Source organism: Candidatus Accumulibacter sp. ACC007 (assembly GCF_907163205.1).
In the GTDB taxonomy this organism is placed as follows: Bacteria; Pseudomonadota; Gammaproteobacteria; order Burkholderiales; family Rhodocyclaceae; genus Accumulibacter; species Accumulibacter regalis.
This window is the reverse complement of record NZ_CAJQUD010000010.1, coordinates 1-57671: the sequence shown is the minus strand read 5'-3', so window position 1 is coordinate 57671 and position 57671 is coordinate 1. Positions and strand designations below refer to the sequence as shown.

49 protein-coding genes and 5 pseudogenes (1 of these 54 running past the window's edge) are annotated in these 57671 nt (G+C 61.2%); 17 read left to right on the top strand and 37 right to left on the bottom strand.

The features are described 5' to 3' along the window. From wecB (QZ634_RS19455) to QZ634_RS19330, 26 genes and pseudogenes are all read right to left on the bottom strand, one after another. Positions 1-195 carry the start of a UDP-N-acetylglucosamine 2-epimerase (non-hydrolyzing) gene (wecB, locus tag QZ634_RS19455; RefSeq protein ID WP_291991159.1) on the bottom strand. Its footprint begins 900 nt before the window's first position, so only the first 195 of its 1095 coding nucleotides appear in the window; it begins with the start codon at positions 193-195; its stop codon lies beyond the left edge, outside the window. Between the two features lie 413 nt (positions 196-608). Then, positions 609-845 (bottom strand): hypothetical protein, encoded by a 237-nt coding sequence (locus QZ634_RS19450; protein WP_291991158.1) that lies wholly within the window; start codon positions 843-845, stop codon positions 609-611. Between the two features lie 128 nt (positions 846-973). Continuing rightward, entirely contained in the window at positions 974-1096 is a 123-nt protein-coding gene (locus QZ634_RS19445) for a hypothetical protein (protein ID WP_291991157.1), read from the bottom strand. 110 nt (positions 1097-1206) lie between these two features. Continuing rightward, a complete protein-coding gene (locus QZ634_RS19440) occupies positions 1207-2193 on the bottom strand; it encodes a hypothetical protein (RefSeq protein WP_291991156.1) in 987 nt (328 codons plus the stop codon). Positions 2194-2469: 276 nt separating this feature from the next. Beyond that, positions 2470-2790 (bottom strand): annotated as a pseudogene (locus QZ634_RS19435) (UDP-N-acetylglucosamine 2-epimerase); the annotation flags it as partial. A 300-nt stretch (positions 2791-3090) separates the two neighbouring features. Beyond that, positions 3091-4317, bottom strand: coding sequence for a glycosyltransferase family 4 protein (locus tag QZ634_RS19430; RefSeq protein WP_291991155.1), 1227 nt, complete (start codon positions 4315-4317; stop codon positions 3091-3093). Between the two features lie 308 nt (positions 4318-4625). After that, the gene (locus QZ634_RS19425) at positions 4626-5993 is read right to left on the bottom strand and encodes an O-antigen ligase family protein (protein WP_291991154.1); all 1368 of its coding nucleotides are present in this window, start codon (positions 5991-5993) and stop codon (positions 4626-4628) included. Positions 5994-6022: 29 nt separating this feature from the next. Then, entirely contained in the window at positions 6023-7153 is a 1131-nt protein-coding gene (locus tag QZ634_RS19420) for a glycosyltransferase family 4 protein (protein WP_291991153.1), read from the bottom strand. Between the two features lie 761 nt (positions 7154-7914). Further along, on the bottom strand, positions 7915-9045 hold the full coding sequence (locus QZ634_RS19415) for an N-acetyl sugar amidotransferase (RefSeq protein ID WP_291991239.1): 1131 nt from the start codon (positions 9043-9045) through the stop codon (positions 7915-7917). A 268-nt stretch (positions 9046-9313) separates the two neighbouring features. Then, positions 9314-9655 carry a hypothetical protein gene (locus QZ634_RS19410; protein ID WP_291991151.1) on the bottom strand — a complete coding sequence of 114 codons (342 nt, stop codon included), beginning with the start codon at positions 9653-9655 and terminating at the stop codon, positions 9314-9316. Positions 9656-9704: 49 nt separating this feature from the next. Continuing rightward, positions 9705-10466 carry an AglZ/HisF2 family acetamidino modification protein gene (locus QZ634_RS19405; RefSeq protein WP_291991150.1) on the bottom strand — a complete coding sequence of 254 codons (762 nt, stop codon included), beginning with the start codon at positions 10464-10466 and terminating at the stop codon, positions 9705-9707. Then, complete coding sequence (gene hisH, locus QZ634_RS19400; RefSeq protein WP_291991149.1) at positions 10466-11080, bottom strand: imidazole glycerol phosphate synthase subunit HisH; 615 nt, start codon at positions 11078-11080, stop codon at positions 10466-10468. The genes QZ634_RS19405 and hisH overlap by 1 nt, the downstream gene beginning before the upstream one ends. Next, positions 11058-12299 carry an oligosaccharide flippase family protein gene (locus QZ634_RS19395; RefSeq protein ID WP_291991148.1) on the bottom strand — a complete coding sequence of 414 codons (1242 nt, stop codon included), beginning with the start codon at positions 12297-12299 and terminating at the stop codon, positions 11058-11060. Before QZ634_RS19395 ends, hisH begins: the two co-directional genes overlap by 23 nt. A gap of 257 nt (positions 12300-12556) precedes the next feature. Beyond that, entirely contained in the window at positions 12557-13657 is a 1101-nt protein-coding gene (gene wecB, locus QZ634_RS19390; protein WP_291991147.1) for a UDP-N-acetylglucosamine 2-epimerase (non-hydrolyzing), read from the bottom strand. Further along, positions 13654-15225: an aminotransferase class I/II-fold pyridoxal phosphate-dependent enzyme gene (locus tag QZ634_RS19385; protein WP_291991146.1), complete on the bottom strand. Its 1572-nt coding sequence runs from the start codon at positions 15223-15225 to the stop codon at positions 13654-13656. Before QZ634_RS19385 ends, wecB (QZ634_RS19390) begins: the two co-directional genes overlap by 4 nt. Next, entirely contained in the window at positions 15212-15547 is a 336-nt protein-coding gene (locus QZ634_RS19380; RefSeq protein ID WP_291991145.1) for a hypothetical protein, read from the bottom strand. The genes QZ634_RS19385 and QZ634_RS19380 overlap by 14 nt, the downstream gene beginning before the upstream one ends. Positions 15548-15549: 2 nt before the next feature. Beyond that, positions 15550-16131, bottom strand: a complete 582-nt coding sequence (locus tag QZ634_RS19375; RefSeq protein WP_291991144.1) for an acyltransferase — start codon at positions 16129-16131, stop codon at positions 15550-15552. 2 nt (positions 16132-16133) lie between these two features. Next, positions 16134-17201 carry a glycerol-3-phosphate dehydrogenase/oxidase gene (locus QZ634_RS19370; RefSeq protein ID WP_291991238.1) on the bottom strand — a complete coding sequence of 356 codons (1068 nt, stop codon included), beginning with the start codon at positions 17199-17201 and terminating at the stop codon, positions 16134-16136. An 11-nt stretch (positions 17202-17212) separates the two neighbouring features. Further along, positions 17213-18265, bottom strand: coding sequence for a Gfo/Idh/MocA family oxidoreductase (locus QZ634_RS19365; RefSeq protein ID WP_291991143.1), 1053 nt, complete (start codon positions 18263-18265; stop codon positions 17213-17215). 777 nt (positions 18266-19042) lie between these two features. Further along, complete coding sequence (locus QZ634_RS19360; protein ID WP_291991142.1) at positions 19043-19459, bottom strand: hypothetical protein; 417 nt, start codon at positions 19457-19459, stop codon at positions 19043-19045. A gap of 64 nt (positions 19460-19523) precedes the next feature. Next, complete coding sequence (locus tag QZ634_RS19355) at positions 19524-19757, bottom strand: nucleotidyltransferase domain-containing protein (protein ID WP_291991141.1); 234 nt, start codon at positions 19755-19757, stop codon at positions 19524-19526. Between the two features lie 336 nt (positions 19758-20093). After that, positions 20094-20390, bottom strand: a pseudogene (locus tag QZ634_RS19350) (transcriptional regulator); the annotation flags it as partial. A gap of 519 nt (positions 20391-20909) precedes the next feature. Continuing rightward, entirely contained in the window at positions 20910-21104 is a 195-nt protein-coding gene (locus QZ634_RS19345) for a DUF4351 domain-containing protein (protein ID WP_291991140.1), read from the bottom strand. Between the two features lie 101 nt (positions 21105-21205). Then, positions 21206-21640, bottom strand: a complete 435-nt coding sequence (locus QZ634_RS19340) for a DUF29 domain-containing protein (protein ID WP_291991138.1) — start codon at positions 21638-21640, stop codon at positions 21206-21208. 802 nt (positions 21641-22442) lie between these two features. Continuing rightward, positions 22443-22781, bottom strand: a complete 339-nt coding sequence (locus tag QZ634_RS19335) for a MarR family EPS-associated transcriptional regulator (protein WP_291991136.1) — start codon at positions 22779-22781, stop codon at positions 22443-22445. 276 nt (positions 22782-23057) lie between these two features. After that, entirely contained in the window at positions 23058-24311 is a 1254-nt protein-coding gene (locus QZ634_RS19330; RefSeq protein ID WP_291988034.1) for an ISL3 family transposase, read from the bottom strand. A gap of 765 nt (positions 24312-25076) precedes the next feature. On the opposite strand from QZ634_RS19330, the gene QZ634_RS19325 reads away from it, so the two are divergent. The 5 genes from QZ634_RS19325 to QZ634_RS19305 all read left to right on the top strand — a co-directional run bounded on the left by QZ634_RS19325 (position 25077) and on the right by QZ634_RS19305 (position 28661). Next, on the top strand, positions 25077-25445 hold the full coding sequence (locus tag QZ634_RS19325; RefSeq protein ID WP_291985704.1) for a hypothetical protein: 369 nt from the start codon (positions 25077-25079) through the stop codon (positions 25443-25445). Then, a complete protein-coding gene (gene istA / locus QZ634_RS19320; RefSeq protein ID WP_291991134.1) occupies positions 25442-26944 on the top strand; it encodes an IS21 family transposase in 1503 nt (500 codons plus the stop codon). Before QZ634_RS19325 ends, istA begins: the two co-directional genes overlap by 4 nt. Then, the gene (istB, locus tag QZ634_RS19315) at positions 26931-27677 is read left to right on the top strand and encodes an IS21-like element helper ATPase IstB (protein ID WP_291991132.1); all 747 of its coding nucleotides are present in this window, start codon (positions 26931-26933) and stop codon (positions 27675-27677) included. Before istA ends, istB begins: the two co-directional genes overlap by 14 nt. A gap of 328 nt (positions 27678-28005) precedes the next feature. Continuing rightward, on the top strand, positions 28006-28254 hold the full coding sequence (locus QZ634_RS19310; protein WP_291991130.1) for a type II toxin-antitoxin system prevent-host-death family antitoxin: 249 nt from the start codon (positions 28006-28008) through the stop codon (positions 28252-28254). Then, positions 28251-28661 (top strand): type II toxin-antitoxin system VapC family toxin, encoded by a 411-nt coding sequence (locus QZ634_RS19305; protein ID WP_291991128.1) that lies wholly within the window; start codon positions 28251-28253, stop codon positions 28659-28661. Before QZ634_RS19310 ends, QZ634_RS19305 begins: the two co-directional genes overlap by 4 nt. Before the next feature lie 559 nt (positions 28662-29220). On the opposite strand, the gene QZ634_RS19300 is transcribed toward QZ634_RS19305, so the two are convergent. The 5 genes from QZ634_RS19300 to QZ634_RS19280 all read right to left on the bottom strand — a co-directional run bounded on the left by QZ634_RS19300 (position 29221) and on the right by QZ634_RS19280 (position 34580). Next, positions 29221-29745: a DUF4351 domain-containing protein gene (locus QZ634_RS19300; RefSeq protein ID WP_291991126.1), complete on the bottom strand. Its 525-nt coding sequence runs from the start codon at positions 29743-29745 to the stop codon at positions 29221-29223. Further along, the gene (locus tag QZ634_RS19295) at positions 29708-30742 is read right to left on the bottom strand and encodes a DUF4351 domain-containing protein (protein ID WP_291991125.1); all 1035 of its coding nucleotides are present in this window, start codon (positions 30740-30742) and stop codon (positions 29708-29710) included. Before QZ634_RS19295 ends, QZ634_RS19300 begins: the two co-directional genes overlap by 38 nt. Positions 30743-31886: 1144 nt before the next feature. After that, positions 31887-32333, bottom strand: coding sequence for a transposase (locus QZ634_RS19290; RefSeq protein WP_291991124.1), 447 nt, complete (start codon positions 32331-32333; stop codon positions 31887-31889). A 106-nt stretch (positions 32334-32439) separates the two neighbouring features. Continuing rightward, complete coding sequence (locus QZ634_RS19285; RefSeq protein ID WP_291991122.1) at positions 32440-32958, bottom strand: transcription termination/antitermination NusG family protein; 519 nt, start codon at positions 32956-32958, stop codon at positions 32440-32442. Between the two features lie 89 nt (positions 32959-33047). Beyond that, positions 33048-34580, bottom strand: a complete 1533-nt coding sequence (locus QZ634_RS19280) for a helicase HerA-like domain-containing protein (RefSeq protein ID WP_291991120.1) — start codon at positions 34578-34580, stop codon at positions 33048-33050. Between the two features lie 140 nt (positions 34581-34720). On the opposite strand from QZ634_RS19280, the gene QZ634_RS19275 reads away from it, so the two are divergent. Continuing rightward, complete coding sequence (locus QZ634_RS19275) at positions 34721-35449, top strand: YebC/PmpR family DNA-binding transcriptional regulator (protein ID WP_291991118.1); 729 nt, start codon at positions 34721-34723, stop codon at positions 35447-35449. 1044 nt (positions 35450-36493) lie between these two features. Here QZ634_RS19275 and QZ634_RS19270 read toward each other — a convergent pair. Both QZ634_RS19270 and QZ634_RS19265 read right to left on the bottom strand, forming a co-directional pair. After that, positions 36494-37852, bottom strand: coding sequence for a hypothetical protein (locus QZ634_RS19270; RefSeq protein ID WP_291991117.1), 1359 nt, complete (start codon positions 37850-37852; stop codon positions 36494-36496). 492 nt (positions 37853-38344) lie between these two features. Beyond that, positions 38345-40246 (bottom strand): potassium transporter Kup, encoded by a 1902-nt coding sequence (locus QZ634_RS19265; protein ID WP_291991116.1) that lies wholly within the window; start codon positions 40244-40246, stop codon positions 38345-38347. Between the two features lie 362 nt (positions 40247-40608). On the opposite strand from QZ634_RS19265, the gene QZ634_RS19260 reads away from it, so the two are divergent. Beyond that, complete coding sequence (locus QZ634_RS19260; RefSeq protein ID WP_291991114.1) at positions 40609-41994, top strand: CorA family divalent cation transporter; 1386 nt, start codon at positions 40609-40611, stop codon at positions 41992-41994. Between the two features lie 69 nt (positions 41995-42063). On the opposite strand, the gene hemL is transcribed toward QZ634_RS19260, so the two are convergent. The 3 genes from hemL to QZ634_RS19245 are packed head-to-tail and all read right to left on the bottom strand — an operon-like array spanning position 42064 to position 44825. Continuing rightward, positions 42064-43344, bottom strand: coding sequence for a glutamate-1-semialdehyde 2,1-aminomutase (gene hemL, locus QZ634_RS19255; protein ID WP_291991113.1), 1281 nt, complete (start codon positions 43342-43344; stop codon positions 42064-42066). Then, positions 43316-43993 (bottom strand): thiamine phosphate synthase, encoded by a 678-nt coding sequence (gene thiE, locus QZ634_RS19250; protein ID WP_366145433.1) that lies wholly within the window; start codon positions 43991-43993, stop codon positions 43316-43318. Before thiE ends, hemL begins: the two co-directional genes overlap by 29 nt. Next, positions 43977-44825 (bottom strand): hydroxymethylpyrimidine/phosphomethylpyrimidine kinase, encoded by an 849-nt coding sequence (locus QZ634_RS19245; RefSeq protein WP_291991111.1) that lies wholly within the window; start codon positions 44823-44825, stop codon positions 43977-43979. The genes thiE and QZ634_RS19245 overlap by 17 nt, the downstream gene beginning before the upstream one ends. Positions 44826-44966: 141 nt before the next feature. Between QZ634_RS19245 and QZ634_RS19240 the strand changes: the two genes are divergently transcribed. The 6 genes from QZ634_RS19240 (at position 44967) to QZ634_RS19215 (ending at position 54254) form a co-directional block, all read left to right on the top strand. Next, positions 44967-45155 (top strand): rubredoxin, encoded by a 189-nt coding sequence (locus QZ634_RS19240; protein ID WP_291991109.1) that lies wholly within the window; start codon positions 44967-44969, stop codon positions 45153-45155. Between the two features lie 90 nt (positions 45156-45245). Next, on the top strand, positions 45246-45641 hold the full coding sequence (locus QZ634_RS19235; RefSeq protein WP_291991107.1) for a response regulator: 396 nt from the start codon (positions 45246-45248) through the stop codon (positions 45639-45641). A gap of 14 nt (positions 45642-45655) precedes the next feature. Continuing rightward, a complete protein-coding gene (locus tag QZ634_RS19230; RefSeq protein ID WP_291991106.1) occupies positions 45656-46018 on the top strand; it encodes a response regulator in 363 nt (120 codons plus the stop codon). 14 nt (positions 46019-46032) lie between these two features. Continuing rightward, positions 46033-46542, top strand: a complete 510-nt coding sequence (locus tag QZ634_RS19225; protein WP_291991104.1) for a chemotaxis protein CheW — start codon at positions 46033-46035, stop codon at positions 46540-46542. 70 nt (positions 46543-46612) lie between these two features. After that, positions 46613-48778 carry a methyl-accepting chemotaxis protein gene (locus QZ634_RS19220; RefSeq protein ID WP_291991102.1) on the top strand — a complete coding sequence of 722 codons (2166 nt, stop codon included), beginning with the start codon at positions 46613-46615 and terminating at the stop codon, positions 48776-48778. A gap of 40 nt (positions 48779-48818) precedes the next feature. Further along, positions 48819-54254 (top strand): Hpt domain-containing protein, encoded by a 5436-nt coding sequence (locus QZ634_RS19215; RefSeq protein WP_291991101.1) that lies wholly within the window; start codon positions 48819-48821, stop codon positions 54252-54254. Here QZ634_RS19215 and QZ634_RS19210 read toward each other — a convergent pair. Further along, positions 54232-55685 (bottom strand): annotated as a pseudogene (locus QZ634_RS19210) (deoxyribodipyrimidine photo-lyase). The gene QZ634_RS19215 and the pseudogene QZ634_RS19210 overlap by 23 nt on opposite strands. A gap of 43 nt (positions 55686-55728) precedes the next feature. On the opposite strand from QZ634_RS19210, the pseudogene QZ634_RS19205 reads away from it, so the two are divergent. The 4 genes and pseudogenes from QZ634_RS19205 to pyrB form a co-directional block, all read left to right on the top strand. Beyond that, positions 55729-56272: pseudogene (locus QZ634_RS19205) on the top strand (YqgE/AlgH family protein); the annotation flags it as partial. An 11-nt stretch (positions 56273-56283) separates the two neighbouring features. Beyond that, on the top strand, positions 56284-56712 hold the full coding sequence (ruvX, locus tag QZ634_RS19200) for a Holliday junction resolvase RuvX (protein WP_366145429.1): 429 nt from the start codon (positions 56284-56286) through the stop codon (positions 56710-56712). Between the two features lie 49 nt (positions 56713-56761). After that, positions 56762-57268, top strand: a complete 507-nt coding sequence (gene pyrR, locus QZ634_RS19195) for a bifunctional pyr operon transcriptional regulator/uracil phosphoribosyltransferase PyrR (RefSeq protein WP_291991237.1) — start codon at positions 56762-56764, stop codon at positions 57266-57268. After that, positions 57261-57671 (top strand): annotated as a pseudogene (pyrB, locus tag QZ634_RS19190) (aspartate carbamoyltransferase catalytic subunit); the annotation flags it as partial. The gene pyrR and the pseudogene pyrB, both read left to right, overlap by 8 nt.

Here is a 57671-nt window from a genome sequence, read left to right as displayed (position 1 = left end):
GTTGATATCCGGTTCAGGGATTCCCAGCTGCTCGAAAAAGCCACCCGACATGGCTTTATCATAATGCTGGCCAGTGTGGATCAGGCGGTAACGCAATAGCCCTCCCCTTGCCTGGGCTGCTTTCAGCGCGCCGATGATCGGCGCGATCTTCATGAAATTGGGGCGCGCACCGGCGACAATGTCGATTGTTTTCATGAATAATCCTCAGATTTACTAATAGCGGGGCAAAGAAAGTTACCGCAAGCAGCACAAGGTCGGGGAAGTTCAGCAGCCCCATTTGCGGAGCGCCGCCCGCCCCTCTTGGCTCGCTTCACTACGTTCGCAATGACGACTTCGCCGAAACACCGGCACTGCGAGGAGCGAAGCGACACGGCAGTCCAGAGCCTCCCTCTGATTGCCGTGTGCCAAGCGCGCCGCCACCTCTGCCGCGGGCGCACGGTTGGGGTACGCGGCTTGTGACAGGATACGGATGCACCCATTCTGGGTAAGTGGGCACGACGCCCACCCCGCATCCAGGTGCTCACTCAGCCAATCCGTTGCGACCGAGTGGTGCATGTGGTCGGCATCCAGCAAGGCAATAAGCACGTTGACATCCAGCAGCGCGACCATCAAACGCCCTCGTGCTCGCGAAGGGCGTTGACTTGGTCATTGCTGACCAACACGCCCCTTGCAGGCAACGGCCTGAATCCAGCCACTGTCTGCGCAGACCGCTGCTGATCAACCCGCGCCGTCAAGGCCAGGCGGGCAAGGCGGGAAATGACCTGCCCGGCCGTCAGGTGCTCACGACGCGCCATTTCCTTGGCGGCGACCAGCACGTCATCTTCAATCTCCAGGGTTGTGCGCATCTAAGCATTACCAGATGTTTTGATGGGTAGATGATACATCATCAGCACACCGCGCCTGCCGCACCCCACTTATCCAAACGTCCATCCGCGCGACAATCCGGTGAAGCCCAAGCCGCCCGCGCACCGCATCATTGCGAGGAGGCCCAGCCGACGCGGCAATCCAGTTCCATCCTCTGACTGCTTGCCGCCGCATCAAGCAACTTCATGCCCGGCAGATCCTCGATGGGGCCGACGAAATCGAGCCACGGCAATCAACGTCACCTCGCGAAAACATCGAGGTTGAAGGAGATCGAGGGAGAGCTACAGATGGGCGGGCTCGACGCTTGCCATTCCCCCATGATTCGCAAGCCGTAAGTCGAAGTTACTTCGAGAGAACCCGATCCCGAGAAAAGTCGGCCGGCGCGCACCACTCGCGCGGAACCCGACCGCCGACGACCGACACGTACTTGGTACCCCGGGTCCCAGACAGATCGTTGTTGCGGGCCACGTTTCCAGTGGATGGGCACTCGCCCAGCTTCTTCGTGCAGTCGTTCTCCGCGCCGGCATCGCAGAACCACTCTTCGATTGCGGGCGCCTGCTGGATCGCCCTGAACCGGTTGCCCTCGATCTGGTTGTTGTTGGAGCGGTCGCGCAGCTTGACCACCGAGCCGCAGGCGTCGTCAAAGGTGTTGTCGATGATGCGATTGCCCGACGAGAAATGTGCCACGTACACGGCGTGCAGGCTGCCACAGTCCTTGTCGCTCTTGTTGCGGATGGTGCGGAACAGGTTGCTTTCGACGACATTGTTCGTCGAGTTCACGAAGCGGATCGCAGCGGTGGACATGCCGCCGTCACGTGACGAGATCGAGCCGATGTTGCGGAAGATGTTGCGGCGAATCGTGGTGCCCGTGTTGGAGGCCGCCGGGTTATCGCGATTGCCCTCCAGCGAGATCGCCGTGTAGTAGTCGCGGATCCCCAATGCCTGGATCGTCAACCCCGTCGGCCTGCCAGTGTCCGACTTGAGCGTGAGCCAAGTGGTCTGGTCGCCGACGCCCTCGAAAGTGGGGAAATCCTTCGAATCGGTGGCTGTGCCGATGATGGTGAGCTGGCCGATCAGCTTGCGCCCGTCAATGAGCGTCATCTGGCCACGGTAGATGCCCGACTGGACGAGCACCCGCATCGGCTCGCTCGCCGCCTTCGGGTCGGACACCGCTAGGTCGACCGCTCGTTGGAGTGTCGCCACCGGCGTGTTGTTGCTGCGTCCGTCGTTGCCGTCATCGCCGTTGGGCGCCATGAGGATGTCGGCGGCCAAGACGCGGCCAGCCAGCATGGCCAACGCGAGTCCACCAAACATCGAGAGGCGATTCATCCGTGTACTCATCTCGCTATCTCCTTTGTCTCTGCGGCACGCGAAGGCCAGGGGCACCATCGGATATCATCGCACTTTTGCCGTGGGTGACGCGCACACCGCTTAACCAAGCATTCAGCAAACTGGCTCCGCATTACAGCTGAGCGCCACTTCGTCACTATTTTCAATTCAGGTATGCCTTCCATTTCCCCGCCATTAGGCGCGCCAGCGCCCGGTCGGTGCCAATCAATTCATTCGTCCCCACCGTGACCGTCTCCGGGCGCTCCGTATTATCACGGCCATGGTCGACGTGACGTCGCTGACACCAGGCACAGGTCACTGCGCTGCTCGATCAAGGCTTTCTCGTAACGCACCATGATCGCGGCGGTCTGCTCCGCCTGGGTGCCCGAACCCACTTCCAGGTTGATATCCGGTTCAGGGATTCCCAGCTGCTCGAAAAAAACCGCCTGACATGGCTTTGTCGTAATGCTGGCCGGTGTGGATCAGGCGGTATCGCAGTAGCCCTCCCCTTGCCTGAGCTGCTTTCAGCGCGCCGATGATCGGCGCGATCTTCATGAAGTTGGGGCGCGCCCCGGCGATGATGTCGATTGTTTTCATGGCTAATCCTCAGATTTACTAAGAGCGCGGGCAAAGAAAGTTACTGGGAAGGCGCACAGGGTCTGGGAAGTTCAACAGCCCCCTTTGAGGAGCACAGCCAGCCACTCTGGATTGCCTCACCACGTTCGCAATGACGACTTCGCCGAAACACCGCCACCGTCACTGCGAGGAGCGAAGCGACGCGGCAGTCCAGTACCACCCTCTGATTGCCGTGCACGACGCGCAGCACCTCCGAATCGTGAGCCTTCCACGCTCCCCGTCGCTTGCTTGCCTGCCTGCAGTGGCAATAGCAAAGCTCCTTCACCGCACCAGCTGCGTCACCACCGCCAGCATCTTCGTGGCCATGGCAGATCTATCGTATTTCCTGGCGGCCTCAAGACACCGGCTGCGGTAGCCCTCATAAGCGACCTGATCGCGCTTCAGATACTGCAAGTTCTCGACAAGTTGCGCCGCATTCTCCGGCTCGAACACGATGCCCACGCCTTCCTCGCGCACGATGTCGGCAGACTCGCCCGCGACGCCATGCAACACCGGCAGGCCCATGCCCATGCACTCGAACAACTTGGACGGGATCACCGTCGTGAACAGCTCGGTTTTCCGCAGGTGTATCACCGCAACATCGAGCAACGACCAATAGCGCACCACCTGCTCCTTGGGCACCGAATCGACGAAAGTGACATTTTGCAAACCACGACGAGTCGCATCCTCTTTCAGCGCCTGCTTGCGGGCGCCATCGCCCAGAAGGATGAAATGGAAAGCCTCGCCATCGGCCGTGTTGAGCAGCATCTCGGCTGCGTCCAGCACCGTCTCCAGGTGGTGCGCCAGGCCGTGGGTGCCGACGTAACCCGCCACGAACTTCCCTTCGAGACCCAGTTCCCGCACCAAAGCCGCGTCCTTGGGCATGGGCTTGAAGCGCGACATATCCACACCATTGGTGACCACCGCGATCTTCTCGCCATCCACGCCACGCGCCATCAAGGTTCTCTTGAACGAATGTGTCACCGAAACGATACGTGCCGCCTTGCGATAAAGGAACAGTTCCAAGCGCTCCAGGGCGCGGATCGCGGCCGATTCCTTCATCGCCCCCACCGCCTTGATCGACTCCGGCCAAAGATCGCGCAACTCGAACACAAACGGAATCCGCTTCAAGACGCTCAGCACATACGCTGCACACACCGTAAAGAACTGGGGCGAGGTTCCCAGCACCACGTCCACCCGGCGCACGAACAAAGCCGCCAGGGTGGCCGTCACCATGAAGCTCTGGTAATCGAGAATGCGCTTCACGAAACCTTCATTCGCCGTGATGTAGGACCACACCCGAATGACTCGAATGCCGCTCATCTCCTCGTGTTGCCACAAGCGATTGCGGTAGCCCTCAAACACCCGCCCCTTTGGGAAATTGGGCGCGCAGGTGATCACCGTCACCTGGTGCCCGGCCAGCACCCACTCGCGGCAATGCTCGAAAGTGCGCGATGCCGGTGCGTTCACCTCGGGCGGAAAGTTGTCGGTCAGAAACAGGATGTGCATATCATCCCCAAAACCGCCCAACCGAGCGTTGCTTCGTCCGTCGCCCCCGGTTCCCGACCGGTCTGCTCGCACCAAGTCGCCCGATTACTCAGGCCAAGTGCCAGCCGACCTTCCTTCAACCAACTCGCCCCCCAATATCTCCCCCTCGGCGCCGCCTTCCTACACCGCAGCCACAGCCTCCCTGCCATCCAACCCCTCCTCTATAGCGACTCAATCCAGCACACGAAAAACACGCCACCCAAGCGAGCCAAAACACCACCGTTACTCAGCCAAAGGCCATAGACCTTGCGGACTACAGCACCCACAGGCTATTTCCCTGAGCGCTTAAGCGCTTTTCTTCGCAATACCTCATATCGAGAAACGAAGCCAACCGCAAAACCAGAAAACATATACGAATAATCCTTGCTGAAAGCGAACGCTATTGTCGAGAACACAAAAAACACAAATGCCAGCCTAGATTCATTCGATGTCAATCGATCCGCAACCAGACCGACAAATACCTTCCCAGCCATAACCAAAAGAATCACAACATAAGAAACAAATCCGATCAAGCCAAAGTCCACCCATGCCGAAAGGAGATTATGCGCATAGCCTCCCTTACCAACGGTATGATAGTAGCTCCCATACGAACCCAAAAAAGGATACTTAACTATCGTCTCTATCGCATTACTCAGAAGTATTTCTCTCTCGAGATAGCTCGTTGCAGAGCCCAGATCGAGCAGTTCCAAAATTCGTGTCTGCGGAACCAGCTCCAAGACTTTTTCACCAAGCACCGCTACCGCCAGAACGGATACGGAGAAAACACCAAGCATAACCATTGATGTTGCCAAACGCCTCCAAGAAACCACGACTGCCAGCAGCAGCGTGGCGGCCAAATATTGGACAAACTCAGACCGAGCACCTGCGAGAAATAACACTACAACCGCCAAAACGAAGGCCAACACCGTCTCTAAACGCTTTTCTGCAAGGCAGATCACCATAAGCGCAGTCGCAACGACAGACCGGGAAATCCCCTGATACGTTCCCAACGCGTCGTCCCCGGAGACCGAACGCAGGTTGAACACCCCATCTTCCGATGACAGCCCTACAGTCAAGACCATAGCCACGAATGACACCCACAGCACTTTCTTCACCTGACTTTTATCAATGGCCAATGTACGGGCTAGCATGTAACATGTTACAACAAATAGCACCCCGGAAGCACTCTGCAAGAACACTTCATTCCTATAGTCCCAATACGTAACAATGTAGGATAAGCCACTAACAAGACAGTTCAGTATGACAATAAATGCAAATAGCGCATCTACCATCCCAAATGCCCGCGGCTTTATCAAAACGAGGCGCGCAAAAGCAACCACCAACAAGGGCAGCAGGCCCGCCGAAATTATTCCAAAATACCCTCCAAGCACAGCCGGAAACCACCCGAAAGCGACTGCGCACTGGTAAAAGAAATACCCGGGAAATAGCAAAACAAATACTACCATTGAAGTAGTTTCCGCGCTCCCCTCATCGTTGCAAATGCGTGTCATGCGCCGTTTATCTCCATGGATCGCTATCGCAATATTCGTCAAGTTGCGCGGGCAGCCGCTGCCCCGCAAATGATCGTGACGAACCTCCGGAAATGCGGCAAGCGCCATCGATGGTGCCGACACAGAACTTGCGGTGATTGTTGCCATCGCGTCCGGTTCCCATTTTAATGACGGACCTACCTGCGCAATACGCCATTATCACCACCGCGAATATCTTGATAAAAAGCGAACAACTTAACTTCTTCTGCGGCCCAATTATAAAAATCTCTTACCGCTCGTTGCCCATTCCGACCCATCTCCTCGGCCCGATCCGGGTTTTCAACGACATAACTAATCGCAGCGCCTATCGCCCGCGGATCTAGCGGATCGACACAGATACCGCAGTCACTCCCCCCGACGATTTCTCGCCAAAGCGGGAAGTCCGAGGCGATAACCGGGATACCTGCCGCCATATACTCGAACATCTTATTTGGCTGAGCATCAACATGGTTTGGCACGGGGTAAAAAGTTACCAACCCAGCCAACGATCTCCCCAAGGCTTTTCTCACTCCCTCTCGATCGAGGTAGCCCAGCTCAATTACCCGCGGCCACTGCCGGTAAGCTTTTACTTCGCGCTCCAATTTTTTCTCTTGGAACCTACCCCCCAGATTTAGAAACACGGACGGATGAACATACTCTAACGATTTAACGATCTCACGAACCCCCCTAATTGTTGACATCCCTCCAATATAGCAGACCTCATCGCCCTTGCTCTCCCACGCTTTATTCTCCGTGACAAGCTCGGCGTCAATTGGGAAGTTGTTGATCGCAACAGTATTTGGATTGATCTGGATAAACTTTTCCCGAATAAACGGAGTGGCGGCGACAATGCCGTCAAGTCTAGAGCAGGAATAACGCTCCAATTTCTCAAAACACTGAGACAAAACACGCGCGGAAACTCGACCGAGGTAGGGTTTCGTGAGCAGTTGCTTTGGCACATCTTCGTGAGCATCGAATACAACCATCTTTCCGAAAGATTTTAGCCTCAAGCCAACGGGAAGGAGTTCCGGGTCATGAATGTGATAGAGGTCACCATCAATAGCCACGGCGGCATCCAGAACCCGGCGCGTAATAACTAAAATACGGTTAATGCGGCTACTTGGTGCCCCAACATCAACAATATCAACGCCGTGCCTGACTTCGTTACCCACCCCATCCGCAACAACCAAGGTAACGTCAAAGCCTTTGGATGCCAGGCTGCAGCACTCTTTTATAAAAATGCGCGTGTCGCTTCGCGCATGAACCGAGGTTAAATGGACGATCTTCATTAATCAATTCCAAAATAAAATACGCAGATCTCACAATCACGGCGCGGATAGCATTCCAGCTGACCGCTCACTCGTAAAGCCTTGCGCTGAAAACTCCCTTACGCCGGGATCGCTCACACGAAGACAAGGGCGCAACACGCTCCTCTTTCGCACAACGCACTCAGATCCTAATCATCAGGCCTGCCCGAGTTTTCAACGCCAAACTCCGCGCATCTTTAACCAAAAAAATCTACCCACACTCCAGAACACGAGACTGCTTGCCGACGACCGTAAGAGCGACAAACCCAGCCAGAAACACTATCTTCGCTCCCAGCGCGACGCCGCAGCAATCTTGGCGACTGTTTGGGCGGGACCCCGCACCAATAACATTGGCCGCTTGTTCGTCACCAATCAAGAGCATCACCCCGCGTCCCCGCCTAAAAAAACCCTTTGCGCTGTGCTCAGGGAGGTGGGGCTCTTCATCCTGCCCCCCCCAACTCAGTAGCTCACGCGACATCTACCATCAAGCCCACGCTCGACCACGATGCCGCCCCAGATTCCGGGTGCGCCTCGCTCACGACGATCAAGGCTCCCTCATCCCGTACCTCTGACAACCCAGACTGGGACCGTATCGCCGCCAGGATCTGCGCTAACGAACTCGGTCACAGTCGATTTGCGTCATGCGTGAAGAACCTAGCCGCGCTGCGCATAGTTGCTGAACACAGGCGTCCCCGAACTTTCAAGTACAAACCGACAACTCGACAGGACGCCCTGAAGCATCTTCATGAGTAGACGCTGACCCGGCGCCCGGTCGCTCTTGCGACAAGGTCTTGCGCACTCTTAAGTAGACGCTGACGCTTTCCCCAGTTGGGAAAATCCGTATAATGGTGCGAGGGGACGACCATAAGCTCCTCAAACTGAACGCGAGTAATACGAAGCTTTTTGCACAAATAGTTCAAATCCAACTCCAGCTCTCGCGGCTCGTATAGCGGTTCAGACAGCTGGCGCAACGCTTCCTCTCGCGACATCTGCCCGGAAACGATCAAGCTTGAAAGATGCGGCCTCCTCTTGTCATAACCAAACTTGGTCGGCAGATAATAATTCTGGAATAGCTTTGTAAACAATGACTCACCGTGTTTCCTGCCATAAGGTCGCCAATTGATAGCTTCCTTCAACTCCTGAACTGCTTCCTCCTTACTATACGGCATATAGTTAAGAGGACGTATTACACGCATCTTCTTTAGGAACGGATAACCGATGTAGTAATCAAAACAACTAACCGTATCGTAGCTCTTCAGTGGTCTAGCGCTATAGGCTGAATGGATCGCTTTCAGATTAATCTCATCCATGGCGCTTCCCTGCCAAGATTTCGGAAAAATCCCTTCGGTGGCCAAGTTTCCACCGCTTAGGACATACCGGATTCGGTTCTTCGTCGCAAATCGATAAAGACTGGCAAAGAACACATGGTCCTGAGGAACATCCTGATTGGCCACGCCGGCACGCAAATAGGAAAGTTGCAGATCGCGCATGTCTTCCCAATCCACTACATGTGTGTGCAGATCGTAGCCGCAATACTTGACTACATTTTCAATGTTTGCCACCGCAAGCTCACTATTCCAGCCAGCGTCGACGTGAACGACCAGCGGCCGTAACCCCCAGTCACGCGCCTTAACCGCAAGATAGGAACTATCGACACCACCGGACAGACCCAGAATACAGTCGTACTCCTGACCGACACCGGCAGCCTTTATAGCGCCAACAATCTCCTGCAATCGACGCCCACCCTCCGCGTTCGGGAACCAACGCTTGGCAGAGACCTCAACGAAATCCCGGCAGTGATTACAAACTCCGGCCGCATCAAAAACAATGTCCGGATCCGAGGTGTCCATCACGCAGTTGCTACAGATAGTCATCTTCACCCTTCCAATATTCCTTGTTCAAACCGCAAATCGCCGCGGGAAAATAGGGCAGTCAAACTACCCCACAAGCCGACACCCGAGCTGATAAACGCTATGCTATACGATTGCTCTGTAAAAAAAAGCCATACATGACCCCAACAGATAGATAGCCTCCGGTCGTTTAGTATTCTTGTAGACCGCATCCAAGAACAAGAAAAATACACAGCAGTTGTCCGCAGGATCACAACCACGACAGGCCCTAAGGCTCGCGCCAGCAGGACTCCTAAGGTGGCGACCTTGCGGCTGAACGGTACAAGTTTAAGCGGTCGGGCAGGAAAAACAACGCCAGCAGGAAAAAGACGATCACCATCATTAGCAAGCCTTTAACAGCGTCCAGGGTGCCGCTTACTTGCCACAGAGTGCTGCCCCATGTACATACAAACAAAATTCTCAAGAGCAGAAACCAATCGGACGGGCGATCAAGACGATTCGAATAGAACACCCAAACGAGAATAATCCATACAACGCCGACTAATAGGTTGGTTAATGTAAATCCGAAACTCACCAACCCAAGATACGCAGTCGCCTCCGCAATCTGAATGTCGTAAGCAACGTACGCCAGCACAGGCAGGTGCCAGCAAGAATAGCCGAAAGAAAAGCGTGACGGCCATTTTCTAAACTAGCGCCAGGTGCCGTCTTATGTCATGTACAGGGTAGTTAATCAGAACAGCACGATGCTTGCCGTGGAATACGAACAAGCTGCCTGCTGCCACCGCTGACGCGCCACCCTCACGAACAGCTTCAACGAGGTGATCAAGGGTCCCTGCCCCCCCGCAAGCCACTACGGGAACGCTAACGGCCTTCGTTATACCGGCAATCAACTTCAAGTCGTACCCCTCCATCATTCCGTCGCGGTCTACGCTATTGAGAAAAATCTCGCCGGCCCCTGCCGTAACAAGGTTCTGGACATGCTCATTCAGGCCAATTTTGCAATCTGTCGTTGCCGACCTGCCGACGACTTTGTAGCCGAGCATGCCACGTTTAACATCAACCGCACCGATCACCGCCTGGCTGCCAAAAACTTGCGAGGCTTCTGTGATTAGACGGTAAGATTCTATGGCCGCCGTATTTATCACGACTTTCTCGATACCGGATCGTATTACGTGTTTTACTTGATCCAACGTGTGCAGCCCTCCGCCATAGGCTACGGGCATGAAACATTCACCAGCAATCTCCGCAATAAGTTCATAGTTTGGATCTCGCCCATCTCTGCTCGCAGTGATGTCCAACACGATGAGTTCGTCCACCTCCTTTTCACTGAATATACGGACTGCATTAATCGGATCACCGACGTAGACCGGGCGTTGAAACCTTATGGTTTTTACCAGACCCTGCCCGTCCAGCAGGAGACACGGTATTACGCGAGCCTTGTGCATCATCCCTCCCAGTTGGCGAATTGACTTAACAGTTGCTTTCCAAATCTGTGACTTTTCTCTGGGTGAAACTGCACGGCCGCAATGTTGGCGTGGGTCACACCTGCTGCGAATTCCAAGCCGTAGTGCGCTGTCAGCAGGACATCCGACTGATTGACCGGCTTCATGAAGTAGCTATGAACGAAGTAGAAGGATGATTCATGATCAATGCCATTTAGAAGTGGGTGTCCTGCTATGACAGGGCAGACTTGATCCCAGCCCATGTGCGGCACTCGCAATCCCGGAATCTCTGGAAATCGTCTAACCGTCATGTCGAGCCAGCCCAATCCGGCGTGCTTGCCCTCCTCACTTGCCGTCCCGAGCATTTGAGCACCCACACAGATCCCCAACAGGGGAGTCGCTTCTTCTAACACCTTCCGCCGTAGTAACGGAACAAGTCCGCTAGCGGTCAGGTTTGACATGCACGCGTCAAACGCACCATTCCCAGGAAGAATTATTTTATCCGCTCTTTCAATATGTTCTGGATCCTTGGTGATTTCACTCTCTGCTCCTATGCGGTGCAACATGTTCTCCACAGCGGAAATATTCCCGATGTCATAGTCGATAATCGCGATCATTTTTTTCTCCAAGGCTGAAACTGTACGACATGCGGAGATAAATCAAATACAGCAAGCTGTAACCCGCACTATAGGAAATAAGCGACGCGCTATAGGTAGTACCCAGCGCCAGAGCGGCAGTTGTCATCAACAGCAACATCACCTGCCAAGCCAAGTCCAGGTGTTGTTTTCCAGCGATGTAGAAAAGGTAGCTCAACGGGCTCGCAATAAATCGCAGTGAGAACAGCGGAAGCAACCACACAGCCATCTCGCCAGACTTGCGCCATTTCTCGCCAAAAGCCAACCCAAAAATAGTCTCGCTTGAAAAAAACAGGCAGATCGCCGCCACCGCCGACGCAGCGGCGAGCACCTTGAATGTTTGCAAATAGTCGTCGCGGCATTCGGCGCGGTCTCGCCAACTAGCTGCCGCATGGCGCTTGAAGACATCTAGCACAGCCTTTCCCATGAGGGCGATTGGCGCATTCAAAGTTCGTAGGGTCAGCGCCAGGAGCCCGGCAATATCAGCCCCGAATCGACTTGCAACGATTAGCAACGGTAGTTGCGCGGTTGTAGCATTGATAGCGTCAGCGGGCAGGGAAAGCATGGGGAAACGCTTTTGCCGCTTCCAAAAATCGACTAGCAGCACTCTGTAGCTTTCGCATTGCGTGGAGATAGGTAGACGCCAAGCGGCTACTGCAATCCCAAGCAGCACACCGGCTCCATATGCTGAGGCCAACGAGGCGGCAGACGGCGCCTCAATACCAACCAGCATCTGCAATAGGGTCACACTACCCGCTTGAGTGATCCTCATCACTGAAAGATCGAAGTAGCGACCCTCCGCCGCCGCCAAGGATTGCCACGTTTGCGCCGTGGCAGTAAACAGCGCGGCGGGAGCTATTGACGCAAGCATTAACGGCGGCACAGCGGGAAGCCAAGTGCCCCCTACCCACGCGCAAATAGCGATTAATAAAAGAAACACCACTGCGGCCAGTAGAGTAGTCAATAATGTAGCCAGAGCAGCTTTCCGACGAGGCTCTCCGTCTGGCTCGATGGCAAGCGCGACCTCGAAGCGGCCGGTAATAATCACCGCTGCCATGGAAACCAACCCAAACCAGACCGCAAATTCCCCAAACGCGGCGGGTGAATACTGGCGCATGAGTATCAATGACCCAAGCAACGGAATTGCCTGTGCAGCGATAGTCCCGCTAAGGGTAACACTCACACTTCGCCAGTAACCCAACTGTCTTTCCTTTTACTTTCCCGCTTAGTTGCCAATCGCGTAAGCAGTCATTTCTGGGGCACCCGTCTTAAAGTGCGATAATCGCCAACTCTCGGAGAGGGGCGGGATCGCTAACGAACCTTCCGAGATACAATTTAGCACCTTGGTTGCCGGGCCCATGATTTATTTACCATGGCGCAGCTCCGACTTTTCCCGTGGCGTTGGCATAGTAGACAAATGATTTCTAAGTTCCAGCGAGAACGATGGCTATGGTTGTTCTAGGCGATTCTCGAGTTGGTAAGCTGGAGCTTGCTGACGATTTCATTGGCTGCCTTTCCTTGCCCATAGAATGTGGCACGGGGAACGGATGGCGCGGATAGCGCAGCATCGGAGAACGCCGAAGCTATTCTTGCGCTCGAGGCGCCGACCAGATAGTTCCAACCAGATTCGACTGTTTCCACCCATTCCGTCTCGTCACGCATAGTAATGCAGGGAACACCGTAGAAAAACGCTTCCTTTTGCACGCCGCCAGAGTCGGTGAGAATTATCCGCGCAGACTGTTCGAGAGCCACCATATCCAGAAACGCAAGAGGTTCCGTTACGGTCAATGCTGAGAGGTAGTGGGAATAGCCGTATTCCTCGGCGACCTTGCGAGTGCGTGGATGCAGCGGTATAACAACTGGAAGCTGTTTTGCCACTTCCGTTAAGCCCAACAGAATCTCGCCTAGTCGTGTCGGATCATCGGTGTTTTCCGCGCGATGGCATGTCGCCAAGGCAAAGCCTCGTTCTGACAACCCGAAGGACTGCAAGGCGCGGCTATGGCTGCGAGCATGATCACGGTAGTAAAGCGCCACGTCGTACATCACGTCTCCGACGTTGCTTACTCCATGACGCATGCCCTCAGCCTTCAGGTTGTTGACTGCTGTTTCGGTCGGACAGAAGAGAAGTGAGGAAACGCGATCAGCAAGAACGCGATTTATTTCTTCTGGCATGCGCAGATTAAAGGACCGTAGCCCAGCCTCAACGTGAGCCACCGGGATATGCAGCTTGGCTGCCGCCAGTGCGCCCGCCAAGGTCGAATTGGTATCGCCGTAAATCAACACCCAGTCCGGCAACTCCCTGAGTAGGGTATTCTCTAAAGCTTCCAACATGCGGCCCGTCATCGCCCCGTGGTGCCCGCCTGAGATCTCGAGGTTGTATTTCGGTTTTGGAATGTCGAGTTCGTCGAAGAAGATTTTCGACATGTTCGCGTCGTAGTGCTGCCCGGTGTGAACCAGCACTTCTTCGATTCTTCCGGCGTATTGGTCACGAATCACTCGCGATACGGCTGCGGCTTTGATGAACTGGGGGCGAGCCCCGACAACGGTCAGGATCTTCATGCGACGGCTTTCAAAACTGCCTCGACGATTCGCTCCTGCGTTCGTTGGTCAAGGTAAGGATGCATCGGCAGGCTCACGACTTTTGACGCGATTAGGTCGGAGCAGTCCAGACTTCCGGCAACCCGGCAGGACGCGTGGTAGGCAGGCTGCTGGTGCAATGGCACCGGGTAATGAACAGCGGTCGAAATGCCGGCCGCGGTGAGCTTATCGAGAAACGCCTCGCGGTGCGGCACCTGAATTGTGAACTGCGCCCAGACACAACTTCTATCTGGACGAACAATCGCGCCTTGGACTGCAGGGGTACCGCTCAGAAGTCTTTGGTAGCGCGTACCGATCTCGATACGCTGCTCGACTTCCTCATTGAAGCGCTCGAGTTTGGCGAGGACGACTGCACATTGCAGCGTATCCATCCGACCACCAACGCCGATACGGGTATGCCAATAGCGCTTGCTTTGGCCGTGGACCCGGATCTCCCTGCTCGCCTGTGCGATCCGATCGTCGCTCGTGAAAATCGCCCCCCCATCGCCATAGCACCCTAGCGGCTTGCTAGGGAAGAAACTGGTGCAGCCAATCGTCGAGAGGTTGCAGCTCCGTTTTCCCTTATACACGGCACCAAAACTCTGCGCGGCATCTTCGATCACCGGCAGCTTGTACTTGGCTGCGATGGCAGTGATCTCGTCCATATCTGCTGGTTGCCCGTAGAGACTTACGGGCATGATGGCCTTTGTATTTGGCGTAATAGCGGCTTCAATTCTGTTGGCGTCAAGGTTACAGGTATCGGGCTCGATATCGACAAAGACTGGCTTTGCTCCGAGCAACACGATCACTTCGGCGGTAGCAACGAAGGTGAAGGGGGTGGTAATCACCTCGTCACCCACACCAATCCCTAGCGCCATCAAACTGATCAACAGCGCTTCAGTGCCGCTCGCCACGGTAATGCAGTGTTTGGCACCCGTGTATTCGGCAAGCTTCTCTTCAAGCGCATTGACTTCCGGCCCCATGATGAATTGGCCGTGGCGCAGCACGGCGTCCATGTTGCGTTCGATCTGAGGACGGAGCGCGACCTGTTGTGCGGCAAGATCAATGAAACTCAAGGCTTCCGGGTGAGCGGAGTCGTCCTCTAGCAACCACTCCAGCGCCTGTTCAGGCTGGCGGCAAGCAAATTCGCCCAGGGTATCAAAAGCCACATCAGAAGAGACGATGCACACTTGCCCCGCTGAAAGAGCGCGTGCGCTGGCGGCAATCTGCGCGTCTTCGAAGTCTCTGGAACTGGCGTACAACTCGGCCTGTTCGTAGCCGCTGTTGCTCAGGATCGTGACCCGTTTCAACAGGTCGGCCATCAATCGCGTGACTAACGAGCGTGCGAGCGCGGGTTCGACCCCTTGCTCCTTGAGGCGGCGAACAGCGACGAACTCGAGCGTGGGAAGGCTGGCGGCGCTGACCCATAGGGACGTTCGTCCCTGTTCGGCGCAGTTAAAAAGTCCTTCGGTCGCCGTGGCGCGTTCCGGCCTGAGCCATAGATCGAGAATCACGCTGGCGTCGAGGACCAGATGTTTATTGACGGCCAAGGTGCTTGTCCTCCAGAGCCTGGTAGCGCAGTCGATCGAAGCTATCGTCCGGCATCGGTGGGCCACCATGAATCTGATGCTTCCACGGACCAAGTATTTCGTCGATGGCTGCACGGACTGTGCGCCCCTGGGCTGACGCTTCTTTCGTAGAACGATCCGGCGCACGGGCAGCAGTTGCTGTGGGCTGATCAGGGTCGCCTGGCGGGTCTGCCAGGACCTCGTCATCAGGGAGAATGAGTACGACATTCACCACAGCATGTTTAAGACGAAGGTGCTTCGGCAATTCCAGGCGACCATGGTTATAAACGGCTTCTACTTGCATACCTACTCCTCCTCGCTAGATAAGTTGCCCGCATCCAGACTGTATTTCCTGCCGGTGGCCGCGCAAAGGGCGTAGCCGTCACCCTCGACAGGCAGCGACAGGCGCTCGCCATGCTTGCTCATCCAACCGATCTGCCGGGCGGGGACGCCGGCCATCAGAGCATAGGGTTTGACGTCGCGGTTAATGACGGCGCCGGCGGCAATGAATGCATGTTCGCCGATAGTTGTGCCGCAGACGATGGTGCTGTTGGCACCGATCGTCGCTCCCCGTTTGACGACTGTGTCGCGATAGTCGTCCTTGCGATTCACCGCTGAGCGCGGGTTGTAGACGTTGGTGAACACCATGCTGGGGCCGCAAAAGACGTCGTCTTCCAGGGTGACGTTGTCGTAAACCGAGACATTGTTCTGGATCTTGACGTTGTTGCCGATGGTCACGCGATTCCCGACAAAGACGTTCTGGCCCAGCGAGCAGCCCTTGCCAATGCGAGCCCCGCCGCAGACATGAACCCAATGCCATACGCGGGAGTCCTCGCCGATCTGTGCGCCATCGTCGACGATGGCTGTAGGATGGATTGTGGCGTTCATCTTCAATGCACCTTTCGTTTCAGCTTCTCAGCGAGGGCCAGACTGGTGGTCCACTTGCCGCCGAAGACAGTGAGCAGCCTGCCGTTGCGCTGAAAAGCGTAGTCGCGGCGAGCCTTGCTTGGGTCGCTGGCCGATTTGACGAGTGGCCGAATTCCGGCAAAAGTTTCCACAATATCGGCACGTGCGATTGGCTGGGAGTGAAAGTGGTTATAGGCCTCGATCAGGTAATCAATTTCTTCGTTGCTACAGACGATCGGGGCTTCCAGCGGCTGGCGGACTTCAGTGGTGCCGATGAGACTGCGCCCCTGCCAGGGCAAGACAAAGAAGATCCGCTTGCCGCCGGGCACTTCGAGCAACAAGGCGTGCCGGCAGGCACGCTCGACAATCAGATGGCTGCCGCGAACCACATCGAGGCCATACCTGGCCTTGATTCCGCTGTCGGAAAGGAGCTTCTCCGCCCAGGGACCCGCGACGTTGAGAATGCAGTCGAAGCTCATCGGCCGACTCTTCGCCAGAGTGAGGGTGCCTTCTGGTGACGCGGCGACTACGGGGGCATCTTCGTTGATGACCACGCCTGCCTGGCGACACTGCTCGGCAACCCATAGTCCGAGCTGGCGATCGTCCATCTGGCCATCGTAGTAGCGAAAGCCACCAAGGAGGCTTTCGGTCTTGAGCAGCGGCATGAAGGCCATCACCTGTGCCTTGCTCAGCGACTCGCTCTTCGGCAACGCAGACTTGCCTGCCAGCATGTCGTAGAGCTTCATTCCCAGCCCAATCATCCAGCGAGGCCGGCGGCTGCCGCGATAGATGGGCAGCAGAATGGGGAGCGGTCGGGTGAGCTGAGGAGCACGGTTGATCCAGGCGTCGCGCTCACGTAGCGCCTCGCGCACGAGAAGGAACTGCCCCGTTTCGAGATAGCGCAAGCCGCCGTGCAGGAGCTTCGACGACGCTGAACTGGTCGCGTCCATCAATCGCCCGCGTTCAAACACGGTGACGTGGTCACCGCCTTGAGCCAGGCGCCAGGCCGAGCACAGCCCGTTGATGCCGCCGCCGATCACGGCGATTCTCATACCCACGGCGCTCAGTATTCCAGCGGCAGAGAAACCGTGCGCCCGTCGCGGGCCGACAGATACGCGGCAATCAGCACTTCCAGCGAGCGCAAGCCCTCGCGCCCATCGGTTTCCGGCTCGGCTGCGCCGCGGAAAACGTCGACTACATTCTTGTAGTACAAGGGGTGACCGATACCGTACACCGACGTGGTTTCGTAGTTGGCTTCCTTGATGGTTGCGTCGTAGTCGCGGGGCTCCGCGAAATCCCAGACCTGGATGTCGTTCACCGCTACGCCGCCAACTCGCACGGTGCCCTTTTCACCCAGGATGGTGATGGACCCCTCGAGGTTTTTCGGAAAGGTGAGCATGGTGACGCTCATCGAGCCGAGAGCGCCGCTGCGCCAGCGAATGTTCAGCACACCGGAGTCCTCGACCTGGATGTCGCGGGCCAAAGTTGCGGTCATTGCGTGCACGCTATCGACGGGCCCGATCAGCCAGTCGATGAGATCGACGTAGTGGCTGGCCTGGTTCATGAATGCGCCGCCGTCGAGTTCCCAGGTGCCGCGCCACTTCGCCGAATCGTAGTAGTCCTGCGGGCGACTCCAGAAGACGTTGAGCGCGACCATATAGATCTTGCCGAAGCGCTTCTCGTCGACTGCCCGCTTGAGCAGTTGCAGGGTCGTATTGCGGCGGTTCTGTTTGACGACGAAGAGGTGCACTTCTGCCTGGTCACAGGCCCTGACCATCCGCACACCGTCTTGCCAGCGGGTGGCCATCGGCTTTTCGGTCATGACATTGACGCCATGGCGAGCAGCCGTGATGGCCTGCCCGGGGTGCAGACCGCTGGGAGTACACAGGGCGACGAGGTCGATCTGCTCGGTCTTGAGCATATCCTCCAGACGCTGGTAACCCGGCACCTGATACTGCGCCATGTGTGCTTCAAGTGTCCCGGCGTGGGTATCACATACCGCCACCAGTTCAAGATCTTCGGAATGAGCGGCAATCGACGCGAAATGATTCTTGGCAATACGACCGCAACCGACGACGGCAATACGGATTTTTCTGTTGTGGATGATCTGGGCCATGATCAAGTGGTCTCAAGTTGCAGCGCTGTTTGCTGGAGAGTTTGGGAAGTCACACTGTACTCGCGTGACGCACGTGGGCAATGTCGGCGACGATGCGGATTGCCCGACGTGGGGTGGAGGTGGTCGATGCAGTCCGTGTCGGTGAGCGACGACCGGCGCTTGATGCCGAGGACCTGGCAACTCCTGTTGTGCAGGCATTCGGCAAGATCGCTGGCCCCTGACGCCGGAGATGAGGGCTACCTCGTTGGTGAGGGACATGGTGGTTTGGAAAGACTAAGCAAAGGAGATCCAACGGAAAATCCAGGGGCGGAGTATGGCTGATCTGCGTGCTGCGGGTCAATCGGGGGTGCGGTGAAGGCGGCGAGCCGATCATCAACGGTCCGTGGGCAGGCGGCTCTGGTTCTGGCCTCGTCACGGGCCTGTACTCGGTAGCGGATTCTGGTGTTGTCGTTGGCCATGCGGCAATTATTGATGATGGTTCCGGTGCTGGGCGTGATATTGGTCACGATCCATGGGCGTTTTGCTGATGCGGCGTTGGTTTTCTTGCCGGGGGTGGTGAGGCGAGGGGGCTGGATTGCTGCGCATCGCCGGCGATGACAGTTCGATCTCTCGCATCGTCACGGGGAGGAGCCAGTTATCGCCCGATAAATTGGGCTCCTACGCAGGATGCCTGGACTGCCCACGGGGGGGTTGATCGTTGATTCGCATCATAGCCAACCGCGCTGTTCGGCTTCGGAGACCATGGCGTTCGCAGCGGCTATCAGGACAGGAACAAAGTCATGCGCCGTGTGCAGGGCGCAGGGCGCTGGCAAGCACCGTCATGTCTTCAATGTATTCGTGGACCATCTGCTTCCTGATCTTGCGCATCGCCATCCATTCATCTGCCGAATCGAGCAGACCAAGCCGCTCGGCGCGGTCGAGGTTGTCTATGCCGGCAGCGGGTTTCTCGCCCAGCGCGAGCAGGGTAAGCGGCAACAACTTGTCACCCGGCGTGCCCTGCAAACGCCCGTATCTGCTGGCGAAGGCCTCGACACGCTCGGCGAGGTCGGCGTCCGCGTCGAGTTGTGCCGCCCTCCGGGGTGTGAACGGGACGGCGAAAAGGCGCTGGTCTGTCGCCTGGAGGTGGCGGCATTCCTTGCGTACGACTCGGACCAGGAAGCGCAGGCGTTCGGCAAGAATGGGGTCAAGGGTCATATCAGGACGCCTTCCTGGTAGGCGACGTCGTGAATCGGCAGGCGCCGCAGATTGGGTGCGCTGATCAGCACATCGACCTTGCGGCCGTGCACAGCGTGCGCGAGACTTTGGCCGAGAGCTGGGCCGCGAGAAGCGCGGGGTTGGGAACGGGTTCATTCAATTCGATCATCAGGTCGAGATCGCCACCGCGCGCGCGGTCGTCCAGCCTGGAACCAAATACGCGGACGCGCGCCTGCTCGCCGGCCACTTGCCGGGAAAGATCGCGGATGGCTTCTATCTGCAGGGTGATCAGGCGCATGGGTGGCGGTTTCGGCAGTCAAGGTCGAGCACGGACAGCGGCCAGATAACGGGTGGCCAGCACGTTGATTGCCGAGCTTTCGCGGTGGTCGATTGGGCGCTGGTCAGGCGGGCACGGGGAGCTTCTGGCATGGTGGCGTTCCTTTCCAGCGGCTATTCTGCGGTATTGCGCTATTCGGGGGCAATTATCGCCCGATGATCGCGCAGGGGACGGAGTTACCCCCGTCGCCCTCTCACAGAGGCTTTCCAGAAGCAGGTGGCCACGGCCATGTCGCGAGCAGCGCGCCGCCGGCGACCTGCCCTGGTCGTAGAGCCGGTCGCGGCAGCGAGTTCGAGGGATCAGAACTTGCGCCGGGATCCCGAGCTTCTGGTGAAGCCTGCGAATCATTGGCAACTTTGGCGGGTGCTTGCGGTTCAGGATCTCGTGTATGCGCTTGCTCTTGCCAATGAGCGGTTGCAGATCCTTGACCGACAAACCGCCTTGCTCGATGCGGAATTTGACGGCTTCAAGCGGATCAGGCGGACTGACGGGAAGAGGCTTGACTTCATAGGCCTGGACAAGCGTGGCCAGGATATCCGGGTGGTCACCCGCCGGCGACCCCTCGCCGGGGTCGGCCTCGATCAGCGCCGCGATTTGTCAGAGAATGGAACTGGATTGCCGCGTCGGCTTCGCCTCCTCGCAATGACGGGAGCTGGGGAAGGGTTACACGGATTTGGCGACGCGGGCAGCCGTAGGGAGCGGGTGAAATCCGGCCACCCCACGGTTTCACGCTGCTGTCACGGTCGCTGAAGGTCTCATCGGGAATGCAGCACTGCACTTGCCGCCATTTTGCCCTGTCGCGCCGCGGTCAGATTTGCTGAAGGTCTCGTCAGGAACGGCGAATGCGGCGCCACACCAGCGTACGTCATTGCGAGGAGGCGCAGCCGACGCGGCAATCCAGTTCCATTTTCTGACTACTCGTCCGCCACATCAGCCAGGCGAAAAACAAGACCTCTGGATTGCCGCGTCGGCTGCGCCTCCTCGCAATGACGGCGAAGTGGGCTGGCCAGCGCCATGTTCGTACTGGCGACGCCTGCGGCAATCACCTCGCCGCATCACCGCCATTGCCACCGCCACTCCGCGGAGCGCAGCAAGGTGGCAGAAGTTCGGTGCTCAATCCCCATCGAAGACTTCGTCCAGGGACTTTGCGTCAAGGATTTTGAGCGCCCAGCTTTCGAGTTGCTCAACTGTGGCGTTGGCCAGTCGGGCGCGGATGGCATCAGGCAAAGCGCCGAAGCGACGGGCAAGCAGGCTCTGCAGGAGGGTAGCCTCCCCTTTTTGCATGCCTTTTTGCTCTCCTTTCTGCATTCCCTGCTGCAATCCTTGTCGCCTGGCGTAGGGCGGCGGCGGTATTTTTTGGCATTCCGCAATGCGCGTGCTGGCGTGGAGGAGCCATCAACGCCCCAACGTCACGTGGGTAGCCAGCGATCGTTCAGAACTTCCTCTTCGATTGCCCAGGGGCACGCGTCGGGGAAACAGTCCAGTCCAGATTCGCCGACGGCCTGAGCAACGGCCTTGGCCCACACCATCTCAAGCCATTGAGCTTCACGAAGCTTGCGGGCCAGGCTGGGAGCGTCCTGCAGTCCGTAGGCAATTTCCTTACGCTGCGCCAGGATCGTCTTTTCCCAGCTGGTTCCCCGCCTTTCCGGCTGATACCGCCACTTAAGCAAGTGAGCCAGCAGCACCGCCATCCTGCTCGCGAGTTCGCGCTGTTCGCTCTTGCCCACGTCCTCGATCTCCTCAGCTATGTGCTCTCGGTCGAGCAATTCGAGTTGCCCGGCACGAAGCAGCCCGGCCTGCTCGCTCGCCCAGGCCACGACATCTGTTTCGTAACTGGTTCTCACGTCGTCTCCTTTCAACACTAGCCAAGGCCTTGATTCTACGCCAAGCTTCCGACGGTGGCGGACGAAGCGCAGCTGCTTGCTGACACCAAGCAGCGAAGCTTGTGGTAAGCGATGGCAGCTCGCCGTGGCTACCAACGTGTAGAAGCCCGATTTATCGGGCGATGGGCGGGTGGGTGATCTCCGGCGCTTCGACAACACGATATGCCGTCATCGCCCGATTCATCGGGCGACCCTCGTTTCGCCTGCCTGCGCGTCATCCAGACACGCTACCGCCATACCAGAATGCTTGGGCATTCAGCATGTTGCACGGCTTCGCCGGAGAGCCCTGCTCTCTCCCGGGTTCGACCGATTGCTGCGGGTTTCTGATCTTGTTGTCGGCTTATGCAAGATTATCCACGGGGGTGCTGGAATGGGCTGTGACATTGAGCACGATTCTTGCGATCTGGCTGACGGGGTTCGGGCGGGAAAAGCTTGGTGGCGTTGGGCCGGAGCTGCAAGATTCGACGGTTCATAAGCGTTGCGGGAGGCTCATCGGGATTCTGGCCAACGCGGCGCCATCCGTAGGATGGCCGATTTATCGGGTGGCCCTCTATGCGCCGGCCTGCGTGTCATCCAGGAACGCTACCGCCATACCAGAATGCGTGGGCATTCAGCATGTTGCACGCCTCCGGCGGTGGGCACCGCCCTATCCAGGTGCGACCGACGCCAGCGCTTCGGTGGAGCGGTGATTTCATGTACATTGCCGCCGTTTAGCTTTTCGGGCCTGGCGGCTTTTCCAGTCAGCACTACGGTTTGTCGCGGTTCAGCCTTGATCGTCCTGAGCGGCCAGCTCGGCGCGCATACCTTCGATTTCCACTTTCATCGCGACATACTCCTCTTCCTTGCGGGCAAGGTAGTCGCGGGTCAGGCGCAGCCTGGCGCGGATGCCTTCGGGAGTCAGCAGGTAGGCGTATTTCAGCTTGTCTTCGGCGCGAAGGAAACTGCCGGCTTTGATGTAGCCTTTTTCGAGCAGCGCCTTGAGCAGGTAATTGGTCTTGCCCAAACTGGCGCCAAGCCGTTCAGCAAGCTGCCGCTGGCTGATCTGTGGCTCTTCCTCGACGATTCGGAGGATGCGCAGGTGCACTTGCTCGGCCGGGGTCATGGTGTCTTGTTCAACAGATGAACGCGGATGACAGGGGATGTTGGCGGAAGGGGCAAGGGCGATTGCGGTTTCCTGTAGGAGCCCGATTCATCGGGCGATAGGCGGGTGGGTGACCTCGGGGCGCTTCGACGGGGCGGCAGGTTGTCGCGGCCAAGCTGAAACTGGTCGCCGTCAGCCGGCGCGAAGCTGGATGTTCTTGGGGTGGATGTTCTTCGAGCGCTTGATATAGAGCTGGTTTTTCTTCGCTGTTTGGGTCTTCTTTGGTTTTATTTGGGTTTAGGTCGTTTCGTGTGGAACGGGCAAGAATGGGGCGAAGGGCGAGGCGGGCAAATGAGTGAGCTTCCCAGCAATAAGGTAGGCCATGGCGATGAAGTTTTCGACGCGGCGATAGCCGCGTGCCCTTGCGCGCGCCTCCTGGAGCGCTCGATTCATCGCTTCGACCCGGCCATTGTGCTTGCCGGGGTGAAAACCGTTGAGGACGCCAGGAAGATGCTTGGTGATCGTCCTGCCGAGGCGCTTGAAAGGTTCGAGTCGGCAGCGGCTGGCCCAGCTGAGCCAGCGCTTGAGCAGGGGTTCGGCCTCGTCAGGTGTCGTGGCGGTGGCGTAGATGGAGCGCAGCGCCTGCTTGATCCGCCAGGCCCGTGCGGTCTTGAGGTTCGAGCGCTGCAACCAGTGCATGGTGTCGGTTTGCTTGACGGTCCAGTCGGCGGGTTTCTTGTGCAGGCCCCAGCGGGTGCCTTTGAGTTCGGGCGCGCTCTTGACCTCGGCGCGTCGCACCTCGTCCAGCGCCGTGCTGCTCAGAGCGACCACGTGGAAGCGGTCGAAACAGACCTCGGCTGCGGGAAAATGCTCGGCGGCGCCGGCCTGGAACGAGCCGCTCATGTCCATGCTGACATGGGTGATCGCGGTGGGCTGGCCACCATGCTCGGTAAGGTCGCTGGCGAACTTCCCGAGCGTGGCCTTGTCCCGGCCCGGTGTGGCAAACAGCAGACGCTGTGCGTCGAGGTCATAAAAAACAGAGATATACGTCTGGCCGCGTTTACTGGCGGTCTCATCGACGCCGATCGCGCGAACCCTGGCATGACTTTCCTGGGCGCGCGCCCGGCCCACATGATGATTGATCACGCGCCACAGTCTGCGACTGCGCACGCGCAGCAGTCGGCCAGCTGCCAAGACCGACATGGTCGGCGCCAGCATCAACGTCAAGGCCTCGAACAGCAGCGTGAAGCGGCTCCCTTCACGCGCCCAGGGCACAGGAATCTGCGTGACCTTGCCGCAACCGGCACAGGCCACTCGCGGCACCTCGGCATGCAGGTGGGCTTCGTACTGAAAGAAATCCATATGGCGCCAGGAACGCGCCAAACGGTCATGCAGCGGCTGCGCCGCCGCACCGCAAGCCGGGCAAACATGAATGGCTGCGCCAAATCGGACCTGGAAATCGATCCGTCCGGACTCTGGCTTGAAGATGACTTCAGCTACCTGCCAAGGAGCAACGAGACCCAGAGCTTGGGTAAACAGCGTTTCAATCATGAGGAACCGGTCGCGAGAGGAAAGGCCGCCATTGTCCTCCATGCCGAGGGCGGCAGACTGCCTTCCTCGGCCCGGAGCAAGCGTAAGCGAGCGGGCAGCGATGTAAAGGGTTCGGCTGCGCCCGGACTGCGTCCGCCCTTGACATCACCGCTCCCTCAAAACGCGAAACCCATCGCCGGTTCCACACGAAACGACATAGAGCCTTTTATTTCCAGATCGTGTAGTAGCCCGTCCTGTGATGAGGCAGGAGGGGACGCGAGATGGACAGAGAGAAGCAGGACCCCTGCGTGAATTGCGGTCAGGCGTTTGTGCCGGACAGGCGTAACGCGCGGCATCAGCGTTATTGCGGGTCCGCGGCGTGCAAGGCAGCGAGCAAGCGGGCCAGCCAGGCGAAATGGCTCGCCAAGAACCCCGACTATCACCGCGGAGCGGAAGCCGTGGCGCGGGTCCAGGCCTGGCGACAGGAGCACCCTGGATACAGCCGCGGCAAGCGTGCGCCGCTTGCCGAGTCCGCGATACAAGAAACCTTAATGTTCGAGCCTGACGCCTCGGCGCCCCTGCCAGCAGAGGCCGTGCGCCCAGCGAAGAAATCTTGTAACGCTCCCACGATCGAACTGGCGCCACCGTTACAAGATTTCTTGAACGCCCAACCTACTGTTCTGATTGGATTAATCGCCCATATCTGGGGCAGTACGTTACAAGATGACATCGCCTCGGCCCTGACCCGGCTGCTACAACTGGGACAGGACATTCGAGGAGGCCCGCATGAACAGTCCGACCAAGCGGCTATTGAATCCGCAACGTCAGCGGCAGGTGCCCGCGCATTTCAGCTGGCTCGATCATCGGCTGGTGCGGGAACACTACATCGAGAAGGCTGACGTCTGCGCCTGGGCGCTGTACCTGTTTCTGGTCACTGTCGCCGACGCCTGCGGTCTTTCCTACTACAGCGAGGCCAGCCTCTGCCGACGACTGCAGATGGACGCCGTTCGCCTGGCCCGCGCCCGCCGGGACTTGATCGCCCTCGACCTGATCGCCTACGACGCACCGTTGTACCAGGTCCTGAGCGTGCCCGAGTGTGTGCCGGTCGGCACGCGTCTGGCGCGGCTGCGCGCTGTTCTGGAGAGCCGGCCATGATCGACTATGCCACGTGGTGCGCCATTCACGAGGGGGTGGCCAGTCATCTGACGGCCCCCCAACTTGCCGCTAGCCTGGACCTGGACGTCAAGACCGTCCGCCACTGGATCGACCGCCCGTACGCCCCGCGGGCGCGCGTGCCGCGGGCCAGCAAGCTCGATCCCTACAAGGGGCGCATCGTCGGCTGGCTCGATGCGCATCCGCTCACCGCCCAGCAGGTGTTTCAACGCCTGCGGGATGCTGGCTACGAGGGCGGCATCAGCATCGTCAAGGACTACGTCCACAAGATCCGCCCACCCCGGCGCGAAGCCTTCCTGACCCTGGCCTTCGCCCCCGGGGAAGTCGCCCAGGTCGACTGGGGGGAATACGGCACCATCGCCGTGGGCAACACCCGCCGCCGCCTTTCGTTCTTCGTCATGGTGCTGGCCTGGAGCCGGAAGCTGTACGTCGAGTTTGCGCTCTCGCAAACGATGGAGCACTTCCTGGCGGCACACATCAACGCCTTTGCTGCCCTGGGGGTGCCGCGCAAGGTCATGGTCGATAATCTGCGCAGTGCGGTCTTGCGCCATGTGCGTGGCGAGCCGGTGCAGTTCAATCCCCGCTATCTCGACTTCGCCCGCCATTACGGCTTCGAAATCGTCGCCTGTGCGCCGAGAAAAGGGAATGAGAAGGGACGCGCGGAAAGGGGCGTCGCTTATGTCAAAACCAATTTCCTGGCCGGCCTGGAGCTGCCAAACTTCAGCGCGCTCAATCCGGCCGTCAGGCTGTGGCTGGAGACGGTTGCCAACGTCCGCCTGCATCGCGAAACACAACGCCGGCCGGAAGACCTCTGGGTCGAGGAACGCGCTCATCTGCAGCCGGTCAATCCCCGGCTGTTCGATGTCGGCCGCGTCCTGACCGTTCGTGCCAACCGACAGTTCCGGGTCACGCTCGAGAGCAATCGCTATTCCGTCCCCGCCCGCCTGGCGGGCCGACCGGTGACGATGAAGGTCTATCCGGATCGCGTCTGTGTCTATCACGACGGCGAATTGGTCGCCCGCCATGGGCGTTCCTTCGAACGCCATCAGGACATCGAGGACCCCGATCACCCGAAGGCCTTGATCGCTCAACGTCGGCATGCCCGCGATGCGTTGGTACTCAAGCGCTTCCTGGGTTTGACGCCACTGGCAGAGAAATATCACGCCGGCTTGCTCGATCGCCGGGGGAATGCGATCGCGCATGTGCGCAAGATCGTGGCACTGGCCGAGATCCACGGTGACGACGCGGTCGTGCGGGCGATGACCGATGCCCTGACCTTTGAGGCCTTCAGCAGCGAATACATCGCCCATCTGATTGACGCACGTCGCCGCCAGTTGCCCGAGCCGAGCCCGCTACACCTTATCCGCCGGCAGGATCTGCTGGAGCTTGAACTGCCACCACCGGACTTGTCCGCTTATTCTGGCATCCGCACGGGAAACAATCCGCAAGACGAGGTAGGAGGTGATCATGACCATGTCTGAGGCGCTTCTCGCGAAGCATCTGGGTCGTTTGCAGCTGCCGTATTTCGTTCAGCACGCGCCGGACTTGATGGCTCAGGCGGCCCGTGAGTCGTGGTCTCATGGCCGCTTTCTCGAAGACCTGGTGGCCGGCGAGGTCGCTCGCCGCGATGAGGCGCTGATTGCCCGCCGCATTAAGGCCGCGCGCTTGCCCGGCATCAAGACGCTGGACGGCTTCGACTGGTCGTGGCCGAAGAAGATCAATCGGCCGCAAATCCAGCATCTGTTCCGGCTCGACTTCGTGCCGCCGCATGGCAACGTGATCCTCCTCGGCGCGGTCGGCGTCGGCAAGACCCATCTAGCCATAGCCCTCGCTCATGCGGCCTGCCTGCAGGGCCTGACGACGCTGTTCACCACCGCCGTCGACATCGTCAATGCGCTGGCCGCCGCCCAGGCCACCGGCGGGGTCAAACGCGAGATGACCAGGCTGCTCAAACCCGCCATCCTCTGCGTCGACGAATTGGGCTATCTGCCGATTGACAAGTTTGGCGCCGATGGCCTCTTCCAGGTGATCAGTCAGCGCTATGAGCGCGGTTCAACAATCATCACGTCGAATAAAGCGTACAAACAATGGCCGGAGATCTTCAACAACGACAGCACCCTCACTGCCGCCTTGCTCGACCGCCTGCTGCATCATGCCGAGACACTGGTCATCGAAGGATCGTCCTACCGGATGCGCGAGCAGCACGACGCCTGATTCAGAAACCGTCCTCGGCCAGCCCCTGCACCGACCGCCTTTGCCCACGGGCCGGGCGGCCCTCTCTTGGCGCTCTCTAACCAACGTTCCAGACCACAGCTCCGGCCTTGCTCGCACCAGATTTATGTCGGCTTGTGGACGCCGGTTTCACCCCGGCGCGGACAGGCAGGTCGTCATCGCCCGATGAATCGGGCTCCTACAGGGGGGAGCGTGGCGGCGGATCGCGCGATGGCGGCGTTCGTGGCGGCTTACAGCTGGCGGATTTTGCGATGCTGGGCTACGCGCTCTGGCTCGCCTAGACTCATCTCATCATTCAACGGAGGTGGCCATGGCAACCGTGAACATGCTGGAGGCGAAGTCGAACTTGTCGCGCCTTGTTGAAGCCATCGAACAGGGCAAGGAACGGGAAATCGTCATTGCCCGGAACGGACGACCAGCAGCGCGCCTGGTTCCGATCGCGGAGCAACCGCCAGAGCAGCGCATTGGCGTGGCAAGGGGCGCTTTCGACGTTCCGGAGGATATCGACGCGAACAATGAAGACGTGGCTCGGCTGTTTCTGCAGCGGATTGGATCTTGAAGCTTCTGCTCGATACTCATATGGCCTTGTGGGCTATTGCCGATCATCCCGGCTTGTCGGCAAAAGCTCGCGAACTGATCGTCGCGCCAAAAAGCACGATCCGGGTCAGTTCTGTGACGATATGGGAAATCAGCATCAAACACAGCCTGGGACGAGGTGACATGCCGGTTTCTGGCAAGCTTGCGCGGGAATATTTTCGCCAGGCGAGATACCGCCTGCTTCCTGTAGAACCCGAACCTGCTGCTGCGATAGAAGGGCTCCCCGCACACCACCAGGATCCCTTCGACCGCCTTCTTGTGGCGCAGGCCCTGACCGAAACGATGCAACTGGTCACGCACGAGGGCTTGGTCGCTCGTTACAGTGATGGTTTTCTTTGCATCCGAGTTGAGAGGCAACGCCGCTGGTGACGGCCGCCGCCGCGCTTGAGCTGACCTGGAAGCTCCGGCGGAACACCTGCCAACCTGTAGGAGCCCGATTCATCGGGCGATTGGCGGATCGAGACCTCGGGCGCTTCGACGGAGCGACACGTCGTCATCGCCCGACAAGTCGGGCTCCTACAGGGGTGATGGTCGGCTATCGCGAAGCGGGCAGGTCAGAGACCCAGCCGCGCCGCCCGGCTTCTGCAAGAGCCAACCTGTAGGAGCCCGATTCATCGGGCGATTGGCGGATCGAGACCTCGGGCGCTTCGACAGAGCGACACGTCGTCATCGCCCGACAAGTCGGGCTCCTACAGGGGTGATGGTCGGCTATCGCGAAGCGGGCAGGTCAGAGACCCAGCCGCGCCGCCCGGCTTCTGCAAGAGCCAACCTGTAGGAGCCCGATTCATCGGGCGATTGGCGGGTGGTGACCGCGGGCGCTTTGACGGAGCGATACGTCGTCATCGCCCGATGAATCGGGCTCCTACAGGGGGTGAGGTACGTGGATGTTTTCGCCTGACGGATTGGGCGGTGGCGGAGTTTGTCTGCTTCAACCCTGATCGAAAATTTCGTCCAGCGATTGTGCATCGAGCACCTTGATGGCCCAGCTTTCGAGCTGCTCGACGGTGGCCCCGTCCAGTCGGATGCGGACAGAGTCGGGCAGCGCACCGAAGCGACGGGCGAGAAGGCTCTGCAAGAGTGCGGCCTCGCCTTCCTGGCGGCCTTGCTGACGGCCTTCCTGGCGGCCTTGCTGCAAGCCTTTTTCGATTCCGAAGCGTTCGGCAGAGGTGACGTAAGGCATGGTGACGTTCCTTTCCAATGTGTAGACTTCGTCCATCAGCCGCTTCTCGAGCTCGGTCGGCAACGCGCCTGCCAACCTGTAGGAGCCCGATTCATCGGGCGATTGGCGGGTGGTGACCTCGGGCGCTTCGACGGAGCGACACGTCGTCATCGCCCGATGAATCGGGCTCCTACAGGGGGTGAGGTGCGTGGATGTTTTCGCCTGACGGATTGGGCGGTGGCGGTGTTTGTCTGCTTCAACCCTGATCGAAAATTTCGTCCAGCGATCGCGCATCGAGCACCTTGATGGCCCAGCTTTCGAGCTGCTCGACGGTGGCCCCGTCCAGTCGGATGCGGACAGAGTCGGGCAGCGCACCGAAGCGACGGGCGAGAAGGCTCTGCAAGAGTGCGGCCTCGCCTTCCTGGCGGCCTTCCTGGCGGCCTTCCTGGCGGCCTTCCTGGCGGCCTTCCTGGCGGCCTTCCTGGCGACCTTGTTGGAAGCCTTGCTGCAAGCCTTGCTGCAAGCCTTTTTCGATTCCGAAGCGTTCGGCAGAGGTGACGTAAGGCATGGTGACGTTCCTTTCCAATGTGTAGACTTCGTCCATCAGCCGCTTCTCGAGCTCGGTCGGCAAGCGCATCAGCCAGTCGATGACGCTGAACAGGTCGATGATGCGCTGCTTGTCCCAGTTGCGTTCGTAGAGGAGCTTGGCCAGCCGCCATTTTGCCGCATAACGTTGTTCAGGGTCACCTTTCGTCTTGCGGGTGAATAGGTGCGCGGCGGTAACCAGGGCAAAGGGATTGGTATCGGCCAGGAGAGCTTCGACCTGATCCGCGTAATCGAGGAGCTTTACGGTCGGGAAGCGGATACCCATTTCGCAGCCGAACAGCCGGTAGCCGAAGTGAGTGGGTTTCCAGTTTTCGCCATCGTCGGCCAGCACGGCGAGGGTGGCGACTGGCCGGCGGTAGCGGTCGTAGAGCCGGTAGTTGTAGGTGAACAGGCGCTCAGGAAAATTGGCGTCGTGCTGTCCCTGGACCTCGACGTGAATGTAGACCCACTGCTCGCCCCCGTCGCGAGTACTTACCTGTACGAGGCGGTCCACCAGCCGTTTGCCGAGTTCGGCATCCTGCACGATCTGGGCGAGTTCCTGATCGAGGAAGACGTGTGCTTGCTGCCAGTCTATTTCAGCGTGGGCGAGCGGGAAATAGAAGGCCATGAACTCGGGAAAGTAGCGCGTGATCGCGTCTTTCCACGGGGTATCGTAGTCGTCGCTCGCTGGTGCCTCGTTGTCCATGGGTGGCTGCTCAACGCAAGATGATCACGATAACGCGACTGAAAGGGCGCTGGGTTCCATTCGTTGCAGACATGGCGATGATGCGATTTTTTGCCTCGGAGCTCAACGATTTTCGCTACCGAGGATAGCGGTGGGTTCTCGAGCGGCTGGGTGAGCTTGGGCGCTTCGACAACATGGTGCGTCGTCATCGCCCGATGAATCGGGCTCCTACAGGGCGTGAGGTTCGTGGCGGTTGCGGCCTGTCAGATCGGGGGATAGGCATGTTCGCAGGCGTACGGCAACGCGCTGGCCAACCTGTAGGAGCCCGATTTATCGGGCGATTGGCGCTTCGTGTAATCGAGCGCCTTTGACAGCACGGTGCGTTGTCATCGCCCGATGAATCGGGCTCCTACAGGGGGAGGTTGGTGGCGGTTGTGGCTTGGCAGATCGGGGGCTGGGCATGTTCATAGGCGTACGGCAACGCGCCGGCCAAGATGTAGGAGCCCGATTTATCGGGCGATTGGCGCTTCGTGTAATCGAGCGCCTTTGACAGCACGATACGTCGTCATCGCCCGATGAATCGGGCTCCTACAGGGGGCGGTTGGTGGCGGTTGTGGCCTGGCAGATCGGGGGATGGCCATGTTCGTAGGCGTACGACAACGCGCCGGCCGACCTGTAGGAGCCCGATTTATCGGGCGATTGGCGCTTCGTGTAATCGAGCGCCTTTGACAGCACGATACGTCGTCATCGCCCGATGAATCGGGCTCCTACAGGGGGCGGTTGGTGGCGGTTGTGGCCTGGCAGATCGGGGGATGGCCATGTTCGTAGGCGTACGACAACGCGCCGGCCGACCTGTAGGAGCCCGATTTATCGGGCGATTGGCGCTTCGTGTAATCGAGCGCTTTGACAGCACGGTGCGTCGTCATCGCCCGATGAATCGGGCTCCTACAGGGGGGAGGTGCGTGGCGGTTGTGGCCTGGCAGATCGGGTCATCGGCATGTTCGTAGGCGTACGGCAACGCGCTGGCCAACCTGTAGGAGCCCGATTTATCGGGCGATTGGCGCTTCGTGTAATCGAGCGCCTTTGACAGCACGATACGTCGTCATCGCCCGATGAATCGGGCTCCTACAGGGCGTGAGGTGCGTGACGGGTCGGGCGATGGGCTCTAAATCCAGACGGCATCCCAGTGCGGGTAGTCTCCCAATCGCTCAACCAAGCCGGCGCGCACGGGGTTGCGGACGACGTAGCGCGCCACGGTCGCAAGATCTTCATCGCGGCGCAGGGCGCGATCGTGGAATCCTTTTTGCCAGATTCGGCGGCCCAGGCTCAGACTCACCTTGGCGCGGTAGACGCGCACAGCCTCGCTGACGCTGACCTCCGAAGCCAGCTCCAGCAACCAATGGACATGGTCCGGCATGACCACGAAGGCCAGCGTCGTGCCGTAGCGGCGCACTGCTCGCTCATTGAAGCAGCGAGCAGCCTGGTGTGCCGTGGTGAAGTGCTCGAAGACGCGCGCTCGTTCGGCGGTCACCAGGGTTAGCAGGTAGACCTGCCCGGATTGTGAGCAGCGGCCCTGGCGGAGATCTTCGGCGTGGGGTTGGCTGGGGGGCATGGTTGCGGTTCGCTGCGTGTCGTGGTTTCGCCCGATGCAGCGAGCTCCTACCGGGGATCGCAGCGATCGCTGCAGGAGCCCGTTTTATCGGGCGATGACCGCTGCCTCACGTCAGCGTCACGTGCCCAGCCGGCACAGCGACGGCCTTTTCGCGACCGAGCAGGCTGAGCATGACGACGACCCGCTCCTCGGCGATCGCGGACACGATGCCGGACAGGCCTTTGAGCGGCCCGGCAGCGATCTCGACGCTGTCACCGGCATGGAAGGGGTGCACTTTCTCGTCCACTGCCGCGGCCTGCCGTTCAGCCAGTGAGCGAATTGCGGCCAGTGTCGCCTCATCCAGGGTGGCGGGGATTCCGCCAAAGCTGACCAGTCCGCTGACGCCGGGCGTGCTGCGAATCGGGCCGATGCTCTGTTCGGGGCGACCGCAACGGACAAAACTGTAGCGCGGGAACATCACCTGCTGCCGCTTCGTCCAGCCAGCCTTGGCTTTTTCCCATTGCGTGAGCATGGGCAGGAAAACCTCGTAGCCCTGCTCCTCGAGCTTGCGCACGGCCAGCGCCTCGCGGCGAGGCTTGCAGAGGCAGACGTACCAGGGATTGATTGGAGATAGGTTGGTAGACATGGGGCGACAGTGACAGAGGGCTCGGAGGGTGCAGGAGCGGTGGTGGATAGTGAATGAGGAGGACAGGAACTCAGCGGGAGGACAGAAACTCAGCGCCGCCGCGAACCGCCGCCGAGCAGCGAACCGAGCACGCCGCGAATGAGCTGACGACCGACTTGCGAGCCAATCGCTCGCGCCGCGCTCTTGGCGGCCGTGGTGGCGACCGAATCGCCGCCCCGCGAGCGACCGCCGCTGGAACCTCCGCCGAAGAGGTCGGCGAGGCCGCCGAGCCAGCCGCCGCTCGACGACGAGTCTGGCTGCGGCTCGCTGGCCGCCGGCTGCGGCGCGCCAGCAGCGTCTCCGGGAGCGGCCGCCTGAGCCCGCAGCAGCTCGTAGGCCGACTCGCGATCGACCACCGCCTCGTAGTGCCCGTAGATCGTCGACGCCTTGATCACCGCCTGCCGCTCGTCGGCGGTCTGCGGCCCCATGCGCGAGGCGGGTGGCAGGACGAAGGCGCGCTCGACGACGTTCGGCCGCCCTTTTTCGTCGAGAAAGGAAACCAGCGCTTCGCCGACGCCGAGTTCGGTGATCGCCGTCTCGGCGTCGAAACGCGGATTGGCGCGCAGCGTCTGCGCTGCCGCGCGGACGGCTTTCTGGTCGCGCGGCGTGAATGCGCGCAGCGCGTGCTGGACGCGGTTGCCGAGCTGGCCGAGAACACTGTCGGGGATGTCGAGCGGATTCTGGGTGACGAAATAGACGCCGACACCTTTCGAGCGAATCAGCCGCACCACCTGTTCGATCTTTTCCAGCAAGGCCGCCGGCGCTTCGCTGAACAGCAGGTGCGCCTCGTCGAAGAAGAAGACCAGCTTCGGTTTTTCGACGTCGCCGACTTCGGGCAACTGTTCGAAAAGCTCGGCCAGCAGCCAGAGCAGGAAAGTCGAGTACAGCCGCGGCGAAGTCATCAGCTTGTCGGCGGCGAGGATATTGACCACTCCCCTGCCGTTGTCGGTCTGCATCAGGTCGGCGATGTCGAGCATCGGTTCGCCGAAGAAGACGTCACCGCCCTGGTCGCCAAGGTTCAGCAGGCCGCGCTGGATGGCGCCGATCGACGCCGCCGAGACATTGCCGTACTCGCTGCTGAAGCTCTTGGCGTTCTCGCCGACGTGCTGCAGCATCGCCCGCAGATCCTTGAGATCGAGGAGCAGCAGGCCGTTGTCGTCGGCAATCCTGAATACCATTTGCAGGACGCCGGTCTGGGTGTCGTTGAGGTTCAGCAGACGCGCCAGCAGGACCGGCCCCATGTCCGAAATCGTCGCCCGCACGGGGTGACCCTGCTCGCCGAAGACGTCCCAGAAAGCGACCGGGCATTTGCTCGGCGTGTGCTCCTTGATGCCCAGCGCGTCGAGGCGCGCCTGCATCTTTGTCGACACGCTGCCCTCTGCCGCCAGGCCCGAGAGATCACCTTTCACATCGGCCATGAACACCGGCACGCCGATCTCCGAAAAACGCTCGGCGAGAACCTGCAGGGTCACCGTTTTTCCGGTACCGGTGGCGCCGGTAATCAGGCCGTGCCGGTTGGCAAGCGCTGGCAACAAGGCCAGTTCGGTGTCTTCGTGCTTGGCGATGGCGAGGGGTTTGCTCATGGGCGACTCCGGAAAGTAGGGACTGGGAGGGATGAGAATTCGCGAGGTGCTAGAATGCCGACCTTGATTATCAACCATTTGCGGCCAGGTTTGTTGCCCCGGCAACGCCTGCAGCAAGATCGCGATCAGCAGAGGTCAGCATGGCAGGACATTCCAAATGGGCAAACATCCAGCACCGCAAGGGCCGCCAGGATGAAAAACGCAGCGCTTCATTCTCCAAGCTGGCCAAGGAAATCACCGTTTCGGCCAAGATGGGCGGCGGCGACGCGGCCTTCAACCCGCGCCTGCGCGTGGCGATCGACAAGGCCAAGGGGGTGAACATGCCCAAGGACAAGATCGACAACGCGATCAAGAAAGGCACCGGCGAACTCGAAGGCGTCGATTACGTCGAGATTCGCTACGAAGGCTACGGCATCAGCGGCGCGGCGGTGATCGTCGATTGCCTGACCGACAACCGCACGCGCACCGTCGCCGACGTGCGGCACGCCTTCAACAAATACGGCGGCAATCTCGGCACCGATGGCTGCGTCGCTTTTCAGTTCACCCACTGCGGGCAGTTGCTGTTCGCCCCCGGTACCGACGAAACGGCGCTGATGGACGCGGCGATCGAAGCCGGTGCCGAAGACGTGCTCAGCAACGACGACGGATCGGTCGAAGTGATCACCGCGCCAGGCGACTATTTTTCGGTCAAGGACGCGCTCGAAGCCGCCGGCTTCCAGTCCGAGTACGGCGGCGTGACGATGAAAGCCGAAAACGAGACGCCGCTCACCGGCGACGAAGCGCAGCGCATGCAGAAGCTGATCGACGCCCTCGACGCGCTCGACGACGTCCAGGACGTCTATACCAACGTCGTCATGGACGAAGACTGAAGGGCGGGCAACCCGGCTGGGTGAAAGCCTCGTCGGGAATGCGCAAATGCGGACAGCGGAATGCGGAATGCCGCGCCACACCCGCCCGCCTGCCCGTCATTGCGAGGAGGCGGAGCCGACGCGGCAATCCAGAGGTCTTGTTTTTCGCCCGGCTGATGCGGCGCACCATTAGTCAGAGAATGGAACTGGATTGCCGCGTCGGCTGCGCCTCCTCGCAATGACGGTGGTGGGGGAATTCTTGCCCGGATTTGGCGACGCGGGCAGCGGTATGGAGCGGGCGACATCCGGCCAGCGCACGGGGTTCACGCTGCTGGGAGGGGCGCTGAAAGTTGCGTCGGGAATGCGCAAATGCGGAATGCGGAATGCGGAATGCGGAATGCGGCGCCACACCGGAATGCGGCGCCACACCCGCCCTGCCCGTCATTGCGAGGAGGCGTAGCCGACGCGGCAATCCAGAGGTCTTGTTTTTCGCCCGGCTGATGCGGCGCACCATTAGTCAGAGAATGGAACTGGATTGCCGCGTCGGCTACGCCTCCTCGCAATGACGGTGGTGGGGGAATGGTTGCCCGGAATTGGCGACGCGGGCAGCCGTAGGGAGCGGGCGACATCCGGCCAGCGCACGGGTTTCACGCTGCTGGGAGGGGCGCTGAAAGTTGCGTCGGGAATGCGCAAATGCGGAACGCGGAATGCGGAACGCGGAATGCGGAATGCGGAATGCGGAATGCGGAATGCGGAATGCGGCGCCACACCGGAATGCGGCGCCACACCCGCCTGCACGTCATTGCGAGGAGGCGGAGCCGACGCGGCAATCCAGAGGTCTTGTTTTTCGCCCGGCTGATGCGGCGCACCATTAGTCAGAGAATGGAACTGGATTGCCGCGTCGGCTGCGCCTCCTCGCAATGACGGTGGTGGGGGCAACGGTGTGCGCCGGCCACGGTACAGCCACAAACGCACGACAAGGATCTCGCGCCACTTTCAGGGTTACCGAAAGGCTCATCAGGAAAGCAACACGACCCTGGCGAGTACCCGCCTGACGACGGGACTCTACTGCAGGGCGCCCGCGGTCAGGGGACTGCCGGCGGGTAGCGGGCGGGTTCCGGCGGGTAGTTTGAATTCGGCGCTGGGGGCCAGATTCTGCTGACGCGCAAAGCCGGGCGACGGCGCCGTGCCGCGCAGGGGCGAGTTGTTGGGCAGCCTGAACGGCAAGGCGTCGCCAGTGACGAGCAGCGAGCGATCGACGACCAGGTTGCCGTCATGACGACCGGGCCCTTGTGCCGCGAAAACCGCATGCCCAACGAGCAGGTTATTGACCGCCCAGACCTCGGTTCCGGGCGGCATCTTGTCGCTCCAGACGTGCAGGAAGCGGCCAACGAGCAAGGGGTCGACAAGCGTGTTGTGGGCCAGGTAGAGCGCGTTGTCGGGCCAGTGCGGACCTTCGGCGCCGTAGGAAACCAGCTCCCGGTTGTCGGTGTTGTCGCTTTGCCCGATGATGTTGCCGATCACCCACGCCAGGCCGCCGTTCGGAAACTCGAGTTCGTACGAGGCACTGCCGTCCGGACCGTCGACCAGCAGGTTGTAGAGGATGGAACTTTCACGCGCCCGCGACTTGATCAGGTGGCCGCGGAAACCCTGCTGGAAGCGACTCCCCCTGACGCTCAACCGGGCGATCTGGCCCGCGTAAAGCAGGTGATGCAGCGCGCCGGCGTGCTTCGGCGCCTGACCGAACTCGCTGTCCTCGACTTCGAGAACGGCGTCGGCGAAATTGCTGGTCAGGATGCCCATCTCGTTGTCGAAAAACGCGCAGCGAACGACTTTCAGATGGCCTTTTTCGAAGCGGATGCCGGCGCCATTACCGTCGGGGACGCGCGCCCCCCTGAATTCGACGTTCTCGATCAGCATGTCTGCGTTGCGCACCACCCACAGGGCCTTGCCCTCGGCGTGGTCGCCGTCGGCGATCAGCCGCGGACGCTTGCCGATTCCCCGGATGGTCAGCCGCGCCTGGGTCCACACGACAGCCTGCTGCCGGTAGTCGCCGGGGCGAATTTCGATGGTGTCACCGTCGCGCGCCATGCGCGCCGCTTCCTGGATGCTGCGCACCGGCTCCTGTGGACCGACGACGATGGTCCGGCCACCCGCTGCAGCCGCCGGCGCTTTCTTCCCGCCGAGCTGAGCCGGCGCCGCCGGCTGGCGCGCGGCAGCGTCGGCCGGCCCGGATGACGCGCCTGATGCGCCGTCCGGCGGCGTCTTGACCACTTCCAGCTGGCCTTGATCATTGCGCCGGATGCGGCCCAGATCGGTCGATTCGAATGGCCGCGGGTCGGCGAGTGCGGTGAGTGCGGTGAGCGTGGTGAGCGCCAGCGCGCCCAGTGCCAGCGCTGTCAGATAGCGTCTTGCGAAAGCCATTTCTTTCTCCCCGTTCGGTTGCCCGGTGACCGTTCCGTCCCGATTCTCGCCGATCGGCGGGCAGCCGTGCAATCACCGCGGGCGAAGGGAGGGGAGCTGGTGGAACGTCTGCCCGGATTTGGCGACGCCGGCAGCCGTAGGACACGGGCGAAATCCGGCCAGCCCACGGGTTTCACCCTGCTCTCAGGGGCGCTGAAAGTCGCGTCGAAAACGCGGCGCCACATCCGCCCGCACGTCATTGCGAGGAGGCGTAGCCGACGCGGCAATCCAGAGGTCTTGTTTTTCGCTCGGCTGCCGTGGCGCACCTTTAGTCAGAGAATGGAACTGGATTGCCGCGTCGGCTGCGCCTCGTCGCAATGACGGGGGCTGGGGAATTCTTGCCCGGATCTGGCGACGCGGGCGCGGGAATGGAGCGGGCAAAATCCGGCCAGCGCACGGGTTTCACGCTGCTCTCAGGGTCGCTGAAAAGCTCATCAAGAATGCCGCATTACCCTACAGCTCGACCTGCGAGCCGAGCTCGACGACGCGGTTGGGCGGGATCCTGAAATAGGCGGTGACGCTCTCGGCGTTGCGGAACATCCACGTAAACAATACCTGCCGCCAGCGCGCCATGCGCGAACGCTGGGTAAGCGGGAGCCTGACGACCGTCTCGCGACCGAGGAAGAACGAGGTTTCCATCATCTCGAAGGGCAGCCCCTGTTCGGCGCACAGCTCCAGGGCGCGCGGCAGGTTGGATTCGTCACTGAAACCATAGCGGACATACACGCGATGGAAGCCGCCGCTGAGCGCTTCGACGCGTACGCGCTCGTCGTCCGGGATGTGCGGGACGTCCTCGGTGTCCACGTGCAGGAGGACGACGCGCTGGTGCAGGACCTTGTTGTGGTACAGGTTGTGGAGCATGGCCCGCGGCACACCATCCGGTGAGGCGGTGAGAAAGACGCTGGTGCCGTCGACGCGCTGCGGCCCACCGGTGGCGATACTGGCCAGGAAGGCGTCAAGCGGCATCGAATCCTGCTGCAGTCTCTCGCTGAGCAAGCGGCGACCAAGCTTCCAGGTGGAGAGGAGGAGAAAAACCGCCAGCCCAAGCACGAGCGGAAACCAGCCACCATCGAGGATCTTGATCACGTTGGCCGAGAAAAAGGCAAAATCGACGACCACGAAAAACACCAGGAACAGGACGGCACGCGGCCAGCTCCAGTTCCACAGCGCGTGCACCACGACAAAGGCAAGGATGGTATCGATCATCATGGTCAGGGTGACGGCGATACCGTAGGCCGCGGCCAGGTTCGACGACGATCGAAAACCGAGCACGACGGCAATCACCGCCAACAACAGCAACCAGTTGATGTTCGGAACGTAGATCTGGCCTTTTTCGTGCAGCGACGTGAACTTGATCTGGATGCGCGGACAATAGCCCAGTTGCATGGCCTGGCTGGTGAGCGAGAAGGCGCCGGAGATCACCGCCTGCGAAGCGATCACCGTGGCCATGGTGGCCAGGACGACGAGGGGGATGAGCAGGACCGGATGCGGCACCAGCCGGAAGAAGGGGCTGCTGATCGCCGTTGGATCGGCGAGCAACAAGGCCCCCTGGCCGAGGTAGTTGAGGTAGAGCAGCGGAAAGACGCAAGCAAACCATGCCCACTTGATCGAGCGGCGACCGAAGTGACCCATATCGGCGTAGAGTGCTTCGCCGCCGGTAATCGCCAGCACCACCGAGCCGAGCGCCAGGAAGGCCATTCCCTGGTGGTCGAAGATGAAAACCAGCGCGTACCAGGGATTGATGGCCACGAGAACGGACGGATGCTCGATCACGTTCCACAAGCCGAGCGCGCCAAGCGTGGCGAACCAGAACATCATCAGCGGGCCGAACAAGGCGGCAACGGCAGCCGTTCCGTGCCGCTGAAAGGCAAACAGCACCACCAGAATGCCGACGGTGACGGGCAGCACGTAGGGCTTGAGCAGCGGCGTCACGACTTCAAGCCCCTCGACGGCCGAGAGCACCGACATCGCCGGGGTGATCACGGCGTCGCCGTAAAAAAGCGCGGCGCCGAAAATGCCCAGCGCCGACAAGGCCCACAATATGCGTGGCGAGGCATTGGCGGTACGCAGGGCCAGGGCGGTCAGGGCCATGATGCCGCCCTCGCCCTTGTTGTCGGCGCGCATGATGAACAGCACGTATTTGAGGGAGACGGTGATCGTCAGCGCCCAGAAAACCAGCGACAGAATTCCCAGGACGGTGTCGGTGTCGATCGGCAGCGGATGGTGACCGCCGAAGACCTCCTTCATGGTGTACAGCGGGCTGGTGCCGATGTCGCCAAAGACGACGCCCATCGCCGCCAAAGCGGTCGCTGCCAAACGCGGACTCTCGCCCTGTTCTGCGTTCTCGGTGCTCATTGCCCCTCCGTGAATTCTGCTCGCGATGCGATTGCCCGGTTCTTCCTCGCCCTGGCGGCGGGTCGGGCAGGCAGATGCAGCCTGTCACGGCTCAGCGTTGGGAAGTCACCCCCAGAAGTTCTCTTCGCCCCCTTCAGGGAGGCGACGAAGGCGCGATTCTAGGGCGAATTCAAGGCGACAACAAGGAGCAAGAAATGGCCCTTTGTCAGAAGCGACGGAAGCGCTGGCGCAGGCGTCGCGCAGGCGCGATTTCATCCTGTTTCGATTGAGGAAAAAAGCTTCGCAAGGGTGCATCCTGTCCGCCCGGCAGTGCTAAACTCGCGCGCTTTGCAGCACGGCATTCACATCGGCGAGGTAAGACTTTGAGCGACGAAAACAAGCGGCTGGCGCCCGATGCGCTGGAAAGAGGCCTCGCCGACGTACATCTCAGCGAGGTGCGCTCGCTCCTCTCGCTGCAAAAACGCGTCGAGGAACTCGTCGAACCCTTGTTGCGCGAGCAGGATACGCCAGCGCTCGACGACGCCAGCGCCGAGATCCAGCAACAGTATCGCCGCGAATTGCGCCAGAAGCTCAAGCTGATGCCGGCCAAGGAAGTCGCCTACATTCTTGAGTCGCTGGAAGCGAATGAGCGCCTGATCGTCTGGGAAGAAGTCAAGGAAGGCGCCGATCCGATCCTGGCCATACTTTCCGACGACGTCCTCGAAGAGCTGATCGACGACAGCCACTACCGCAACGAGAAGACGGCAGTCACCGCTTTCGAACTGGTCGACGGCCACCTGCGCCAGATCACCATCACCCGCCCCGAGGAACTGCAGGACCTGAACCCGATCTGGGTAGACCTGATCGCGCCGACGAAGAAGATCCGCGGCTGGATTGGCCGCCGCTTCGACGTCGACCTGCCCGATCCCGGCAGCCTGACCGACCTCGAAGCCAGCGCCCGCTTCTACGTCGACGAAGAAGGGCATACGCACCTGCATTCGGACTTCCTGCTCGACACCAAGGAAGAATCGCGCAACGTCCCGGTGGCCCTGATCCTCCAGAACGACATCCTGTTCACGATCCGCACCGAGGAACTGCCGGTTTTCCGCCTGCAGCGCGCGCGTGCGCGCACACGGCCCGGCTACGTGACCGACGGCAAGGACGTCCTGCTCGACCTCTACGCGGCCGACGTGGAGTACTCGGCGAACGCGCTGGAGGATGTATACGCCGAGCTGGAGCGGGTCGGCAGGCAGGTCCTGCGCTCGCATATCACCGACCAGGAAGCGACCCAGATCCTGGCCGCCGTTTCCGAAGCCGAGGACCTCAACGGGCGCACGCGACGGAACGTGCTGGATACGCGGCGTGCGCTGTCGTTCCTGCTGCGTGGCCGCTTCCTGTCCGAGGAGCAACTCGCCGATGGACGCGAAATCCTGCGCGACATCGAATCACTCGACGGCCATACCGCTTTCCTGTTCAACAAGATCAACTTTCTGATGGACGCCACGGACAGCGCGATCAACATCAACCAGAACAAGGACATCAAGCGACTGACGGTTCTCAGTGTCATCTTCATGCCGATCAACGTCCTCGCCGGCATGGGTGGAATGTCCGAGTTCTCGATGATGACCGAGGGCATTCCCTGGCCGGCCGCCTACGCGGCCTTTCTGGTCGCCATGATCGCCGTCGGCAGCAGCATGTATGTCGGCGTGAAGTATTTCGAGAAGCGCCGAATCAGGAGTAATCGCGCTGCCAACCGCAGGACCGCCTGACCACGGCCGTCCTGCGCCAGCGGGCGCTGCGCCCCGTCGCGCGCGCCCTGCCCTCCTCTCCCCGGCCAGCTACCAGGCCTTGAAAACCGCTTCGGCAGCAGCGACCGTCGCCGCAATGTCGGCCTCTGCGTGCGCTGCCGAAACGAAGCCCGCTTCGAAGGCAGCCGGAGCGAAATAGTGGCCGGCGTCGAGCATGCCGTGAAAGAAGCGGTTGAAGGCCTGCTGATCGCAGCTCATCACCTCGGCGTAGGTTTGCGGACACTCGGGACGAAAGTAGAGGCCGAACATGCCGCCGACGGCCTGCGCCGAAAACGGCACGCCGTTCCTTGCCGCCGCCGCGCGCAAGCCGTCGGTCAGCTGTCGGGTACGCTGCGTGAGCTGCTCGTAGAAACCGGCCGCACGGACACACTTCAGCGTCGCCAGACCAGCGGCCACGGCGACCGGATTACCGGACAGCGTGCCCGCCTGGTAGACCGGCCCGAGCGGCGCAACCTGGGCCATGATCTCCCGGCGACCGCCGAAAGCGCCCACCGGCAAGCCGCCGCCGATCACCTTGCCGAGCGTGGTCAGGTCCGGCGTGATCCCGTACAGGCCCTGCGCGCACCCGGCGCCGACCCGGAAACCGGTCATCACCTCGTCGAAAATCAGCACCGCGCCGTGCTCGCTGCACAACCTGCGCATCGCCTGCAGGAATTCGGGCCGCGGCATGACCAGGTTCATATTGCCGGCGACCGGTTCGACGATCAGCGCGGCAATCTGCGCGCCGTGCTCGGCAAAGGCGGCTTCCAGTCCGGCCGTGTCGTTGTAGTCGAGAACCAGGGTGTGCCGGGCAAGATCAGCGGGTACGCCGGCGGAACTGGGGTTGCCGAGCGTCAGCATCCCCGAACCGGCCTTGACCAGCAGACTGTCGGAATGGCCGTGGTAACAACCTTCGAACTTGATCAGCAGGTCCCGCCCGGTATGGCCGCGTGCCAGGCGGATGGCACTCATCGTCGCCTCGGTGCCGGAACTGACCAGGCGAACCATTTCCAGAGACGGCAGCGACTCGCACAGCAGCTCGGCCATGTCGACCTCGCTTTCGGTCGGCGCGCCAAAGGACAGCCCCTTGCGCGTCGCTTCCTGAACCGCTGCCAGCACTCCGGGATGCGCGTGGCCGAGAATCAAGGGCCCCCACGAGCCCACATAATCGACGTAGCTCTTGCCGTCCGCGTCGGTGACATGGGCGCCGGAACCGGCGACGAAGAAGCGCGGCGTACCGCCGACCGATTTGAAAGCGCGCACCGGCGAGTTGACGCCACCCGGTATGTGCTTCTGGGCACGCTCAAAAAGTTGTTGATTGTGGGAGATCAAGAGCATTTTCCTCGAATAGTTGGTGATAGGCGGCGGCGCGCGACGCCACGTCAGGCGCCTCGAAGAGATCGCTGATCACGGCCAGCAAGTCGGCGCCGGCGGCGAGCAGCGGCGCGGCGTTCTCGACCGTGATCCCACCGATGGCGCAGGCCGGCACCTGCAGTTCGGCGCGACAGCGGGTAATCAGCGACGGCGAGGCACGCACCGCCAGCGGCTTGGTCGACGACGGGTGCATGGCGCCAAAGGCAAGGTAGTCCGCGCCGAACGCAGCGGCAGCCCGGGCGCGCTCGAAATCGTCGTAGCAGGAAGCGCCGAGCAGGCGAGCGCCGCCCAGCGCCTCGCGCGCCGTCGCCAGCTTGCCGTCGGCGGCGCCCAGGTGCACACCGTCGGCGCCCACCGCCAGCGCCAGTGCCAGATCGTCGTTGATCAGCAAGCGGGCGCCGAACTGCCGGCAAAGGGCGAGCAAGGCGCGCGCCGTCTCTGCCTGGCGGGTCGCGTTGCCACCCTTGTCGCGATACTGGACAAACGCCGCCCCACCCTGCAGGGCGGCCCGAACGCGGTCAAGAAGGACGTTGGCGGCCAGGCAATCCGGGGTGATCGCGTAGAGGCCACGCAGCGACTGGCGCAGGGCGTCAGGCAAGGAGACCACCGCCACCGGCGCGCAGCCGGAAGAAGCGATCCGGCAGGTACTGGCCCATGCCGACCCGGAAACCGGCAGCCAGCGCTTGCCAGGTATAGTCCTGCGCGGCCTGCGTCGCCTCGCTGACCGGCAGGCCGCGGGCGAGATGGGCGGCTATCGCCGAGGCCAGCGTACAGCCCGACCCGTGGTAGCTGCCGGGCAGGCGATCCCAGCTGTCGCTGCGCAACAGACCCGCCTCGCGTCCGTAAAGCCGATTGACGACGCGCGGCGTGTTGTCATGCGTTCCGGTCAACAGCACGTACTCGCAACCAAGGGAGAGCAAGCGCTGCGCGCAGACGTCGACATCGACATCGACATCGACATCGACAGCCTGATCGTCGTGCGCCGCTTGCGCCTGGTCGGAGAGTCGGCGCGCTTCGAGCGTATTCGGCGTCAGGATCGTGGTCAGGGGGAGCAGGAGCTCGCGCAAGGCGGCGATCATTTCGTCATCCGCCAGTTCATCGCCGCGCCCGGAGGCCAGGACCGGGTCGAGGACTACGGGCAGCAGCGGGTAGTCGGCGAGGATATCGGCGATGATCAGGATGTTATCGGCGCTCCCCAGCAGGCCAATCTTGAACGCCGCTACCGGCATGTCCTGGAGCAGGGTACGCGCCTGATCTTCAACCCAGTCGGCATCGACGGCGAGAACGCCGGCGACGCCGACAGAATCCTGAACAGTCAGCGCCGTGGTCACCGACAGGGCGTGGCAGCCGAGCGCCGAGACAGTCATCAGGTCGGCCTGCAGGCCCGCTCCGCCGGAGGGGTCGCTGGCCGCGAAGCTCAACACGATCGGTGGCGGCATTCGGGCAGAAAAGGAGTTCATCAGTGCAGGGCCGCGGTCAGCAAAGATTTTCTGTCAAAAAGAAAGTCTTGGCAGCAAGAGAGGGGTTTGGCTAGAATCTATCGGATTTTCGCCGATTCTAACCGAAAACCGACGGTAGCCATGAACACAGCAAACGACCCACAGTACCTGACCTGGATGTGCCTCACCTGCGGCTTCATTTATGACGAGGCGGCGGGCCTGCCAGACGAAGGCATCGCGCCCGGGACCCACTGGCAGGACGTGCCGATCAACTGGACCTGTCCGGAATGCGGTGCGCGCAAGGAAGACTTCGAAATGGTCGAGATTTGAAGACAATGCGTTATAGTAATGTCAGCAGGAGATGACGTCGGAAAAGTGACGCCCTCAAGATAAAAACCTGACGCACTCGGGAGGAGACAATTGGCTGAAGCGGCAAGTCTGCGCGGCGTCAAGGTCATGGTCATTGACGACAGTAATACCATACGCCGGAGCGCGGAAATATTCCTTGTCCAGGCCGGCTGCCAGGTATTGGTGGCGGAGGACGGTTTCGATGCCTTGGCAAAAATCGCCGATCATCAGCCAGCAGTCATTTTCTGTGACATCGTAATGCCGCGACTCGACGGCTATCAGACCTGTGCGCTGATCAAGAAGAACCAGCGTTTCCGCGCCACGCCGGTGATCATGCTGTCGTCCAAGGACGGCCTGTTCGACCGCGCGCGCGGTCGCATGGTCGGCTCGGACCAGTATCTGACCAAGCCATTCACCAAAGACAGCCTCCTGCAAACGGTGGCGACTTTTGCACCGCGGTCAGCCTGAGAGAGCCAGACACCATGACCATCAAGAAAATCCTCGTCGTTGACGATTCGCCCACCGAGCGCCATGTCATGAAAGCCTTATTGACCAGCAGTGGTTATGAGGTCATTACGGCGGAGAGCGGCGAAGAGGGAATCGCCAAGGCGAAGAGCGAACTGCCGGATCTGATCCTGATGGACGTGGTCATGCCGGGCCTCAATGGCTATCAGGCGACCCGCACCCTGACCCGTGACGAGGCGACGCGCAACATTCCGGTCATCGTATGCACGACCAAGGGGCAGGAAACCGACAAGATCTGGGGCCTGCGCCAGGGCGCGCAGGATTACCTGGTCAAACCCGTCAACGGCCCTGAGCTGCTGGCCAAGATTGCGGCACTCTGACTGCCAGCAAGCGCATGACCAAAAAGATCAGCCTGCACGATTTCCAGTCCTACCTGGCGGCACGGCTCGCCGGCACGGGCAATCAGAGTTCGGCAGGCTTGCTCGGCATCCAGGCGGGCCCCGACTACTGGCTCCTGGACCTGGCCGACTCAGGCGAAATCGTTCCGCTGACCCCGCTGACCAGCGTGCCGTTGACGCTGCCGTGGTTCGCCGGCGTCGCCAATATTCGCGGCAACCTGTACTCGGTGGTCGACCTGGCGGCCTTTCTCGGCAAGGAGGCAACGCCGCAGAATGCCAGCTCTCGGCTGCTGTTGATCGGTACCCGCCACGGCAGCAACGCCGCCTTGCTGGTCACGCGCATGATTGGTTTGCGCAATGTTGAAGCCTTGCATCCGGAAGCAGCCGATGCGACAGCGCCAATCTGGGCACAGGAGTCCTACAGCGACAACGAAGGGCGGCGCTGGAAGAAGCTCAAGGTGCGGGAGCTTCTGGCTGACGAGGCGTTCATGGACATTGGCGTATGAGCCGCTTGGTCGAGCCAGCGCCTCGACGACCATCAGTCACCCCGTAGCGACCGTGTAACCGGAGAGAAATATGACGTTGAAGTCCAAACTGCCGAGTTTTTTGTCCGGTACGACAGACCCGGCAGGCGAGACCCTGGGGGATCGCACGGTGATGGATTCCGATGCCGAGATGGGCGACGAGGAGCCCCCGTTTGCGCTGCCTCTGCTCGGCCGCTACCCGGTGTCCAAACAGCTGCAGATTCTGGGTGGCGCACTGCTGCTGGTCATGCTGATCATCGCCGTCGTGGTTTATCGTGACGACCGGCAGTCGACCTACGGCACCGCCTACATCGCCGCCGCCGGCGACATGGGAATGCTCTCGCAGCGACTGGCCAAGGCATCCAGCCTGGCTTTGCTGGGCGATCCGGCAGCATTCAAGCAGCTCAGGGATTCGCGTGACAGTTTCGTGACCAGCCTCGACCGACTGATCAACGGTGGCGAACTGGGCGCCACGCTGGTGCCCGCTTCGCCGGCAAGCGTGCACCCGCAGCTGCTCTTCCTGAGCGAGGCCTGGGCGAAGACCGACAAGAATGCCGGGCGGCTCCTGGAGATGGAGAAAAACCTGATCTCGCTGGGCAAGGACGTCGCCTCGATCAACGACAAGAACCCGCAGCTACTCGAGCGCTCGGAGCAGATCGCCGCACTCAAGCTGCAGAGCAGCGCCGGCATCCGCGATATAGCAGCCGCCAACCAGCTGGTGATGCTCACCCAGCGAATCGCCAAGAACGCCAATGCGCTGCTCGTCGGCGACGCCATCGACGCGGAAATCGCCTTCCTCCTGGGCAAGGACACGAACACTTTTCGCGATCTCATCAGCGCCTTGAGCAAAGGCAGCGAGACGCTACGCATCACCGCCACCACGGACACGGAGACGAAACAGAAGTTAGGCGAACTGGATACCAGTTTCAGCGAGTATCGAACCGCTGTTGGCGGCATCCTCGGCAATCTGCAGCGGCTGGTCATTGCCAAGCAGGCGGGTTCGCAGATCTTTCGTGACAGCGAAGAGCTGCTTGGTGCCACCGACCAGCTGGCCAGGGCTTACCAAGCCAACGTCATGGAACGTAGCGGCTACGGTTTCGCTCTTGCGGGCCTGATCGTGCTCGCCATCAGCCTGCTGTTCCTGCTCGCCAGGACCTACCTGACGGAGAGCAAACGACAGGCCGAGACTGCCGAGCGCGGCCGCCGGGAAACCGAGTTGGTCAACCGCCAGAATCAGGGTGCCATCCTGCGCCTGATGAACGAGCTTGGCGACCTCGCCGACGGTGACCTGACGGTAACCGCGACGGTCTCCGAGGACATCACCGGGGCCATCGCCGACTCGATCAACTACACCATTGAAGAACTGCGCGTACTCGTCGGTCGTATCAACGATGCTGCCAGCCGGGTTACCGTGGCGACGGGAATGGCGCAGCAAATCTCCGTCGAACTGCTCGCCGCGGCCGAGCAACAGACCGCCGAAATAAAATCGGCCGGTCAGTCGGTACTGAACATGTCAACGTCAATGACCAACGTTTCCGGCGACGCCAAGCAGTCGGCCACCGTCGCCCGGCAGTCGCTGGCGGCCGCCGCCAAGGGAACACAGGCCGTCGAAGACTCGATCAAGGGCATGAACAAGATCCGCGACCAGATTCAGGAAACCTCGAAGCGTATCAAGCGCCTCGGGGAGTCGTCGCAGGAAATCGGCGAAATCGTCGAGCTCATCTCGGACATCACCGAACAGACCAATGTCCTGGCGCTCAACGCAGCCATCCAGGCTGCCTCGGCCGGCGAGGCGGGGCGCGGCTTCACCGTCGTTGCCGAAGAGGTGCAGCGCCTCGCCGAACGTTCGGGCGAAGCGACCAAACAGATCGGGGCGATCGTCAGGACCATTCAGACCGACACCCAGGACACCGTCTCGGCGATGGAGGAGTCCACCCGCGGCGTCGTCGAAGGGGCTCGACTATCCGACGCTGCAGGCCAGGCTCTGGCCGAAATCAGCGAGGTTTCGCGGGAGCTCACGGCCTTGATCGAAACCATCGCCGGCGCCACGCGGCAGCAATCGGAACTGGCGACCAAAGTGACCCGCAAGATGCAGGACATCCTGCTGGTCACCGGACAAACGACGGCCGGTACGGAAAAAACGGCGACGGCCATTGGCGAGCTGGCCGGTCTGGCTACGGAGCTGAAAGGCTCGGTCGCCGGTTTCAAAGTCAAGTGAGCGCCCGCGCCTATAGACTGGAGTGGAGACCCCTTCCCGGATGAATGCCCAGACGGACTTCGATATCGGCCCGCTGACCTGGGTCAAGAACGAGATCGACCTCGCCCTGGAGCGTGCCGACCAGGCGCTGCAGGAAGTTGCGGCGAGCCTAGCCCTCGACAGCGCCGATCTCGGCCAGGTCAGATTCTGTCGCACCCACCTGCACCAGGTGCAGGGCGCTCTGACCATCGTCGGTCTCGACGGAGTCACCCAGTTTACCGAAGCGCTGGAATCCTTGCTCGAGGCGATCGAGCGGCAGGAGCAAGCGTGCAGCTCGGAGCACGTCGAGCTGGCACAACGCGCCATGGCCAGCCTTCGTCATTACCTCGATGACCTGATCGGCGGCCAGCCGAACCAGCCACTGCGCCTCCTGCCCCTCTATCGAGAGCTGCAGGCGGCACTTGGCCTGCAACGCGTCCTGGCCACCGATCTCTTCTTCCCCGACCTGCGCGTACGCCCTCCACGGCGCGCAGGCGGCACGGCGAAAACCGGTGCTGGCGAGATCCAGGGCCGCCTGCGGCAGCAACGCGCTCACTTCCAGCGCGGCCTGCTGTCATGGTTGCGGGCACCGCAGAGCGGTACGGGCGTGCCGGAAATGCTCGACGCCGTCAAACGCATCGAGGCCATCCAGGAATTGCCTTCGGCACGCTCTTTCTGGTGGGTGGCCACCGCCTTCCTGACCGCGCTGGGTGAACGAGCGCTGCCGCCGGATGCCGATGCCAGGCAACTGTGCACGCGCATCGACCTGCAGATTCGGCGACTCCTCGAAGGCTCGAACAATGTCGCCGAGCGCCTGATGCGTGACGCGCTTTACCTCGTCGGCAACGCCAACAGCAAGCATCGCGCCGTCCAGCGCGTCCAGAAAGCCTACCAATTGGCCGCGCTGCTGCCCGGTACAGCACCGGAAGCCGCGGTCGCCGAGGAGTCTGTCCGCCGTCGCCTGCGTGAGGCGATCGCCAGCACCGAGGAATCCTGGAACAAGTTCTGCGCGGGAACGACGCAGGCGCTGCCGACCTTCGCGACCAGCAGCATGGCGCTGGCGGCAGTGGTCGAGGAGCTTGGCCAGGACGACTTTCGCCGCCTCGCTCAGGCCATCGGGGAGGTCGCCGAGTTCCTCCGCAAAGCGCCGACGATGCACAACGAAGTGCTGGCCATGGAAACTGCCACGGCCATCCTGCTGGCGCTGAATGCGCAGGGAAACATCCAGTACCTGGACAGCAGCTTCACGCACCAGGTCGATGTAATGGTCGATCGAATTCATGCCTGCCTGGCCGGGAAGTCGCTGGCCGCCGGGTCCGAACTGCCTTCGCTCGACGCGATGTCCCGGCAGGCACAGGAAAAATTGCTGGTCAGCCAGGTTGCCAGGGAGATCCAGAGCAACCTGACGCAGGTCGAACAGGTGCTTGACGGCTTCTTCCGGGACGTCGACAAGGGGTCCGATCTGGAAGGTCTGGAAACACCGATGCGCCAGGTCATCGGCGCGCTGACCATGATGCGCCACGAAGGGGCGGTTGCCGTTCTGAAGAAGTGCGCCGCCGAGATACAAACCTTCTCCGCCCCGGACTATGTCCCGCTGGAGAGCGACTTCGAGCAACTGGCCGAGAAGCTGTCGCTGGTCGGTTTCTTTGTCGACGCACTGCAACACGGCGCGACTGATTTCGATGCCTTCGTCCGCAAGATGGAGTCCAGTGTTGGCCGCGAAGCGCTCGTCGAGGCGCCCGCGGGGACCGTGGAGAAGGAAGTCGAGGAGCAGAAACTCGAAGCGCACGCCTTGTTGCAAGCGCTCAAGGATCGGCCGGACGAGGTGCAGTTGCGCGAGCAGGTCGCCAGACATCTCGCCGCGCTGCAAAAAGACGGCGATCTGGTTGGCGACAGGCAAGTCGAGCCACAGATCAAGGATCTCCTGTCGGTGCTCGCCGCTGGCGGCGACGCCAGCGCACAACTCGACGCAATGATGGCTGCGCTCAAGCCGCAAACCGCCGAGACCCCACAGCCCTCCGCAGAAACGATCCAGCTCGCGCAGGCCAGCAGCGAGGAAGTCGACGCCGAAATCCTGGAGATCTTTCTTGACGAGGCGCAAGAGGTGCTGGCGAGCATCGACAGAAATTTCCAGTCACTGAAAACGCAGCCGCAAGCAGCAGAATTGCTGACCGCCATCCGCCGTTCGGTACATACCCTCAAGGGCAGTGGCCGCATGGTCGGGCTGAGGGATTTCGGTGAAGCGGCGTGGTCGGTGGAACAGGTTCTCAACCTGTGGCTGCGCCAGGAACACGAGGTCACGCCAGCGATCGTCGACCTCATCGGCCAGGCCTACGCGATCTTTGTCGCCTGGGTCGAGCATCTGAAAACCGGCCAGGCGCAGGCACCCGATGCCGCGCCAATGATGGCGCTTGCGGCGTCGCTTCTGCGCGGCAGTGAGGAGGGAGGCGGCGAAACGCCTCAGCCGGAAGTGGCAGCCGCAGCGGATGACAGCGCTGCAGGGACGCCTGACGGAGGCGGCGCAGGAAGCGCCGTGGTGCCCGGCGAAGACGCGGGCAACGAGCCCGGCCCACGCCTGCGGCTGACCATCACCTCGGCGCTGGCCGAGATCTTCAACGAAGAGGCGGGAGCTCACCTGGCAACCCTGCGCCATGAGTTCTCGGTGCTCGAAAGCGACCCCGCGGCGCCAACCACGCACGAGATGTATCGCGCAGCGCATACGCTGGCCGGCATCGCTGGAACGGTCGGCATCGAGCCGGTGAATCGCCTGAGCATGGCTCTCGAACACGCCGTCTCACGGCGCAATCACGCAGCGCATCCGGACAGCGCCGAAGCGCTGGAAGCCATCCGCCAGGCGATTGCCGGACTGGCCCTGATGCTGACCGACATCGTCGGCCAGCACGAACCCGACGCGGCTCCCGTGCTGATCGACACGCTCGACGCACTGTATCTGGAGCAGTCTGCCGAGAAAGAGGCCGAACTGGCTGCAGAGCAGGCGCGCAGCGACGGCGATACCGGCGACCAAGCGAGCAAGGAAGCGCTCGCTGCGGAAACGCCGGACCTCGACACGCTGGCATCGCCGGCGACTGCCGGGCCGCCGACCCCTGCGGCAGCGCCGAGCGGCAGCGCGCTGGCCATCCCGGAGATGCAGGATGAGCTCGACGAGCAGCTGCTGCCTCTGTTCCTGGAAGAGGCGCTCGATCTCACCCAGAGCATTGCCGCGCAACTGCGCGCCTGGCGCAGCAAGCCTTCCGACAGCGACGTCCTGCGCCGCCTGGCGCGCCTGTTCCATACCCTCAAGGGTAGCGCACGCATGGCCGGAGCGATGAACCTTGGCGAGCTGACGCACGCCATCGAAACGCGCATGGCGGAAGCGCAGCAGACGGAGAATTCGCCGCTCGAACTGATCGACGACATCGATAATGCTTTCGACGTCATCGTCCAGATTGTCGAACGACTGCAGCGTGGCGAGCTGGCCGACGCGCCGGTCGACGTTCCCGATGAAGCCGCCGAGGAAATCGCCTCAGACGCTGTCGCCAGTGCCGAAGTCGCGCTTCCCTCTGCCGACCAGAATGCGCCTGCGGGACAGCCCGAAGCGCAGGAAGGCGAAAGCGAGAGCGGCGGGCAGCGCGCCGTGCTGCGCGTGCGTGCCGACCTCATCGACCGCCTGGTCAACGAAGCTGGCGAGCTGTCCATTGCGCGTTCGCGGATTGAGGGCGAAATGCGGGCCATCAAGGGATCGCTGCTCGACCTCACCGAGAACGTGATCCGTCTGCGCCGCCAACTGCGCGATATCGAACTGCAGGCCGAATTGCAGATGCAGTCACGCACGGCGCACAGCGATGAACGCCGCCCGATCGATTTCGACCCCCTCGAATTCGACCGCTTCACGCGTTTTCAGGAACTGACACGGATGATGGCCGAATCGGTAAACGATGTCGCCACCGTGCAGCAGAACCTGCTGAAGAACCTTGACGACGCCAACGCCGCGATTCTCGCGCAGTCACGTCTGAACCGCGAAGTTCAGCAGGAGCTGATGTCGGTGCGCATGGTGCCGTTCAGCAGCATTGCCGACCGCCTCTACCGAATTGTTCGCCAGGCAGGCAAGGAGCTGGGCAAGCGAGCCAACCTGGAAATCAGCGGTGGTCAGCTGCAGCTCGACCGCATGGTCCTCGACAAGATGCTGGCGCCGCTCGAACACATGCTGCGCAACGCCGTCGCCCACGGCCTTGAAAACACCCAGCAGCGCCGGGCCAAGGGCAAACCGGAAATCGGCGAACTGTCTCTGAAACTGACCCAGGAAGGCAACGAGGTCATTGTCGCCTTTGCCGATGACGGCGCCGGACTCAACCGGCAGCGCTTGCGCGAGCGCGGTCTGGCCGCTGGCCTGCTGACCGAGGAGCAGGCCGCGGACGACGCGCAGGTCGTCGAGATGATCTTTGCGCCGGGAATCTCGACCGCCAGCGGCGTCACGCGCCTGGCTGGGCGCGGCATCGGCATGGACGTCCTGAAGAGCGCCGTGGTCAGCCTTGGCGGGCGTATCGAGGTGCTGTCAACGCCCGACCAGGGAACCACCTTCCGCCTCTATCTGCCGCTGACGCTGGCGGTGACCAAGGCCTTGCTGGTACGCTCCGGCCAACGCGAGTACGCGATTCCGGCGGCAATGATCGAGCAGGTTCTCGACCTCAAGGAAAAGGGGCTGACGCGCATTCGCGAAGCCAATGCTGCGCTGTGGAGCGGCAACCCGTATCCCTTCCACTATCTGCCGCACCTCCTCGGCGCACCGCAAGCCCTTCCGGAGAAGCACCCCCAGTACTGGGTCCTGCTCCTGCGCAGTGGTGCGCGCAGGGTGGGGCTGCAGGTCGATGAGGTGCTGGGCAGTCAGGAAGTCGTGGTCAAGAACATCGGCCCGCAGCTGGCGCGGGTCAGCGGCGTCGCTGGCGCGACGGTGCTCGGCAATGGCCAGGTGCTGCTGATCCTGAACCCGATTGCGCTGGTCAGTCGTCCGCGCACGGCGACGCCGGTCTCGCCGGTCCCGACGCTACGCCAGGCAGTGAGCGCCGGCGGCGTCGCCGCCACGCTGCCGACGGTGATGATCGTCGACGACTCGCTGACCGTGCGCAAGATCACCAGCCGGCTGCTGGCCCGTGAAGGCTACCAGGTGATGACCGCCAAGGATGGCATGGATGCTCTCGAACAATTGGTGGCGATCATCCCCGATGTGTTGCTGGTGGACATCGAAATGCCGCGTATGGACGGCTTCGAGTTCACCCGCAACGTGCGCGCCGACGAGCGCTTGCGCGGCGTCCCGATTGTCATGATCACCTCGCGTACGGCAGACAAGCACCGGCAGTACGCCTTCGAGCTGGGCGTCAATCACTATCTCGGCAAGCCCTATCAGGAAGAGGAACTGCTACGCCTGGTGGCCGCGCACGTCAGGGAACAGCGGGGCTCTTGACGACCGCGTAACGTTCCAGGGTCAGCTGCCTGGCCTGCTGATGGTCGACCAGCGGTGCCGGCGTCTCGCGCCCGATACGCACTCCGCAGGCTTCCTGCTCGGCCGGACTCATCCGCCACGGCGCGTGGATGAAGCGGTCAGGAACGGCGGACAGTTCCGGCAGGTAGCGACGGATGAACTTGCCGGCAGGGTCGAAGCGCTCCGACTGCAGGACGGGATTGAAGATCCGGAAATAGGGTTGGGCATCGCAACCACTTGACGCGGCCCATTGCCAGCCACCGTTGTTGGCAGCGAGATCGAAGTCGTTCAACCGGGCGGCAAAATAAGCCTCGCCGCGCCGCCAATCGATACCCAGATCCTTGCTCAGAAACGAAGCGTTGAGCATGCGCAGACGATTGTGCATATAGCCCGTGCCGTTGAGCTGGCGCATCGCGGCGTCGACCAGCGGATAGCCGGTGCGTCCTTCGCACCAGGCCGCGAAGGCCTCCTCCGCAGGCGCCCCCTGCTCCCAGGCGACGGCGTCGTAAGCCGGCTTGAAAGCACGCTCGGCGACGTAGGGAAAGCGATCGAGGATCATGAAGTAGAAGTCACGCCAGATGAGTTCCGAAAGCCAGGTCGCAGCGCCCTCGTTACCCGTCCGCAGGGCCCCCGCGGCAATCGCCCTGGCCACCAGTTCGCGAATCGAGACGGTCCCGAAACGCAGGTGGATCGACAGATAGGACACCCCTTTCAGCGCCGGAAAGTCGCGCTGCTGCCGATAGCGGGAGATGCGCCCGAGAAAATCGTCGAGCAATTGCCGTGCCCCGGACATCCCGGGGACGAAACCCAGCGCGCGCAGGTCGGTCGCGGCAAAGCCGAGTTCCGCCAGCGAGGGCACGCGCTGCGCGCCCGGCGGCGTGGCCAGCGTCCCGATTTCTTGTTCACACGGGCTGCCAGTCGTCCTCGGTCAGGCGCTTGAGCCAGGCTCTCTTGTACGGGGAAAACACCGTAAACGGTCGCCCGGCCTGGGTCAGCACTTCGTCGCCGTCAAGAATTGCCTGATCCTTGAAAGACTCGAAGGCGATTCCGCCGGTGTGCAAGGCAGCGCTCACCGCGGCATCGCGACGCTTGGCTTGCGGCTCGTAATCGCGATTGGCGAAAACCGCCGCGACGCCAAGCTCGCCGGCCAGTCTCGGTATCATCCTCGGCGGCCCAGCCATGGCGGACCAGCAAACCGCCGCCACGCCGATGCAGGGCGGTGTCCAGTTCGAGCAGCGATTGGCGAATGAAGTCGACGCGCCGATCGTCACGCCTGGGCAGCGGATCGAGAATTTCGCGTTCGAAGAGAAACGCGCAATGGACGCGCCTTCCCCTGCGCAGCGCTTCGCCCAGCGCCACGTGATCGCTGTCACGCAGATCGCGCCTGAACCAGACCAGAATTGAATCGAGCATGGATTACCTTGTGTCCCCAGCCGCCGCCGATTAGAATGAGGCCATGAAAAGCATCAACCTGACTGACCATTTTCTCATTGCCATGCCGGCAATGGCAGATCCGTATTTTTCCAGGACGCTGGTCTATATTGCCGAGCACAACGAGCGTGGCGCGTTGGGGGTGATCGTCAATCGCCCGATCGACATGAGTCTGGGAACGCTGCTCGGCAAGATCGACGTCGTGCTCGAGGCCGATGGCTTCGCCAACCTGCCGGTCCTTTTCGGCGGACCGGTGCAGACCGATCGCGGCTTCGTCCTGCACCGACCGGTCGGCCAATGGCAATCGACACTGGTGGTCAACGATCACGTCGGACTCACCAGTTCGCGCGATATTCTGCAGTCGGTTGCCGAAAAAGGTCAACCGCAGGACCTGATGGTCACACTCGGCTATTCGGGCTGGTCTGCCGGCCAACTCGAACACGAACTGGCCCAGAACGCCTGGTTGACCCGTCGCTGCCAGACTGCCGATTCTCTTCGAGTTGCCCTACGAGGAACGACTGGCCTCGGCACTTGACCTCCTCGGCGTCAGCCTCACCAACCTAGCCGACCAAGTCGGGTCATGCCTGAGGCGACCGGCGGACCGACTGGCGCCGTGCTCGCTTTCGACTTCGGTGAAAAACGCATCGGCGTCGCGACCGGCGAATGGCAGCTGCGACAAGCGCATGCGCTGACCACCGTCCATGGCGAAGGCAACGCCGCGCGCTTCGCCGCCATCGCCGCTCTGATCGAAGAATGGCAGCCGCGCACTCTGGTCGTCGGACGGCCCTTGTCGCTCGATGGCAATGTACATGCCATGACCGCCCGCTGCGAACGCTTCGCCAATCAACTGCGCGGCCGCTTCAGGCTGAGCGTCGACTATGCCGACGAACGGCTTTCCTCGCACGAAGCACAGGCGCGGCTGCGCGCAGCCGGTCACGACTCGCGCAAGGCCGGCAGGCATCTTGACGCCGTCGCCGCGCAGCTCAATCCTGCAGGACTATTTCGATAGCACCCGCGGCGACTCATCCACGCTTTCACCAACCCCGACGAGCCCACAGATGCCAGCCATTGAACTTCCCGACGCCAACGTGCAATGCAGCGAACTCGCTGAACTCATCCGACCCCGGCTGCTCCCGAAGACGGTCCTGGTCGGCATTCACAGCGGCGGCGTCTGGGTCGCCCGACGACTGCACGATCTGCTGGCACTGGACAACGAGATTGGCCTGATCGATGTCTCTTTCTACCGCGATGACTACGGCGAAAAGGGTCTGCATCCGCGCGTCCGGCCAACGTCGATTCCCTTCGATGTGGAAGGCCGACCGCTGATCCTGGTCGACGACGTGCTGTACACGGGTCGCACGACGCGTGCGGCGATCAACGAGCTGTTCGACTACGGTCGACCGGCGAGCATCCAGCTTGCCGTTCTCGCCGACCGCGGCCAGCGGCAACTGCCCATCTGCGCCGACTTCTGCACCTGGCGGGTCGACCTCGACGCGACGCAGGAACTGGTGCTCTCTGCGGACGGCGACGGCCACCTGCGCTGGAGCCTGGGCGCCAATGCATAATCCACAACTCAACGCCAATGGCGAGCTGACGCACCTGCTGTCGATCGAGGGCTTGCCGCGCGAACTGATTCATCAGATTCTCGATACGGCATCGAGCTTCCTCGAGGTGTCCGACCGCGACGTCAAGAAGGTCCCCCTGTTGCGTGGCAAGAGCGTGTTCAACGTCTTTTTCGAAAACTCCACGCGGACGCGAACGACCTTCGAGATTGCCGCCAAACGCCTCTCCGCGGACGTCATCAACCTCGACGTGACACGCTCGTCCACCGCCAAGGGCGAAACCCTGCTCGACACGGTCGACAACCTGATCGCCATGCACGCCGACATGTTCGTCGTCCGCCACGCGGCCAGCGGCGCGCCGCACCTGATCACCGAGCATCTGCGCCGCCTCGGGCGAAACGACGTT

Coding starts and splice junctions, on each gene's coding strand:
- QZ634_RS19450 (WP_291991158.1), bottom strand. CDS start 845: ATGCGCACAACCCTGGAGATTGAAGATGACGTGCTGGTCGCCGCCAAG.
- QZ634_RS19440 (WP_291991156.1), bottom strand. CDS start 2,193: ATGAATCGCCTCTCGATGTTTGGTGGACTCGCGTTGGCCATGCTGGCT.
- QZ634_RS19430 (WP_291991155.1), bottom strand. CDS start 4,317: ATGCACATCCTGTTTCTGACCGACAACTTTCCGCCCGAGGTGAACGCA.
- QZ634_RS19425 (WP_291991154.1), bottom strand. CDS start 5,993: ATGGCAACAATCACCGCAAGTTCTGTGTCGGCACCATCGATGGCGCTT.
- QZ634_RS19420 (WP_291991153.1), bottom strand. CDS start 7,153: ATGAAGATCGTCCATTTAACCTCGGTTCATGCGCGAAGCGACACGCGC.
- QZ634_RS19415 (WP_291991239.1), bottom strand. CDS start 9,045: ATGACTATCTGTAGCAACTGCGTGATGGACACCTCGGATCCGGACATT.
- QZ634_RS19405 (WP_291991150.1), bottom strand. CDS start 10,466: ATGCACAAGGCTCGCGTAATACCGTGTCTCCTGCTGGACGGGCAGGGT.
- hisH (WP_291991149.1), bottom strand. CDS start 11,080: ATGATCGCGATTATCGACTATGACATCGGGAATATTTCCGCTGTGGAG.
- wecB (WP_291991147.1), bottom strand. CDS start 13,657: ATGAAGATCCTGACCGTTGTCGGGGCTCGCCCCCAGTTCATCAAAGCC.
- QZ634_RS19380 (WP_291991145.1), bottom strand. CDS start 15,547: ATGCAAGTAGAAGCCGTTTATAACCATGGTCGCCTGGAATTGCCGAAG.
- QZ634_RS19375 (WP_291991144.1), bottom strand. CDS start 16,131: ATGAACGCCACAATCCATCCTACAGCCATCGTCGACGATGGCGCACAG.
- QZ634_RS19370 (WP_291991238.1), bottom strand. CDS start 17,201: ATGAGAATCGCCGTGATCGGCGGCGGCATCAACGGGCTGTGCTCGGCC.
- QZ634_RS19365 (WP_291991143.1), bottom strand. CDS start 18,265: ATGGCCCAGATCATCCACAACAGAAAAATCCGTATTGCCGTCGTCGGT.
- QZ634_RS19360 (WP_291991142.1), bottom strand. CDS start 19,459: ATGACCCTTGACCCCATTCTTGCCGAACGCCTGCGCTTCCTGGTCCGA.
- QZ634_RS19355 (WP_291991141.1), bottom strand. CDS start 19,757: ATGCGCCTGATCACCCTGCAGATAGAAGCCATCCGCGATCTTTCCCGG.
- QZ634_RS19345 (WP_291991140.1), bottom strand. CDS start 21,104: ATGCAGAAAGGAGAGCAAAAAGGCATGCAAAAAGGGGAGGCTACCCTC.
- QZ634_RS19335 (WP_291991136.1), bottom strand. CDS start 22,781: ATGACCCCGGCCGAGCAAGTGCACCTGCGCATCCTCCGAATCGTCGAG.
- QZ634_RS19330 (WP_291988034.1), bottom strand. CDS start 24,311: ATGATTGAAACGCTGTTTACCCAAGCTCTGGGTCTCGTTGCTCCTTGG.
- QZ634_RS19325 (WP_291985704.1), top strand. CDS start 25,077: ATGAACAGTCCGACCAAGCGGCTATTGAATCCGCAACGTCAGCGGCAG.
- istA (WP_291991134.1), top strand. CDS start 25,442: ATGATCGACTATGCCACGTGGTGCGCCATTCACGAGGGGGTGGCCAGT.
- istB (WP_291991132.1), top strand. CDS start 26,931: ATGACCATGTCTGAGGCGCTTCTCGCGAAGCATCTGGGTCGTTTGCAG.
- QZ634_RS19310 (WP_291991130.1), top strand. CDS start 28,006: ATGGCAACCGTGAACATGCTGGAGGCGAAGTCGAACTTGTCGCGCCTT.
- QZ634_RS19300 (WP_291991126.1), bottom strand. CDS start 29,745: ATGCGCGATCGCTGGACGAAATTTTCGATCAGGGTTGAAGCAGACAAA.
- QZ634_RS19295 (WP_291991125.1), bottom strand. CDS start 30,742: ATGGACAACGAGGCACCAGCGAGCGACGACTACGATACCCCGTGGAAA.
- QZ634_RS19290 (WP_291991124.1), bottom strand. CDS start 32,333: ATGCCCCCCAGCCAACCCCACGCCGAAGATCTCCGCCAGGGCCGCTGC.
- QZ634_RS19285 (WP_291991122.1), bottom strand. CDS start 32,958: ATGTCTACCAACCTATCTCCAATCAATCCCTGGTACGTCTGCCTCTGC.
- QZ634_RS19280 (WP_291991120.1), bottom strand. CDS start 34,580: ATGAGCAAACCCCTCGCCATCGCCAAGCACGAAGACACCGAACTGGCC.
- QZ634_RS19275 (WP_291991118.1), top strand. CDS start 34,721: ATGGCAGGACATTCCAAATGGGCAAACATCCAGCACCGCAAGGGCCGC.
- QZ634_RS19270 (WP_291991117.1), bottom strand. CDS start 37,852: ATGGCTTTCGCAAGACGCTATCTGACAGCGCTGGCACTGGGCGCGCTG.
- QZ634_RS19265 (WP_291991116.1), bottom strand. CDS start 40,246: ATGAGCACCGAGAACGCAGAACAGGGCGAGAGTCCGCGTTTGGCAGCG.
- QZ634_RS19245 (WP_291991111.1), bottom strand. CDS start 44,825: ATGCCGCCACCGATCGTGTTGAGCTTCGCGGCCAGCGACCCCTCCGGC.
- QZ634_RS19240 (WP_291991109.1), top strand. CDS start 44,967: ATGAACACAGCAAACGACCCACAGTACCTGACCTGGATGTGCCTCACC.
- QZ634_RS19230 (WP_291991106.1), top strand. CDS start 45,656: ATGACCATCAAGAAAATCCTCGTCGTTGACGATTCGCCCACCGAGCGC.
- QZ634_RS19225 (WP_291991104.1), top strand. CDS start 46,033: ATGACCAAAAAGATCAGCCTGCACGATTTCCAGTCCTACCTGGCGGCA.
- QZ634_RS19220 (WP_291991102.1), top strand. CDS start 46,613: ATGACGTTGAAGTCCAAACTGCCGAGTTTTTTGTCCGGTACGACAGAC.
- QZ634_RS19215 (WP_291991101.1), top strand. CDS start 48,819: ATGAATGCCCAGACGGACTTCGATATCGGCCCGCTGACCTGGGTCAAG.
- ruvX (WP_366145429.1), top strand. CDS start 56,284: ATGCCTGAGGCGACCGGCGGACCGACTGGCGCCGTGCTCGCTTTCGAC.
- pyrR (WP_291991237.1), top strand. CDS start 56,762: ATGCCAGCCATTGAACTTCCCGACGCCAACGTGCAATGCAGCGAACTC.